Annotated in this window: 50 protein-coding genes and 1 pseudogene (2 of these 51 running past the window's edge); 10 read left to right on the top strand and 41 right to left on the bottom strand. The window is 43.4% G+C overall.

The window, feature by feature from the left end; genetic code table 11:
- From NFS43_RS00780 to NFS43_RS00855, 16 genes are all read right to left on the bottom strand, one after another.
- Positions 1-56, bottom strand: partial view of a GntR family transcriptional regulator gene (locus NFS43_RS00780; protein ID WP_251548841.1) — the start only. The gene continues 325 nt to the left of window position 1, outside the view; only the first 56 of its 381 coding nucleotides appear in the window; the start codon lies at positions 54-56; its stop codon lies beyond the left edge, outside the window.
- Positions 57-207: 151 nt separating this feature from the next.
- Positions 208-1,452, bottom strand: coding sequence for a sensor histidine kinase (locus NFS43_RS00785; RefSeq protein ID WP_251548843.1), 1,245 nt, complete (start codon positions 1,450-1,452; stop codon positions 208-210).
- 167 nt (positions 1,453-1,619) lie between these two features.
- Positions 1,620-2,102, bottom strand: a complete 483-nt coding sequence (locus NFS43_RS00790; protein ID WP_251548976.1) for a DUF456 domain-containing protein — start codon at positions 2,100-2,102, stop codon at positions 1,620-1,622.
- A gap of 143 nt (positions 2,103-2,245) precedes the next feature.
- Entirely contained in the window at positions 2,246-3,094 is an 849-nt protein-coding gene (locus NFS43_RS00795; RefSeq protein WP_251548845.1) for a MurR/RpiR family transcriptional regulator, read from the bottom strand.
- A gap of 66 nt (positions 3,095-3,160) precedes the next feature.
- Positions 3,161-4,108 (bottom strand): GNAT family N-acetyltransferase, encoded by a 948-nt coding sequence (locus tag NFS43_RS00800; RefSeq protein ID WP_251548847.1) that lies wholly within the window; start codon positions 4,106-4,108, stop codon positions 3,161-3,163.
- A gap of 38 nt (positions 4,109-4,146) precedes the next feature.
- Positions 4,147-5,298 (bottom strand): exo-beta-N-acetylmuramidase NamZ family protein, encoded by a 1,152-nt coding sequence (locus tag NFS43_RS00805; protein WP_251548848.1) that lies wholly within the window; start codon positions 5,296-5,298, stop codon positions 4,147-4,149.
- A 48-nt stretch (positions 5,299-5,346) separates the two neighbouring features.
- Complete coding sequence (locus tag NFS43_RS00810) at positions 5,347-6,303, bottom strand: carbohydrate ABC transporter permease (RefSeq protein WP_251548850.1); 957 nt, start codon at positions 6,301-6,303, stop codon at positions 5,347-5,349.
- Between the two features lie 11 nt (positions 6,304-6,314).
- Positions 6,315-7,244, bottom strand: coding sequence for a carbohydrate ABC transporter permease (locus tag NFS43_RS00815; protein WP_251548852.1), 930 nt, complete (start codon positions 7,242-7,244; stop codon positions 6,315-6,317).
- Between the two features lie 73 nt (positions 7,245-7,317).
- Entirely contained in the window at positions 7,318-8,646 is a 1,329-nt protein-coding gene (locus NFS43_RS00820) for an ABC transporter substrate-binding protein (RefSeq protein ID WP_251548854.1), read from the bottom strand.
- A gap of 114 nt (positions 8,647-8,760) precedes the next feature.
- Entirely contained in the window at positions 8,761-9,927 is a 1,167-nt protein-coding gene (locus NFS43_RS00825; protein ID WP_251548856.1) for an anhydro-N-acetylmuramic acid kinase, read from the bottom strand.
- 96 nt (positions 9,928-10,023) lie between these two features.
- The gene (gene nagZ, locus NFS43_RS00830; protein WP_251548858.1) at positions 10,024-11,622 is read right to left on the bottom strand and encodes a beta-N-acetylhexosaminidase; all 1,599 of its coding nucleotides are present in this window, start codon (positions 11,620-11,622) and stop codon (positions 10,024-10,026) included.
- A gap of 17 nt (positions 11,623-11,639) precedes the next feature.
- A complete protein-coding gene (locus tag NFS43_RS00835) occupies positions 11,640-12,356 on the bottom strand; it encodes a PIG-L deacetylase family protein (RefSeq protein ID WP_251548860.1) in 717 nt (238 codons plus the stop codon).
- A 17-nt stretch (positions 12,357-12,373) separates the two neighbouring features.
- Positions 12,374-13,423: a serine hydrolase domain-containing protein gene (locus NFS43_RS00840; protein ID WP_251548862.1), complete on the bottom strand. Its 1,050-nt coding sequence runs from the start codon at positions 13,421-13,423 to the stop codon at positions 12,374-12,376.
- A 4-nt stretch (positions 13,424-13,427) separates the two neighbouring features.
- Positions 13,428-14,351, bottom strand: coding sequence for an N-acetylmuramic acid 6-phosphate etherase (gene murQ / locus NFS43_RS00845; protein ID WP_251548863.1), 924 nt, complete (start codon positions 14,349-14,351; stop codon positions 13,428-13,430).
- A 188-nt stretch (positions 14,352-14,539) separates the two neighbouring features.
- Positions 14,540-14,704 carry a hypothetical protein gene (locus NFS43_RS00850; RefSeq protein WP_251548865.1) on the bottom strand — a complete coding sequence of 55 codons (165 nt, stop codon included), beginning with the start codon at positions 14,702-14,704 and terminating at the stop codon, positions 14,540-14,542.
- A gap of 130 nt (positions 14,705-14,834) precedes the next feature.
- Positions 14,835-15,800, bottom strand: a complete 966-nt coding sequence (locus tag NFS43_RS00855) for a BadF/BadG/BcrA/BcrD ATPase family protein (RefSeq protein ID WP_251548867.1) — start codon at positions 15,798-15,800, stop codon at positions 14,835-14,837.
- A 290-nt stretch (positions 15,801-16,090) separates the two neighbouring features.
- On the opposite strand from NFS43_RS00855, the gene NFS43_RS00860 reads away from it, so the two are divergent.
- From NFS43_RS00860 to NFS43_RS00870, 3 genes are all read left to right on the top strand, one after another.
- Positions 16,091-18,205, top strand: coding sequence for a SpoIID/LytB domain-containing protein (locus NFS43_RS00860; protein WP_251548868.1), 2,115 nt, complete (start codon positions 16,091-16,093; stop codon positions 18,203-18,205).
- 192 nt (positions 18,206-18,397) lie between these two features.
- Positions 18,398-19,810, top strand: coding sequence for a glycolate oxidase subunit GlcD (glcD, locus tag NFS43_RS00865; RefSeq protein WP_251548869.1), 1,413 nt, complete (start codon positions 18,398-18,400; stop codon positions 19,808-19,810).
- The gene (locus NFS43_RS00870) at positions 19,807-21,135 is read left to right on the top strand and encodes a (Fe-S)-binding protein (RefSeq protein WP_251548870.1); all 1,329 of its coding nucleotides are present in this window, start codon (positions 19,807-19,809) and stop codon (positions 21,133-21,135) included. The genes glcD and NFS43_RS00870 overlap by 4 nt, the downstream gene beginning before the upstream one ends.
- 208 nt (positions 21,136-21,343) lie before the next feature.
- Here the strand turns inward: NFS43_RS00870 and NFS43_RS00875 are convergent, their stop codons facing one another.
- Genes NFS43_RS00875 through NFS43_RS00890 form a run of 4 tightly spaced genes read right to left on the bottom strand, consistent with a single transcriptional unit; the run spans position 21,344 to position 24,490 of the window.
- Positions 21,344-21,652, bottom strand: a complete 309-nt coding sequence (locus NFS43_RS00875; RefSeq protein ID WP_251548871.1) for an EscU/YscU/HrcU family type III secretion system export apparatus switch protein — start codon at positions 21,650-21,652, stop codon at positions 21,344-21,346.
- Positions 21,649-22,944, bottom strand: coding sequence for a hypothetical protein (locus NFS43_RS00880; protein ID WP_251548872.1), 1,296 nt, complete (start codon positions 22,942-22,944; stop codon positions 21,649-21,651). The genes NFS43_RS00875 and NFS43_RS00880 overlap by 4 nt, the downstream gene beginning before the upstream one ends.
- Positions 22,945-22,973: 29 nt before the next feature.
- Positions 22,974-24,278 carry a PD-(D/E)XK nuclease family protein gene (locus NFS43_RS00885; protein ID WP_251548873.1) on the bottom strand — a complete coding sequence of 435 codons (1,305 nt, stop codon included), beginning with the start codon at positions 24,276-24,278 and terminating at the stop codon, positions 22,974-22,976.
- 20 nt (positions 24,279-24,298) lie between these two features.
- On the bottom strand, positions 24,299-24,490 hold the full coding sequence (locus NFS43_RS00890) for a DUF2187 family protein (RefSeq protein ID WP_251548874.1): 192 nt from the start codon (positions 24,488-24,490) through the stop codon (positions 24,299-24,301).
- A 202-nt stretch (positions 24,491-24,692) separates the two neighbouring features.
- Here NFS43_RS00890 and NFS43_RS00895 point away from each other — a divergent pair, with 202 nt between their 5' ends.
- Complete coding sequence (locus NFS43_RS00895; protein WP_251548875.1) at positions 24,693-25,973, top strand: methyl-accepting chemotaxis protein; 1,281 nt, start codon at positions 24,693-24,695, stop codon at positions 25,971-25,973.
- 76 nt (positions 25,974-26,049) lie between these two features.
- Here NFS43_RS00895 and NFS43_RS00900 read toward each other — a convergent pair whose 3' ends face one another.
- Positions 26,050-27,735: a methyl-accepting chemotaxis protein gene (locus tag NFS43_RS00900; protein ID WP_251548876.1), complete on the bottom strand. Its 1,686-nt coding sequence runs from the start codon at positions 27,733-27,735 to the stop codon at positions 26,050-26,052.
- 288 nt (positions 27,736-28,023) lie between these two features.
- Between NFS43_RS00900 and NFS43_RS00905 the strand changes: the two genes are divergently transcribed.
- Complete coding sequence (locus NFS43_RS00905) at positions 28,024-29,649, top strand: PTS sugar transporter (RefSeq protein ID WP_251548877.1); 1,626 nt, start codon at positions 28,024-28,026, stop codon at positions 29,647-29,649.
- 193 nt (positions 29,650-29,842) lie between these two features.
- On the opposite strand, the gene dgoD is transcribed toward NFS43_RS00905, so the two are convergent.
- From dgoD to fdhA, 10 genes are all read right to left on the bottom strand, one after another.
- Complete coding sequence (gene dgoD / locus NFS43_RS00910; protein WP_251548878.1) at positions 29,843-30,988, bottom strand: galactonate dehydratase; 1,146 nt, start codon at positions 30,986-30,988, stop codon at positions 29,843-29,845.
- Positions 30,989-31,000: 12 nt separating this feature from the next.
- Positions 31,001-31,936, bottom strand: a complete 936-nt coding sequence (locus tag NFS43_RS00915; protein WP_251548879.1) for a phosphotriesterase family protein — start codon at positions 31,934-31,936, stop codon at positions 31,001-31,003.
- Positions 31,937-32,092: 156 nt separating this feature from the next.
- Positions 32,093-33,358 carry a PTS galactitol transporter subunit IIC gene (locus NFS43_RS00920; protein ID WP_251548880.1) on the bottom strand — a complete coding sequence of 422 codons (1,266 nt, stop codon included), beginning with the start codon at positions 33,356-33,358 and terminating at the stop codon, positions 32,093-32,095.
- A gap of 31 nt (positions 33,359-33,389) precedes the next feature.
- Positions 33,390-33,683: a PTS sugar transporter subunit IIB gene (locus tag NFS43_RS00925; protein WP_251548881.1), complete on the bottom strand. Its 294-nt coding sequence runs from the start codon at positions 33,681-33,683 to the stop codon at positions 33,390-33,392.
- Entirely contained in the window at positions 33,680-34,147 is a 468-nt protein-coding gene (locus NFS43_RS00930) for a PTS sugar transporter subunit IIA (RefSeq protein WP_251548882.1), read from the bottom strand. Before NFS43_RS00930 ends, NFS43_RS00925 begins: the two co-directional genes overlap by 4 nt.
- A gap of 24 nt (positions 34,148-34,171) precedes the next feature.
- Positions 34,172-34,786, bottom strand: a complete 615-nt coding sequence (locus tag NFS43_RS00935) for a bifunctional 4-hydroxy-2-oxoglutarate aldolase/2-dehydro-3-deoxy-phosphogluconate aldolase (protein ID WP_251548883.1) — start codon at positions 34,784-34,786, stop codon at positions 34,172-34,174.
- A gap of 135 nt (positions 34,787-34,921) precedes the next feature.
- The gene (locus tag NFS43_RS00940) at positions 34,922-37,009 is read right to left on the bottom strand and encodes a BglG family transcription antiterminator (protein WP_251548884.1); all 2,088 of its coding nucleotides are present in this window, start codon (positions 37,007-37,009) and stop codon (positions 34,922-34,924) included.
- Positions 37,010-37,251: 242 nt separating this feature from the next.
- Positions 37,252-38,541 carry an SGNH/GDSL hydrolase family protein gene (locus tag NFS43_RS00945; protein WP_251548885.1) on the bottom strand — a complete coding sequence of 430 codons (1,290 nt, stop codon included), beginning with the start codon at positions 38,539-38,541 and terminating at the stop codon, positions 37,252-37,254.
- Positions 38,542-38,767: 226 nt separating this feature from the next.
- Positions 38,768-39,529 (bottom strand): MIP/aquaporin family protein, encoded by a 762-nt coding sequence (locus NFS43_RS00950; protein WP_251548886.1) that lies wholly within the window; start codon positions 39,527-39,529, stop codon positions 38,768-38,770.
- Positions 39,530-39,550: 21 nt separating this feature from the next.
- Positions 39,551-40,765: a formaldehyde dehydrogenase, glutathione-independent gene (gene fdhA, locus NFS43_RS00955; RefSeq protein ID WP_251548887.1), complete on the bottom strand. Its 1,215-nt coding sequence runs from the start codon at positions 40,763-40,765 to the stop codon at positions 39,551-39,553.
- Between the two features lie 228 nt (positions 40,766-40,993).
- Between fdhA and NFS43_RS00960 the strand changes: the two genes are divergently transcribed.
- Positions 40,994-42,754: a sigma-54-dependent Fis family transcriptional regulator gene (locus NFS43_RS00960; RefSeq protein ID WP_251548888.1), complete on the top strand. Its 1,761-nt coding sequence runs from the start codon at positions 40,994-40,996 to the stop codon at positions 42,752-42,754.
- A gap of 62 nt (positions 42,755-42,816) precedes the next feature.
- On the opposite strand, the pseudogene NFS43_RS00965 reads toward NFS43_RS00960, so the two are convergent.
- From NFS43_RS00965 to NFS43_RS00995, 7 genes and pseudogenes are all read right to left on the bottom strand, one after another.
- Positions 42,817-43,056: pseudogene (locus NFS43_RS00965) on the bottom strand (TIGR00366 family protein); the annotation flags it as partial.
- A gap of 396 nt (positions 43,057-43,452) precedes the next feature.
- Positions 43,453-45,687 carry a bifunctional 2',3'-cyclic-nucleotide 2'-phosphodiesterase/3'-nucleotidase gene (locus tag NFS43_RS00970; RefSeq protein ID WP_251548889.1) on the bottom strand — a complete coding sequence of 745 codons (2,235 nt, stop codon included), beginning with the start codon at positions 45,685-45,687 and terminating at the stop codon, positions 43,453-43,455.
- 283 nt (positions 45,688-45,970) lie between these two features.
- Positions 45,971-46,765: an ABC transporter permease gene (locus NFS43_RS00975; protein ID WP_251548890.1), complete on the bottom strand. Its 795-nt coding sequence runs from the start codon at positions 46,763-46,765 to the stop codon at positions 45,971-45,973.
- A 3-nt stretch (positions 46,766-46,768) separates the two neighbouring features.
- Positions 46,769-47,542 (bottom strand): ABC transporter ATP-binding protein, encoded by a 774-nt coding sequence (locus NFS43_RS00980; RefSeq protein ID WP_251548891.1) that lies wholly within the window; start codon positions 47,540-47,542, stop codon positions 46,769-46,771.
- A 12-nt stretch (positions 47,543-47,554) separates the two neighbouring features.
- Positions 47,555-48,604, bottom strand: a complete 1,050-nt coding sequence (locus NFS43_RS00985; protein WP_251548892.1) for an ABC transporter substrate-binding protein — start codon at positions 48,602-48,604, stop codon at positions 47,555-47,557.
- A 232-nt stretch (positions 48,605-48,836) separates the two neighbouring features.
- Positions 48,837-50,189 (bottom strand): C40 family peptidase, encoded by a 1,353-nt coding sequence (locus NFS43_RS00990; RefSeq protein ID WP_251548893.1) that lies wholly within the window; start codon positions 50,187-50,189, stop codon positions 48,837-48,839.
- Positions 50,190-50,301: 112 nt separating this feature from the next.
- On the bottom strand, positions 50,302-50,520 hold the full coding sequence (locus tag NFS43_RS00995; protein WP_251548894.1) for a hypothetical protein: 219 nt from the start codon (positions 50,518-50,520) through the stop codon (positions 50,302-50,304).
- Between the two features lie 241 nt (positions 50,521-50,761).
- Between NFS43_RS00995 and NFS43_RS01000 the strand changes: the two genes are divergently transcribed.
- From NFS43_RS01000 to NFS43_RS01015, 4 genes are read left to right on the top strand one after another with little or no spacing between them, the layout of a single operon-like run.
- Positions 50,762-52,876 (top strand): BglG family transcription antiterminator, encoded by a 2,115-nt coding sequence (locus NFS43_RS01000; protein ID WP_251548895.1) that lies wholly within the window; start codon positions 50,762-50,764, stop codon positions 52,874-52,876.
- 13 nt (positions 52,877-52,889) lie between these two features.
- Positions 52,890-53,339, top strand: coding sequence for a PTS sugar transporter subunit IIA (locus NFS43_RS01005; protein WP_251548977.1), 450 nt, complete (start codon positions 52,890-52,892; stop codon positions 53,337-53,339).
- Positions 53,336-53,608 carry a PTS sugar transporter subunit IIB gene (locus NFS43_RS01010; RefSeq protein WP_251548896.1) on the top strand — a complete coding sequence of 91 codons (273 nt, stop codon included), beginning with the start codon at positions 53,336-53,338 and terminating at the stop codon, positions 53,606-53,608. The genes NFS43_RS01005 and NFS43_RS01010 overlap by 4 nt, the downstream gene beginning before the upstream one ends.
- Before the next feature lie 5 nt (positions 53,609-53,613).
- Entirely contained in the window at positions 53,614-54,876 is a 1,263-nt protein-coding gene (locus NFS43_RS01015) for a PTS ascorbate transporter subunit IIC (protein WP_251548897.1), read from the top strand.
- Between the two features lie 88 nt (positions 54,877-54,964).
- On the opposite strand, the gene NFS43_RS01020 is transcribed toward NFS43_RS01015, so the two are convergent.
- From NFS43_RS01020 to NFS43_RS01030, 3 genes are all read right to left on the bottom strand, one after another.
- Positions 54,965-56,119 carry an ROK family transcriptional regulator gene (locus tag NFS43_RS01020; protein WP_251548898.1) on the bottom strand — a complete coding sequence of 385 codons (1,155 nt, stop codon included), beginning with the start codon at positions 56,117-56,119 and terminating at the stop codon, positions 54,965-54,967.
- Positions 56,120-56,447: 328 nt separating this feature from the next.
- Complete coding sequence (locus NFS43_RS01025) at positions 56,448-57,332, bottom strand: sugar phosphate isomerase/epimerase family protein (RefSeq protein ID WP_251548899.1); 885 nt, start codon at positions 57,330-57,332, stop codon at positions 56,448-56,450.
- Positions 57,333-57,671, bottom strand: partial view of a Gfo/Idh/MocA family protein gene (locus NFS43_RS01030; protein WP_251548900.1) — the 3' end only. Its footprint extends 723 nt past the window's final position; 339 of the gene's 1,062 nt are visible here — the last part of the coding sequence; its start codon lies off the right edge, out of view — the gene reads right to left on this strand; the stop codon is at positions 57,333-57,335.

A 57,671-nucleotide genomic window follows, 5' to 3' on the forward strand; every position in this document is an offset into this window, starting at 1 on the left:
AGCCACTCTGCTAACTGAACATAAATGGGCTTTGAACCGTCCAGATTTAAACTCAAGGCAGTTCCTCCTCCCCACTAACTTAGTGCATTACTGATGTAATGTAGTATATATTGAATGGGAACATTTGTCAATATAAGAAAAGCATGGGGATGGTTCTTGTAGCTTATTGCCCTAAGAGCCATCTCCATGCCCATAGATTAAACACGATTATTTATGTTTTAATGGCAAAACAAATCGAAAGATCGTACCAGTGCCGACCTCGCTCGTGACATAGATTTTTCCTTCCATGGCTCTAATGATGCTGTAGACAACCATCATCCCCAGCCCAGTGCCTTTGGATCCTTTCGTAGAATAATAGGGTTCTCCCAGCCTTTCCACCTGCTCTTCTGTCATGCCGACACCTGTATCCTTTATCGTAATGGTGATATCGGTGTGACTAGTTTTGGTTTCGATTAAAATGAACCCGCCGTGAGGCATCGACTCGATTGAATTTTTTATCACATTGATGAAGCATTGGTGAAACCTTTGCCGGTCGCCATAGACATAGGCGCTGACGGCCAAATTGGCCACAATCTTAGCAGAATGTTTATTCGCGGTGGGCTTTAGGATTTTCACAATCTGCTGCAGTTCCCGATTGACATCAATCGATTCTCTTTTATCCAAAGCAGGCTTGGAGAAGGTCAAATAATCCTGAATGACCCGCTCAGCGGATTCCAGTTCTCCCTTAATAATCCCTAAATATTCATTTCTTTTGGCTGGGGCAAGGCTCTGCTCCTGCAGCAATTGGACAAAACCGATCGCGGCAGTCAGGGGATTGCGAATTTCATGAGAGATGGCCGCTCCCATTTGCTCCACGGCATGTAATTTCTCCGACTTAACCAATTCGAGCCTCATTTGGGTATTCTTGCTGACAAATTCGATCGCATAGGAAATCATCCCTAACCCCAATGAAGGAATGACAAGATAGGCAAAATAGGCATCGATCCTGTTATCGGGCGGACTAGCGATCTCGACAAAAATGATGGTGACTATGTTCAATAATATCCCAGCCATAATAGTTATAATCATCCGTTTTTTGGGGGGTTGGATATAAAACAGCGGGTGGACCTTCCAAAACAGAATGGAGAGTGACCCATATAGGAGGGCATTAAGCAGAAACCCCATATCAAGGCCATAAATGCCGCGCAACACTATAACTGCCAAGCAAAGAAAGGGGCCGATTCCAAAATAAAGCCCGCCAATCACGATGGGAATGGATCTTAAATCCAAGCAGATATAGTTTTCTTTATGATAGGAGAATAGCAAACATGACGCTAACAGGAACATGAACCAGATGAAGATCCAAAGTTTCGAAACTGATTTTCCTTGTTTTTTTTCAATCCACACTAAACTAAAGAATAAAATAATGGTTAATAAAGAAAGGTTGAAGAAGAAATGCTTGGTAATATCCATTTTTCACCCCGTATATGTAGGACTGGAGTCAGATGCGGAAAATCTTGTATGTATTAATCTAAATTTTAAATATTTTAAAAAATTTGTCAATTAATAAGGGAAAATGACACAAAAATAAAAGGGGAACGGATTCTTTATGGCTTTGGCCGCAAGAACCTCCCCAGGGCTTAAATAATGGCATCCACAACAAAGACGCCGATCATAATCAGCTGAATGACAGCTTTGGCTAATGTCCCGCTTAAAAAGGCAATTAGTGTGGCAAATGCCACTTTTAACGATTCTTGAAATGGTTTCTTTTGCAGCAATTCCACGAGGAAGACCAAGATAAACGGCACAATGATCACGCCAAACGGAGGAATCACAAAGCTGCCGGCAATGAGGCCGATGGTTGCCGCCCGCATCCCCCATTTGGAGCCTCCCGCCCTATCCACAAAATGCAGATTGGCCAAATAATCAGCTAAAAACAGCAAAACCGTCAAAAGCACCAGCATCGTCCATGTAATCCAAGAAAGCTCATCCGGATCAATTCCAAATTGATACACCAGCACACCGGCCCAAATCACTAGCACTGACGGGATAATCGGATAAACTAAACCGACAAAACTGAAAACAAAACAAGCAATCACCATGATCCATAATAGAACATCCATCATCCATTTCACCCCTTCATTCTATTATAATCCATTTCAGCCATTATTTAACAGCCGCTGACAAAGTAAAAGGACGGCACTCCTGCTTCACCCAGTTTCAAAAACATGAAACAGGAATAAAGCAGGAAATCCGTCCCCGCGGTTCATTTTGGTCTTGGTTTAATCGTATCTCTTAAGATGTCGATCATTTCTCTTGTTTCGTCAAGGTGCTTGACGGTTTCTTCGTATGCCTGGGAGGCTACGCACATGAATAAGATGTCAATGACATGAAGCTGGGCAATTCTTGAGGAGGTCGCCCCACTTCTGAAGGTAGGCTCTCTTGTAGCGGATGTGTATAGTTTGATATCCGCCTGTTCGGTCACTAAGGAAGAGCCATACTTCGTCAAGCTTATCGTATGGGCACCCTTTTTATTGGCAAGCTCAAGAATTTTAGCCACCTCAAAGGTTTTTCCTGAGAAAGAAATCCCCACCACCACGTCATTTTTTTTGGCATTCGCCACTAACGTTGCGGCCATGTGGAAATCTGGAAATGCCGTTGCCTTTTTATCAATCCGCAAAAACTTCTGCTGGGCATCCTGGGCAATGATACTGGAGGCACCGACGCCAAAAAAGTGAATCGTTTCCGCATTTTGGCACACCTTCACAGCACGTTCCAGCTCTTCATGGTCCAATAGTTCCGCTGTTTCACGTATCGTTTGGATACTATTGCTCGTCATTTTTTCAATGATGGACACCGCCGATTCGTTTGGCTCGATATCCCGGAATCCGACAGCCCTATTTTTTTGCAGGTCCCCGGCAATTCGCAGCTTCAGGTCTTGAAAACCTTTTAAGCCAAGCGATTTGCAAAGCCGAATCACAGCAGCGCTGCTAGTGGAGCTCCGCTTACCAAGCTCGCTTGCAGTCAAGGAAATGGCCTCCTGCGGATTATCCAATATATACAAGGCTATTTTTTCTTCAGATGGAGGAAGTTTCGAATGCATTTCTGACAGCATTACGAGTCCTCCTGTCATGAATGACATGAGCATCATCTCTCTTTATTGATCTCGTTGTTTTTCTTTTTATATGGATTTTTTCATTACATGAAATTTGCGTGTGATGTCAAATCCTGTTTTTTTGTAAAGATAGCCGGCAGAGCTTTTTTCTCCTGTCCACAGGAACCAAGCGCCATGCAGCCCTTCGGAACGCATGTTTTTCAAACACTCATGCAATAAAATTTTCCCTAAACCCTTTCCCTGTTCATCAGGGTCTACCCCAAATGGGCCAAACCGTTCTGGGATGCCTTCATACCCTCCATAAATGCAAAAACCAACCAGCTTGCGGCCGTTTCTTGCCACCAAAATGCGCTGCGGCGGCAGGCCCTGCAGCACGCCTTCGCGAATTGCCCTGCCCCAGTCCGGATTAAATTTATGATTGGCAAATTGGATGACCTCGTATAGGTCCTTATCTTGTGCGGTTGTAAAAGAATATCCTTCTTGTTCGCGCTGCTTTTTTAATTCGATGGCTGCCTTTGATGGGGCATAGCCAATCAGGCTCCTGTCCATCGCAACAGGCGAATACTGTTTTTCAAATCCCTGGCGCAAAAGAAAGGCATAACCTTCCGGATAGGTATCTTCATCTATGCCGGGCAAAATATAATTAGGCGCATAGGACGCGAAAAAGACATTTTTTCGGCCTTCTGACGCAAGGAAATCAATGGCCGCTTTCATTAACGTTTCCCCTACACCGGTCCGGCGGACATCCCGATGGACAAAAAAGAAGGGAATCCAGCCATTTTCCGGTTCTAAATCGGTACCGATCATCGGCAGCAATCTTCTTACAGCATACACACAGCCAGCCAATCTGTCATCCTCAAAGGCCAAGCGCATTCCCTGCGGATCAAAGTTCGCATCCAGCAAAACCAAATTGCGGAATCTAGTGGGCGTAATCGGGTCATGCGGTAGGCTTTCATTCCAAAGCTCGACCACTTTCTGTTCATCCCCAGGCTCATAATAACGATAGGATATCACAATTACTCGCTCCTTTTTACGTACTATATTTTAAAAAGTTATTTATACAGAAGATACGGGGTACTTCGAGTTTGAAAATCCTCGGCTTGTTCCTCACACTGCTCTAAAAAAACCTGTGTTTTCCCTTTCATGATCAAGTCTCTTACTCGATTGGTGCCAGCCAGCAGATCAAAAATGTAACGCTGCTGTTCGCCAAACTGGATAAAACCTAAATCATCCGGATACATTTCGGCAATGAGTTCCAGCAATGTCAATCCAGTCTTTAAGGAATGAATGGTCTTCCTGTCGACCACATGAAGCTGCACACCTTCGCAGACAGCATCTTTGTGCTTTTGGTAGGTCGGTACGAACGAAATCGGGCGTGCCAACACACCAGGGAGCTGCTTATCATTGAACGCCCTTGCTAACCGGTAGCCATCCAGATATGGGGCACCGACATATTCGAACGGGCGGGTTGTGCCTCGTCCTTCTGACAGGTTCGTTCCTTCCACCAGACAGGTTCCCGGATACAGCGCGGCCATGTCAATTCCTGTCGTATTCGGGGAAGGCGGAATCCAAAACAGCCCTGTTTCATCATAATAGAGCTTCCGGCTCCAGCCCTCCATCGGAATGACCGTGAGCTTGCAATTAATCCCAAACTCATGCTTAAACAGGAGCGCCAGTTCCCCCACCGTCAAACCATGCCGGTTTGGAATCGGGTACAAGCCCACGAAAGACCGAAACTCTTCCTCCACTAAATTGCCTTCTACCGCTGTTCCGGAAATGGGATTTGGACGGTCAAGAACGACAAAATGCTTACCGTGTTCTGCACAAGCCTCCATCACATAGGCCATGGTATAAATAAACGTATAATATCTTGCCCCAATGTCCTGCAAATCAAAGAAAATCACATCAACAGGATCCAGCATTTCCTTGCTGGGCTTCTTGGAAGCGCCATATAAACTATACACCGGAACGTTCGTATAGGGATCTACAAACGTCTCCACCTTTTCGCCCTCTTTGGCACTGGCGCGGATTCCATGCTCCGGGCCATAAAGGGCTGCTAAATGAAGATCTGGATGCTCGTGAAACAGGTCAATCGCCGGGATCAGCCGATGATTGACCCCAGTCATGTTCGTGACAAGACCGATTCTTTCCCCTTTAAACTTTGAAAGATCTTTTTCAAAAAAAACATCAAGGCCTATTTTCAATTCGATTCCTCCCTTCCAAGACATTAAAAAGAGAGAGAAAAACTCTCTCTATTCTTTCACGCCGCCCAATGTCAAGCCTTTGACGAAATGACGCTGGAATAAGACGAAGACAATAATCATTGGAACAGAAGCAATGGCTGCCCCGCTCATCAACAATTTAAAGCTTGCCAGGTTCGCATCCTGCAACGATTTCAAGCCTACTGGCAGCGTATAAAGGTCCGCATCATTCAAAACGATGATCGGCCATAGGAACGAATTCCAAACGTTCATAAAGGTGAAAATGCCAAGCGCGGCCAAACCGGGCCTTGCCAAAGGCAAAACAATTTGCCAGAAGGTCTTCCACTCGCCAGCACCGTCAATTCTGGCAGCATCCAACAGTTCATCTGGAATGGAATACATAAACTGTCTCATGAGGAATACCCCGAAGACCATCGAAAGGTCTGGGAAGATCAGTGCCCAATGAGTATCCATAATCCCCAAATTTTTCACCATCATGAACATGGGAACCAGGGTCACCTGTCCGGGAATCATCATCGTTCCCACTATACAGTAAAAGATTAAATTTCTCCCCGGGAACTGTTTCTTGGCGAGTACATACCCCGCCATCGAGTCGAATAACAAGATCCCCACCGTCACTATAACGGCGATATAAATACTATTTAAAAACCACCGGCCAATATTGTTTTTGGTAAACAATGTCGTAAATCCGGAAAAACTGTCTGTCACAATCTCATGCATGACTTCCCTATGATAAGCTGCATCCTTGTCATCGCCAGCCTTTTCAGCATCACGCGCCTTGCCCCAGTGCTCGAAATACTCCGGGATCCCCATCGGATACATTTTCGGTGGATTGGAGTCCACGTACGAAACGGAACGCTCTAAGTCTTCATCCTGATAGCTGCTTAATTGCAAGGATGTGCTGAATACCCAATACAATGGCAAGAGGGAAACGATCGAAAAGACGATCAACAGCGCATAGATGATGGTTTTGTTTAATTTTGGCATCTTGTTTCCCCCTAGTCATCATACCGAAGTACGCGGAATTGAATAATCGAAAAGATTAAAATAATAAAGAATAAAACGATCGATTGTGCCGACGCATAGCCAAACTCGAAATCACGGAAACCTGTCTTATAAATGAGATGGACAAGTGTTTCTGTCGACGTGCCTGGACCGCCGCCGGTCATCATGATAATCTGTGTAAATACTTGGAAGGAACCAATCGTGCTTAATAAAACTAAATAGAGTGTCGTAGGCTTGAGTAATGGGATGGTGATATGAAGCCATTTTTGAAAGCCATTGGCCCCGTCAATCGTGGCTGCTTCATATAGCGAGTTCGAGATTGACCCCATCGCGGCCAAGTATAATATAATCCCCACTCCAAATGGAATTAAACATTGCATGATAATCAGCGACCAAAGCGCAGTTGAGGTTTGTCCTAACCAGTTAACTGGATCCATGCCAAACCAGCCCAGGACATAGTTGAATAATCCAAAATCATAGTTATACATCCAGCGCCAAACCATCGCCACAATAACCATGGAGGTGACGGTCGGCAGATAAAAGGCTCCCCGGAAGAAGCTTTGTGACCATTTTCCAAGCGGATGAATGAGAGAGGCAATAATGAGTGCACTGATTACATTAAAAGGTACCGTCACTAAGGTAAAGACAAACGTATTCTTTAACGCATCGTAAAAGGCACTGCTTTGAAAGACTTTCACATAGTTATCAAAGCCGGCCCATTCACTCCCAAAAATTTTATATTCCTGGAAGGATAATACGAATGCCCATACCACTGGTATCGCAATAAATGCTACAAACAGGATTAATTTTGGAAGCAGGAATAGGTAGGCGGAATAATTCTTTTTGATTTGGGTAAATAATGAAGTTTTTTTGGCAAAATCAACTGGATTGGCTGCATTGGCCGCATGTTGAACGGGTTTCAAATTAACTCCCCCTATCTTGATTGAAACCTGGCAAGCCCCACACTTCTTTAGGGCCTGCCAAGCTAATTGCTGCTTATTTCAGCAGCTCATCCACTTTCGTTTTCGCATCGTCCATGGCTTGTTTGGCTGTCTTTTCACCATTGAATACGAGTTGAAGCTCGGTTTGAATCGCTTCATCAATTTTTTTCCATTCTGGATGGCGTGGAAGCATCACAGCTTGTTCAGACATTTCCATCGCGCGTGCCATTTGTGGATTGTCTTTATATGGATCTTTTTCCGCTGTGCTGATTCGTGCTGGGAATGTACCATATTCTGTTGCCATTGTGAATTGCTCATCCGTTGTATTGATAAACTTCATGAATTCGCCAACCATTTTCTTCTTGCCGGCATCTTCCTGGTGGAACATCGTCCATCCGCCTACACCGCCGATTGTGACTGGTTTGCCGGATTTACCTGTTGGATAGTTAGCAACCGTGAAATTGGTTGGATATTTGCCTTGTGCTGAACTGATCGCCCATGTTGCCCATGGCTGCATAGCAACGGTTCTTTGTTCCGCATTGGCCCATGCTTGGAACGTGCCGCCAACATCTGCTCCGCCTGAGGATTCAGGAGAAACCTTGTCTTTTAATTTCAAATCAGCCAAGCGTTGAATTGCGTTAACTGCTTTAGGATCATTAAAGGTAAATTTCGTCATATCTTTATTTAACGGAGCTCCGCCATCAATATAGAAGAATGGCCATGCTTCATAGTAGCCCGGCAGAATGTAAGTGGAAAAGCCGTATACATCTGTTTTGCCATCGCCATCACGGTCAAAGGTCAATTTCTCTGCTGTATCAAGGAATTCATCCCAAGTCCACTCGCCATTTTTTGGCGGTTCCACGCCGCGCTCTTTGAACAAATCAAGATTCAGCAGCATCGTATGAACGGTCATGGAGTTTGGAATGCCGTATAGCTTGCCATCATAGGTGTAGGCATCAAGAGCATTCGGATAGAAATCCTTTAATTCATCTTTTGTATAAAGATCATCAACCGATTCGAGAACGCCTTGATCAATTTGGTCGATGCTGACCGCACTGCCGCTAATGTCTACTGGCGCAATATCAGGCCAGGACTTTCCAGCAATCGAGACACCTAGTTTGTTCGGAAGTTCGGCCCATGGAACTTGAACAAGCTCCACTTTCACTCCTTTATGTTCTGCTTCGAATTCCTTGATTTTTTCTTCCATCCAGTGGTATTTATTATCTTTGTCATCCGGCCAGCGCGGACCATCCCAAACGGTAATCGTGCCCGTCCAATCTTTGCCGCTGTCCGTTTCTTTTGAAGCTTCTTTGTCACTACTGCATGCTGCTAATGTCCCAACAGACAACATACCCGCAAGAAAAAGGCTAAGCATTTTCTTCATTGAATTTTCCCCCTTAATCACAATTGAAAAAAATTGGTTCGCATTTTATTACAGAGCAACACATCGCCGTTTTAGCTCCGGCCCTCGCCTCCTTTCCGTATCCCAGCTGCGCTGCTACCAGGCGATTTTCCCCATGATGACTGGTTTTTTCGCTCCTGTAGCAGCCGGCAGATTATTGGTGCGTTTCATTAAACATTGGTGCCCCAGCAGGGCAAACACGGCTGCTTCCTTCGCATCTCCCGGAATTCCAAGATCATCCGTGCTGCCTATTCTTATAGAATCGGGCAAGTGGCTTGTTAACCGGTTCATTAAAGTACGGTTATGCCACCCCCCGCCGCTTACAAATACTTCTTTAATCTGATGACTTTCTATTAATCTTACAATATCGGAACTAAGCGTCCGCGCCGTTAGCTCCGTGATTGTGGCCAGCTTATCGGCAGCCGAGAGGCTTGATGCTTCCCATAATGTTCGGGCATATTTGATTCCAAACAATTCCCTGCCCGTGCTTTTAGGCGGGGGCTGCTTGTAATGATCATGGGTGAGCAGCTCCAAGAGCCATTTTTCATCCACTTTTCCGCTAGCCGCGATGGCGCCATTTTCATCGAAGGTTTGCTTTCCATTCGTTGCCCAGCCGGCAAAGGCATCGATGATCATATTGCCTGGTCCCGTATCAAACGCCAGGACGGACCTCCCGCTGTTTTCTGGAGGTAAAACGGTGATATTGGCGATACCGCCAATGTTGACGAGAACACGCCCAAATTCTTTTTTCCGAAATAACAGATGATCGGCATAAGGGACCAATGGAGCCCCCTGTCCGCCCACGGCCATGTCCCTCGTCCTGAAGTCGCCAACGGTCATGACACCAGTGCGTTCGGCGATCACGCTAATGTCGCCGATCTGCAGTGTGGAAGTTACGGGAAATCCCGCGATTTTCACCTGTTCGGGCTGATGGAAAATCGTTTGGCCATGGGAACTGATCAGATCGATCTCATCCATCGGCCGGTTTGCCTCCGCAGCGACTTTTTTTGCTGCACCTGCAAATTGCTCGCCAAGCAGCATGTTCATGGCTGATATATCTTCGATTCTAGCTTGGTTTGGGTCGCACAGACTTAAGATCTTGTCCCTCAGCCCTACTGTAAACGGCAGTGTGGCAAAATGCAGCAGCTTCAGTTGAATGCCATCGGTATCCTCCTTAATGGATACCAATGCAGCATCAATCCCATCTAGGGAAGTTCCCGACATCAGCCCGATAACCAGTTTTTCACCTTGATTCTTTTCCACATTCCTGACCTCCCTTCGGCATTTTTTGATATTACCCGAAGTTTCCCGTCAATTATTCCCTAGGAAATGACATTATTTTCTAATATTCAAAAAATTCTATCTTACTGGTATCGTCACTGGCAGCCTGCCTGTCACTTCTTCCATGCCGTATATTGCTTTGGAGGCCATTTTAAGAGCGGGATATGGGAATTCGTAGGTACAAATATACCCATGGACATCAGGCAAATACGCCAAATCATACGGACTTCTTGTCGCCACAACGACAACCGGCACGCCTGTTCCGTACAGTTTTTCCACCAGCTTGACTTGAGCATCGCCCGGCTTGGCAGTTAAGGTGCCGATGAGGATGACGTCAAAATCCTTGGCTTTCACGGCTGCCGCTTCGATTTCTTCGTCTGTTGCCGGATTGGATAGCTCAATAACTTCCGCTTCAGGATCAATTTCCCGGATGGCCCGGCCAAGGTGCATCGAAGAGTAGCGCTGATCCTCCACTTGCATGGTGTATTTATTTTCTGAATAAACAACGAGGACTTTTTGGCCGTCGCTTGGCTGCAACGGCAAAATCTTATTATTTTTCACAATGGTGATTCCTTGCCGATAAATCTCGTCAGCCAATTGCCCATGCTCGCTGCAGCCAACTACGGAAGGAACGGGCGCCTCCTTTTCCAAGTTCAGCTCATCCCAACGAATATATTGATCCTTTAATCTTTCAACACGTTTTCCCGCCGCCTCAATGACCGCTTCGTCGATATCTCCTGCTTCCACTGCCGCGGCAATCGCATCGATGGTGGCCTTCTGCAGATGGTGCAGATGAGAAACCATGACCAGATCCACCCCCGCCTTGATCGCTGCCACACCGCCGGCTGCGGTTCCGATAGTATTGGCGATGGCATTCATTTCCATGCAATCAGTCGTGACAACCCCGTCAAAACCAAGCTGTTCCCGGAGAAGTCCCGTGATAACCTTTTTCGATAAAGTGGCGGGCACTCCAGGTGTGCTCTCAATGGCAGGAAAATACACATGGGCGGACATAACGGTATCGGCACCTGCTTGAATGCTTTCAATAAAAGGCTTTAATTCAACCTTCTGCAGCCTTTCCATATCATGTGAAATGACCGGAAGATCGAGATGCGAATCGACATTGGTATCCCCGTGGCCCGGAAAATGCTTTAAGGTGGTAATTACGCCAGCATCCTGCATGCCTTTCATTGCCATTTTTCCAAATAGGCTGACCTTTCCGGGCGACTCGCCAAACGACCGGACCCCAATGACGGGATTTTCGGGATTATTATTCACATCAAGCACAGGTGCCAAATTCCAATTGATGCCCAAGGCTTTTAGCTCCTTTCCGGTAGCTAAGCCAGCCTGATAGGCGTTTTCTGGATGGTCTGTGGCACCCAGGAGCATAGCCCCGGGGAAGATCGTTGCCCCTTCGCCAAGCCGGCGGACCACTCCGTTTTCCTGGTCGATGCAAATCAGGAGCGGCCGTTGATGCCCTGCATTCTTTGCTTCTGCTTGCAGCTCATTTGTCAGATTTAAGATTTCTTGAGGGGTTCCAATGTTCCGTCCAAACAGGATGATCCCTCCAACATGGTGTTCCCTGATCAATTCTTTGATTTCTTCAGAAGCAGTTGTTCCTTTAAAACCCACGACCAACAACTGTCCGATTCTTTTGCGCAATTCACTGCTATTCAAAATTTGGCGCCTCCTTTTTAAAGATCAAACCCAGGAATGCTTGGTCCTCTTCTGATATTTGCTCCCGTAGGAAACTTTAATGTTTGGGCATAGGTGGTGCGATTCAGACAGCCTCGCATCGTCCCAAGTGCCTTATAATAGTCGTAATACCGGAAATCCTTTGAATTCATGATGAACCAATATTGGGATAAGGCCTCGAGGTATGTATCAAATTCATCTGTCACATCCACATAAATATCGGGGATGTAGCCTTCCATGTCCTCCCAATTCTCACTGTGGAACATTCTCGTCAATGAATGCGGTTCAAGACCGTCCAGTTCAAAGCCAGGAAGAGCTGCCTTTAACCACGCTGCCTGAACAATTTTAGGGCAAAGCGCATGATCAGGGTGCATACTGTTTTCCCAATGGGTGATCACCACATTTGGTTTCAGCTTTCGGAACAAGGCCGCCACACGGGAAATGGTTTCGTCGTCATTCTTTAATTCCGCGTCCTTGTAATCAAGGGTAATGCTCTTAGCGCCCAAGACGGAGGCCGCCTTTTCCGCTTCTTTTATCTTTTGCTCACGATATTCCTCTACACTTAAATCGGCAGGCGTACCTTTTTCACCGGCTGTTAAATGCAATAGTGTAACCTCATGTCCCGCCTTCGCATATTTATGGGCAATTGCGCCCGCTTGAAGCTCCACGTCGCCGCAATGGGCCCCAACCAGCATAAGGTGAATTTTCTTTTCCATGTTATTTCCCCCCATGGTCAATTGAACTGTGACCGAATGATATTGTGCAATCTAGGACGAAGCCGGAGAATCGGATCCATTCTTCCGAAGTGCACCCGATTGGTCAGCAGAATGACATGCAGCCGAATCTCCGGGTCAAACCAGATGCTTGTTCCAGTAAAGCCTGTATGGCCGTAAGACGTTTTGGAAAAAAGGTCGCCGCAGCTCGAGTGGGTTGGGCTTTTTAAAACCCAGCCCAGCCCCCGGAATTCATGACTGAAGGATGAATAGTTCATTCTGGCGATCTGCAAGGATGGCTTCGATAATATCCTGTTTCCGTTAAAAACGCCGTCATTTTCAATCATGGATGCGTAGTTTGCCAAATCATGGATGGTTGAGAACAATCCGGCATGACCGCTGATTCCGCCCATGCTTTCGGTATTTTCATCATGGACAACTCCATGCTTATAATCGTTTAATTTGTTGCTGTATTCTGTTGCAGCATACCGTTCCCGCTCAAACTGGGGACAAAACCCCGTTTCCGTCATACCCAGTTGGTCGAACAGCTCTCTTTTCACATATTCTTCAAACAGTTCGCCTGTCACCGTTTCAATTAATTTGTATAGCGTAATGAACCCGAGGTCACTATAAATCACCTTTTCGCCAATGCCTGCCACTAGCTGCTCATGATAAATCCGCTCCAAAATTTGTTCGGCAGTCAAATTCTCGCGAAAATATTCATAATGGGCAGCAAGGCCTGACGTGTGGGTTAATAGATGTTTGATGGTAATTTCCGATTTCCCGTTCCTCCCAAAATCAGGCAGGAAGCGGGCTACTTTATCATCAAGATGCCATATCCCTGCCTCCATTAGCTTCAGCACCATCGGCAGTGTGGCAATTACTTTTGTTAAGGAAGCCATATCGAACACCGTATTCCGCTGCATCGGCTCCTTTGAAGGATAAACGGTCCGATAGCCTACTGCTTCCTGCAGTAAGGTTTCACCTTGGCAGGAAACATGGATCACAGCTCCAGGAATATGCTCTTGATCGATTTCATTTTGCAGAAAATCGAGAATTCGCTTGTTCATATGGTTACTTCCCTTCTTTCGCCAGTTCAATTGCCCTCCGGGTAAAACCGTTTGCTTGTTCAATGGCTTCATTTGCCCTTTCAACAGAAACTCCGCCCATCAGCATGACGATAGCCGGTTTCACCTTTTGATTGGTCAGCTTCAAAGCCTCTGCTGCTTCTTCATACGCCACCCCGGTAATCTCCATCACAATCCGCTTCGCTCTCTCGACTAACTTTATATTACTGGCATGCAAATCCACCATAAGGTTGTCATATATTTTGCCAAGCTTTATCATCGTGGTGGTGGACAGCATATTTAAAATCATTTTTTGGGCAGTTGCCGACTTTAACCGTGTGGAGCCCGACAGAATCTCCGGTCCAACGACCACTTCGATTTTATGGTCGGCATATTGGCTGATTTCTGCGTTCTGGTTGCAGGCTAACGATACGGTTACCGCCCCAAGGCTGCGGGCATATTCCAGAGCCCCAATGACATAGGGTGTCCGTCCGCTTGCTGCAATTCCAACGACTACATCGGATTTGGTGATGCCTTTCCTCTCCAGATCCTTTGCCCCATCTTCTCGGCAATCCTCAGCCCCTTCGACGGCTGTAAAAATGGCCGATTCTCCTCCGGCGATGATCGCCTGCACCAGCTCAGGAGGCGTACAAAAGGTCGGCGGGCATTCAGCTGCATCCAGCACCCCAAGCCTTCCGCTTGTGCCGGCACCGACATAAAATAATCGGCCATTATTTTTTAGAGTGTGATAAATTGCTTCAATCGCCGCTTCAATTTGCGGCAAGGCTTTTTCGACCGCCTCGGCAACGGTACCGTCTTCCTTATTCATAAGGCTTATAATTTCAAGCGTTGAAAGCTGATCAATATTACGTGACCGATCATTTCGCTGCTCGGTTGTTAAGCTAGTAATGTTCACATTCACATTCGACACGCCTTTCCAATTGCTTTAGTGGAAACCTTTTTCGTTCTTAGAAAGGATTACCATTCATGGTAGTATGGCTGAAACTCTTGCTATCTTAAAAAAAAAGAAGTAGCTGATTACCTGAGAGCTGATATGGGCCTAAGCCTAAAAAATAAAACGCTTCCATCCCCTTGTCCTCGCGGGAAGGGTCGGGCCATTTACACCTGAATCCAATCAATCTCTTTATCTATTTGTATATTCCCCAGCGAAGCCGTTTTTTGTTTAAACTGCCCCTCTGCCATTGGAAATAGAGAACCAATTTTGGAATTCCATTGATACCTGAATTGTGGTACTCTTTGTATATCCTCTGGCATATATCGCACCTGAGGCAGCTCCTATTCCTCACAGCTTACTAGTCCATTCCGACTATTTCATTATATTTTCATTATACCAAGGTACCAGAAAAGATGAAATAAAAAATCAGAAAAATTTATTTATTTTTGTATTAATATTTTAATCAAGCTTTAATTTTTCTATGAAACTTGTTTCTATGACTTGACTGCTGCTGGACAATCCTGCAATGATTGCACCGCCTGCTGGTTCCATTACAGGCTTCACCAATTGGACATTGATGCTTTGTTCCTGAAGCCTCGACTGAATGAATGGCACAAATAAATCTTCCCGATTAAAAACCCCTCCTGCCATGACCACTTGAACCGGTTGGGTTTCATCTTTAAAGAGACTGATACGTAAGCTTCCAATGGCTTGTGCGAGTTTGCCTGCGGCCTGCTGAATAATTTGTTTGGCCGCATCATCGTTTTGATCGGCTGCAGCTGATACATATTGGCTAAGCGGAGCTATGGCGGTCCTTGATTTTCCGGGTTCGTAGATGAAATGGATGAGCTCTGGCACTTCCTGGACTTGAAAGTGCTTAAGGAGCATGTTGGTCAGAGTGGTTTTCGGCCCTCTTCCGTCGTACGCCTTAAAAACGGCATTAAGGGCAGCCCTTCCGATATCGTAGCCGCTCCCTTCATCATCAATTAAGTAGCCCCAGCCTCCTGCTCTCTGCCGTTCACCATTGGCATTGATGCCAAAAGTGATGGATCCAGTGCCGGCGATTTGTACGATGCCCGGAACCCCTAATGTGCCGGCGTACAATGCATTCACCGCATCGTTATCGATGATGATCTTAACATTGGCGGGGACAAATTTTTCCATAATACTTTTCATAACTGCCCTTGCTTCAGGCCGGTCGACCCCTGACATCCCAGCAAAAACTGTATCCAGCATTGAAAATGCTTTACTATTTTGCAATTTTAATGAAGCAAATAATCTGGATAGTTCTTTTTCCACAAGGTGGATTTCTACACCGTTTTGATTGGTTGGACCAACCGTTTCACTTGCATAAACTTTTCCATACTGGTCAGCCAGCACTCCCTTTGTCTTTGTTCCACCGCCATCAATTCCAAGTACATACATGTCATGCCCAGCCCCCAAGAACATTCTTTTTTTTACACCTTTAATTATACTTATCTGAAATAATATTTCAATAAATTTTATAAAAATTAAAATTACATTTCAGTTCATTGTGAAATAAAATTTCAACATTATTTTGAAAAATATGAAATATAATGTTGACTCTACTTATTTTAGTTCCCTATAATTTAATTGTCAGTAATGATAGTTTGATAGAAGGAGGTAAGCTTCAAATCTAGTAAGCACTTTCTCCTAGAAAGCGCTGTCAATTATTTTAAATCAGGGGGGATAGAATGGTCACCAAAAGAGTAAGTCCATTCATTAGTGTAGTATCCATTGTCTTTATAGTAGCGGCTCTCTTCTTAAGTTTCTTCTCCAGTCATTCAACTGTCTATGCTTCAGAATCACAAACAATTTTTACTGAAAAAATTATGTCTAAGGATACAGCCGATTTAACCTTAGAATTAGAGCTCCAAGGTCATTTAAAGCTGGCCGCCGACTATCAGATCGCCCAAAAGGTGGATGGCAAGCTTTATAAAAAGTCTCTGAAAGACGTCAGAGTAGGGGCAGAAAATGTATCGGTTACCGTTAATGACCAGCATGAAATCACCAATATTCTTATTGATGGGCTAACACCTGTAAAAACAATGAGAGTTGGGATTATGACAACTAACTTCGCGGCCATGGAACATAATGAAATTAAATTGAGCTCCCCAACAGGGCTTAAGATTGTGGACAAGGCTGCGGATAAAACCTATGAGGCAGCTGCTGATGAGCTACTCACCTTCCGATCGGCTGATGGGACGATTACTGGAGTAAAAGCAGATGGAACGGACCTCTTTTCTACCAAAAATAGAGTATACGTTTCTACAGATGATGCCAGCAAAATTAAGGTTGCCAATATTAGCAGAGCACAAGGAGTTCCTGAATATCGGGGCAGCTTTGAAATTACGTCTGTCATGGGCAATAAGCTGCACTTAATCAACGATATTGATTTGGAAGAATACCTCTACCAGGTAGTTCCTAGTGAGATGCCTGCTTCCTTTGGCCTTAGTGCTCTAAAAGCACAGGCTGTTGCGGCTAGAACCTATGCCTTGGGCGATTACCTGGGTGACCGATTTGCAAAAGACGGCTATTTTGTCCTTGATAGCGTCATGAGTCAAGTTTATAACAACTCAGCTGAAAATGCCCTTACAGCTCAAGCCGTCCAAGAAACAAAAGGCACAATTATGTATGGAAAAGACGGTACGTTAGTAGATGCCAGATACTATTCCACTTCAGGCGGATTCGGTGCCTCCAAGCATCAGGTTTGGTCCGATGCCGATGGTTCCTTCCCTGGACAAGTTGTCCCGTACCTTTTAGCCCAAAGCTATACATTTGATCCAGCTGATCCCACAAAAATGCTGGCTATTGATACACAAAATGAGCAAGAAATCCTTAATTTTTATAAAAACTTGTCTTATACAGGCTATGATGATACTTCTGCCTATTTCAGATGGAAGGTTTCGTTCTCTAAACAAGAGCTTGCCAACACCATCAATGCCAATATTGGCGGAAGATATACCGCGGATCCGAACTTTGTTTTAACCAAAAGTGAGACAGGCGAGTTTGTCAGCAAGCCGATTCCAGCTGAGGGTATCGGGGAATTTAAAAACATGTATGTGACCAAGCGCGGCGACGGCGGCAATATTATGGAGCTTGTCATCGAAGGCTCCACAGGCACTTATAAAATTGTGAAGGAATACAATATTCGCTTTACGATTCGTCCAATGTCCACCTATACAGGCGGCGCGAATGTTTTATTGTATCGGGCAACTGGCGGAAGCTCTGACTATACAGCAGCACCATTGACCAACTATTCGATTCTTCCATCCGCGTTCTTCAGCTTTGAGATAAACGATCAAACGGGAGTTACGTTCTATGGCGGAGGCAACGGCCACGGTGTCGGGATGAGCCAATATGGTGCTTCCCAGTTAGGAGCAGCGGGCTGGAGCTTTGATAAAATTTTAACATCCTACTATCCAAATATGAATCTTACAAATGTATCAGTGGTTGGGGCTCCTGGTCCTAACGATGAGGTGATTTCCGAGCCAGATGATGGGGACAATCCGGCCAATCCTGGGAATGGCGATAACAATAATCCACCAGGAGACGACAATAACCCGGCAAATCCAGGAAACAATACCGGCAACCCATCCAACAATGGGAATGGCTCTGTCAACAATCCGGCTCCTGGCAGCAATGGGACAGGAAATGTTTCCAATAATGGAGGCAATCCTTCATCTGGCATCCATAACCTGCCAGTCACAGCAACAAATTCTTATAACGTTATGGCACTTGGTTTATCCGTTCTCCTTTTGGGAACTGTTTTATTCTTCATTAACAGAAGACGTCAACAACAAGCTTAATAGATTTTTAGAAATTGAGCAGGGGCAGCCAATTCTGGCCACCCCTGTCAATTGAACTTGTTTAGCGGCAAAGTTCACCATTTTACCGGCACTTTACAAGCCATTGCCGGCATCCATACATATTCATACATAGCAGGCATGGACCTGTTTTTTTCATTTATTCATAGAACATAATTTGGGAGGAAAAACAAAATGCTTTCCAATGAAGCAAAACAAAAACTAATCAGCATTGTCACGGAGGAAAATTTTTCCGATTCCAAGACTGAAAGGCTCGTCTACTCCTATGATGCCACGCCTAACTTTCAATCCCTTCCGGATGCAGTCGTCAGTCCAAGAAACACAAAGGAAGTTTCCGAGATTTTGAAGGTTTGCAATGAACATAAGCTGCCCATTGTCCCGCGCGGGTCGGGGACGAATCTATGTGCCGGAACCTGCCCAACTCAGGGCGGAATCGTCCTTCTTTTTAAATATATGAACAAAATCCTCGAAATCGATGAGGAAAATTTAACGGTCACGGTTCAACCTGGCCTGATTACACTGGACTTAATCAACGCTGTCGAGGAAAAAGGACTGTTCTATCCCCCTGACCCAAGCTCGATGAAAATCTCGACCATCGGCGGCAACATCAACGAGAACTCCGGGGGCTTACGCGGCCTGAAATATGGGGTGACCCGTGATTATGTCATCGCCCTGGAAGCCGTGCTCCCGAATGGCGATATCATCCGAACAGGCGGAAAGCTGGCAAAGGATGTTGCCGGCTATGACTTGACCCGCCTCATGGTTGGCTCGGAAGGAACACTTGGCGTCATTACGGAAGCCACACTGAAGTTAATTCCAATGCCAGAGACGCGGAAAACAATGCTCGTTCACTACCACGATCTTAGCGCTGCCGCTAAATCGGTATCCAAGATTATTGCCAATAAAATTATTCCAGCAACACTCGAGTTCTTGGATCAGCCGACATTAAAGGTGGTCGAGGATTTTGCCCGAATCGGCTTGCCGACTGATGTCGAGGCCGTTCTCCTCATTGAGCAGGATGGACCTCTTGAGGTAGTCGAACGAGATATTCAAAAAATCGCGGAAATCTGCCAGCAGGAGAAGGCTGTTTCTGTCAAAATTGCCGCAACCGAAGCTGAAGCAGATGCTCTCCGGACAGCACGGCGCGCCGCACTTTCAGCCGTTGCCCGGTTGGCGCCGACGACCATCCTTGAGGATGCAACCGTTCCAAGGTCGGAAATCGCCAATATGGTAAAAGCGATTAACGAAATTACTGAAAAATATCAGCTGACCATCTGCACCTTTGGGCATGCAGGAGACGGGAACCTCCACCCTACCTGCGCGACCGATTCGCGGAATCACGAAGAAATGGAACGGGTGGAAAAGGCTTTTGCTGAGATTTTTGAAAAAGCCATTGAACTTGGGGGCACCATTACCGGTGAACATGGTGTCGGTGAGATGAAAGCCCCTTACCTCGAATGGAAGCTGAAAAAAGAAGGAATCGCTGCCATGAAGGCGATTAAACAAGCATTTGACCCTAACAATATTATGAATCCGGGCAAAGTTTTTGCCAAAGAGACAAGGAAACGCGTGGTGGCAGCAAGATGACAACCCTAGAAGAACAAGCCAAGATCCAAGAACAATTCAAAGCCCGGATGGACGAAGATGAACTGTTAAACTGCATGCGCTGCGGCTTTTGCCTGCCCTCCTGCCCAACCTATATTGAATCAGGCTTCAAAGAATCCCATTCTCCCCGCGGCCGGATTGCCCTAATGAAGGCCGTGGTCGATGGGATGATTGAACCGGATGAAGACTTTGAACGTTCGCTTGACCTCTGTCTCGGCTGCCGGGCCTGTGAACCGGTGTGCCCATCCGGCGTCAATTATGGACATTTGCTGGAAGCAGCCCGGGATATCATTAATCAAAATAAGAAGCATACTTTGCCGGCGAGGGTGATCCGGAAAACCGTTTTTGAAGGGCTATTCCCGCATCAAAACCGCATGCGGAACATAACGGGATTGCTCGGCTTTTACCAGCGCTCCGGTCTGCAGACTTTTGCAAGAAGGATCAACTTTTTGGGGCTGTTGCCTGACCATATTGCCACCATGGAAAAAGTGCTTCCTAAAGTGCCAACCATGAAGGAAATGAAAAATCGTCCGGAACATCTGCCTGCTATTGGCCAGCAGGTTCATCGGGTTGCTTTTTTCAGCGGCTGTTTAATGGATACGATGTTTTTAAAAACAAACGATAGCACCATGAAGCTGCTGCAATTAGCTGGCTGCGAGATTGTCAATCCGCCAAGCCAAACCTGCTGCGGGGCCCTCCATGGCCACAGCGGCGAAAAAGAGACTGCCAAGGAGCTGGCGAAAAGGAATATCAAAGCGTTTGAAGACCTAGAGGTTGATTTTATCATCACCAATGCCGGTGGCTGCGGCGCATTTTTGATCGAGTATGATCATTTGCTAAAAGACGATCTGGAATGGAAAGAACGAGCCGAGGCTTTTACAGAAAAAATAAAGGATATTTCCGAGATATTGGTGGCGGTCGGGTTCCATGAGAAGGTGAAACTGGCGCTCCCGCCACAGGTCATTACCTATCAGGATTCCTGCCATCTTAAAAACGTCATGAAAACAGAGTCTGCGCCAAGAATTTTGCTTCAATCCATACAAGGCGTGAAATACAAAGAAATGAAAGATGCCGGGCGCTGCTGCGGCTCCGCTGGGATATACAATATCATTGAATCGGAAAGCTCGATGGCCATGCTCGATTATAAAATGGCGCAAGCCAAGGCCACCCACGCTACCACGATCGTCACTGCCAATCCGGGGTGCTTGCTGCAAATGCAGCTTGGAATCGAAAAGGAGGGTCTCAGCACAAAAATGCGGGGCATCCATATTGTTGATTTATTATGGGAAGCGGTGAAACAAGGATAAAACCAGGAGAAGCTGCTCCTGGCTTTATTTGCATTTGCCTGTTGCAACGGCTTTTAGGCCCTTTTATTATCAATGAATAAAAAGGCTTAGTATCAGAACGACGGCCAGTCCAACAACAGAGTTGGTCAATTCAGACAACACTCAATTAACGCTTCACTGTATTGGGGGACAGTCCCCCGCTCAGTTAACGCTTCACCGTAATCTCCAATCATTTAGAAGTATTGTTCAGTGATTTTGAACCGTCCCCAAGATTTTGGTCAACCTTGTAAATAAAAGCAAAAATTTCGGCTACCGCTTGATATAATTGTTCAGGAATGACCTCATTAATTTGCAGTCGGCTTAGCAGTTCGACCAAAGAAGGATCCTCTTGAATGGGAACGTTATGTTCTTTTGCAGCTTCGATAATCTTGCTTGCTAGCTCTCCGTTCCCTTTGGCTGTTACTTTCGGTGCATCATGAGTCTGGGCATCGTAGGAAAGAGCAACAGCCTGTAAGGTTCTTTTTAGATTCTTAGTCATACTTTCAAATCCACCCCTTGGTAAAACTGCTGAATAAAATCTACCGGATTCTTTTGACTCGATTCCTTGTTGTTCTTTTCATATGACTCTATCACTTTTATACCGGAAAGCTGGTAACCGATGGATTTTAGCTTTTCCTTTAAAATCGGCCTGAACATTGCCACTGCGCTTTCCATCCCTTTTGTTTCGTTCATAATCGTAACTTGAATTACTTTATTTTGCACAAGCATATCAATGACCGTGTCATGGATTCTCTTAAGCTCCAAATAGAAAACAATTCGGCAATGATTGGGATCAAGCTGTCCCTTATCTGTTTTCTTCCCACTCCACTGAATGGTTAAATCAGTTGAATCTCCACCAAAGGAGATCGGCAGCTGCATCAAAATATACTGAATAGGCCCATTATAATCTTGAGAGATTAATTGCATCCCCGTTAGCCGGTGCAGGATCGGCTCCAATGCCTTGCCATCCGACTTCAACTCCTTCATCGCACTCATCAGCAAAGGTTTTAAGGAATCAAGTGATTCCGCTGGCCGTTCTAGATTGCCCGCTAACCTAATTTTTATCTCTCTTTCATATTCAAGTCCCAGCGATTCCACCAGACCTTTCAACATGCTTTTTGCCTCTCCCGCAGAAGGAACAGGCTGCAGCTGATCACCGTTATCCAAAATGCGGCCTATCATTTGTTTCAAGGGCTCAATCGACTGGAATGAGGCAAGTTTAGGATTTCCAAGATACTCCGATGCCTGCTCTAATTGACTAGTGAAGGATTGAGATTCTTGAACAGCCAAAAACGACTGGAACACCTCTTTAGTAAATGGCAGCCCATTTTTGATCATAAACTCCATTACAGCGGAAGCCTTGGAAAAATCCGTTTTGCTATTCATCCAGCTTGCCGCCTCCCGCATCTGCTCTTTCATTAGCGGTAAATTTTTTGATAAAAAAAACTCGATCAGCTGCTGGTTTCGTTTCGTCTCAGGAAGTTGTAAATGCTGTAAGACTGAAGCGGCATCAGGCTGGCCGCTGCCCGATTCATTTCCCTTTATGACTTTTAAATAGAGTTCGTCTCCTTGATGTGGCTGCACTTCGAACCAATAGCCTGCTGCTTCCGAAATGTCTGCCTGTACATGGGCTGTTACCTTTAGATTTCCCATTTGGATAAGAGCCGTTTGATTAGGATAAAATCTTTTGACTGTCCCATAAATCATCTGTGCTGGTTTGATTGGTGTGACCGCCGTTTTTTGGAGACCTTCATTTTGAAAAAGTGAACGTATTAGATGAACCTGATTCATTTCTTCCCTCCCTGATTGCAGTCTGCCGTTTAATATTTCCGTAGTTCCTCTATAGTTCTATTTACGTCAATCGTACCATCTTCATTCCTCTGCAGATAGTCTGATCGGAAAGCGATGGTCATCGTTTCGCCAAAGCGGATTCTGGCTGGTTTCTGTAAGAAAAGGCCTCTTGCTTCCGAATCCAGCATGATCTGGTTTCTTATACATTCAATCCTTTCCTTATCGATGTCTCCATCCTTCGTTTCAACCTTCACACAGAGCCGCTGTTCCTCAAGCTGCAGATAATAACCGTCATCAAATGAAGACTTCCACCAGAATGCCCAAAATCCTCCTGATCGCTTGGGAACATACCCCCAATCCCCTTGTATTCTCTTCTTCAGCTCCTGATAAAATCCCTGCCACGCATAGCTGCCCCAATCCTCTATCGGCAGAATTCGAAAGGCCATCATTCGATCGTCAAGCTGTTGCAGATGTTTATAATAATCAATGAAAATCGGGTTCTGTACTCCATTTTCTTTTCCTTTTTTCAATAGGCTTAGCATCATTCTCCGGGTAAACGGGGCATAACCAGCCTGTTCAACAGAGCGGTAATGGCTTTGATCGGCAATTTTATAATAGATAGGGAGCTGAATATAATCTGGATATTCAGCCTTCACCGCGTTACTATAGCGGACTAACTGATTTGAATGATTTTTCGTATACGTTTTATCCTCTATTAAAATTGCATATTGTTGGTTCACGATCGCTAAAATATCAAGAGACTGAAATTGGCGAGTAATATTAATAGATTCAATGACAGGGACCGGAATCTGATGTACCGTAAAGATCCTCGAAATAAAATCAACTGCTGCCTCATGCAATGGCCTATCGATAGACCGATAGAGCTGGCTGCTCCAAGACATCAGCCAGCATAAAAAAGCGTCCTGTGACAATTCACTTGTTGCAAATTTAAATAGGTTCGGGGCATTAAGTCCATAGGCCCGGCTATCGCGGGCACTATCAAGCAGTCGTTCGATATCGTGGTTTCCGTTATACTCCTCCCAGTATCCGCGGGCGAGAAGTGACTCCAAGGGCATCGGCGGCCAAAGGACCGAATCACGTATATCGAGTATTCTTCCTTGATCATCAGGATAGGCCAATAACAAACGATCGCTTCCTTGCTGGGCAGCCACTTGGGGAATCACTTCTACCTGTCTCATATAGCCGCACTTTTGTCCGCACACATAGACTGGAAGGGCATCAAGAATTACCCCGTCATCCTCTTGATCCTGTATACTTTCCCATACATCTTCTATTAGTCCCGCCCCGCAATTTGGACAAGTCATTGGTTCCATTAAAGCCATCCCCCTATGATCTATTTCAAAATCGTGTACTTGGAATGAGCAACTACCGTTTTAGCTGTCGTATAGGATAAATAATCCTTTGATTCATCCGGAATATCAACTAACACACTATTGTCCATACTCTTAAAAACCACACCAGAATGAGCCATTCCATTTCTTTCAAACGTGATTCTGTCACCGACCTTAGCATTCATTTTTTTCATCCCGTTACCTCCTAAAATGGATTTTTAACTATTGCCTTTGTTAAGCTAATTATCGGCTTTTATCATGATTAGTTTAAAGCTTCTGCGCCAATCAAATCGTTACGTTGTTATTTTTTTAAAAAGAAATTAAATTTATTTCGTTCTTTGTCGAAAATAATAATAGATTAAGTATTTAAATAAATACACGAAGGATGATTCTTAAATGAAAATGAGTTTAAGATGGAAAATGATTATTGGGTTTATCCTAGTAGCGCTTATCACCTATTTAACCTCTGCCCTTTTTATCTTTGTGTTAGCAGATTATATTACCAGCTACATTAAAATGAGCCAAGGTTTATACATCTCAATTGTTTTATTATTTGGAATAACTTGGTGTGGGATATTAGGAGCGATCTTTTCGCATTTGATTTTAAAACCCCTATCTGTTTTAGAAAAACAAGTTTTAAAGGTTTCTAATGGGGATTTAGATGTAGAATTAAGCTTAAAGAAATCTGGCGATGAGATTGAAAGCTTGGGGAACTCATTTCAGTTAATGTTAGGAAACTTGCGAAAGATTATTAAAGAAATTGAAGTTCACGCTGGCGAAACAGGACTTGATGTACAAACATTACGAGAGATTTCCACTAATGTAAATCAGGTATCACTAGATGTAAAAAGCGAAATGGAAAATATCCATACAGTCAATGGGAACTGTAATCAATTAATTGGTGAAGTGTTAACCAATTTAAAAAACACGGAAGAGATTGCGAAAGATGTGCAAAAGGGGGCACAGCTTACTGATGAATCTTCTGATATCATGATTAATAAGCTAGTAGAAAGTACTGAGCATGTTGAACATCTGTTAAAAGGCATTAACCATATTAATGACAGCAGTGAAAAATCTTTACAGATCATCAATAAACTCACTGAAAAAATAAAGGAAATAGAAATGGTGTTAAGTTTAGTAGGTGAATTCGCTAATCAAACGAATATATTAGCCCTGAACGCTTCCATTGAAGCAGCGCGTGCCGGTGAATATGGGAAAGGATTTTCTGTCGTTGCCAAGGAAGTCCGCGAGATTGCGGAGAGAAGCGCAAATTCTGTTTCGGAGATCAGCACCATTATTCATAACATAAAGAGCGAAGCTGAAACTGTAGAAACCCATATAAAAAGTCAGTTTTCAATTGTAAAAGAGGAAAAAGACTTTGGTGTCGAAACCATGAATAAAATCGATGATATGAAGGCCATTCTTGTTGAAGTAAAAGAACATGTTAAAAATATTAATGAAAAGGTAAACGTCCAGATGGATAGAATAAAAGATTTATCCCATTCTGCAAAAGAAGTTACTGAAGAATTTAAAGCTGAAGTAAGTGGAATATCAGAAATCAACAAGAAGGTAATTGCCCAGCAAAAAAGCATCGGTCTGGAAGATTCGATCGTAAATAGATTAGAAGAAAGCTCTGTTAATCTAACTAATGTTATTCATCAATTTAAGTTAAATTAGTACGGCAGTTAGGATAGAAAATACTATGATAAAAAGGAAAGCTGTGCTCAGCTTTCCTTTTTATCATGATTCCTTCTTACACTTTAAACTTGTTTATTAATTGTTGCAGTTCATCCGCCTGCTTCGATAATAAATTCGTGGCAGCAGCTATCTCTTCCATTGAAGCCAGTTGTTCTTCAGCTGAAGCTGCCACGCTTTGTGAATGCATAGAAGCTTCGTTCGAGATGCTCGCAATACTCGTTGTCTTGGATGAAACTTGTTGGACGCTTGCTGAAATTTCTTCTGTTGTTGCCGCCATTTCAACAATCTGCGCGTTCAATTTATCCATAAACTGAAAGATTTCTCTGAAACTCTGCTCCGTTTGTTGAACAATGGTTAGACCATCATTTACCGAAACAGACACCTGCTCGATCGAATCATGTGTGTGGCCCATTTCCTGCTGGATATCATTTATTAAACCAGTAATTTGCAACGATGATTGCTGGGATTGCTCAGCCAGTTTTCGTACTTCATCCGCTACGACAGCAAATCCTCTGCCATGCTCTCCAGCACGTGCCGCTTCAATAGCCGCATTTAACGCCAGCAAATTCGTCTGCTCCGCAATACCAGAAATGACTCTGCTTATTTCTCCAATCTCCAGCGAGCGTTTCCCCAATATGTTTATCACCTCGCCACTGTTGTTTACAGAGCGTTTTATCGCGTTGATTTGTTCCACCGTTTTTTCTACAAAGACCTCGCCTTCTTTGGCTTTTTCAGTTGCCAAAGAACTAACTTGGGTGATGACAGAGGCATTTTCTGCAATAGACTGAACACCCACTGTCACCTCTTTTAATGCCAATGCACTTTCCTGCAGACTCGATGTCGAGTTCTCAGCGCCGCTTGCTACCTGCTGGATGGATCCCGCAATAAACTCGGTTGCCTTGCTAGATTCCTGAGCACTGGCCGTTAACTGTTCAGAAGAGGAAGCCACCACTTCCGAAGTAGTTCTTACCTCGTTTAACATATTCTTTAAATTAGCCGACATCAGATTCAAGCTGGAAGAAAGGATCCCCAGTTCATCCTTTGAGGAATCGATGACTTTCGATGTAAAATCGCCCTCTCCAGCTAATTGAAGGGCATTTGAAATAGCGGATAACCGTTTTTTCATCCTTAATGTAAACCAAGAAATACAAAGGCCTGAGATCACGATCATGAGTGCCATAACGATGACAAATTTCAGTAAGAATGATGACAATATTTCATCAATGATGCTTTGGGAGGCCCCGACATAAAACATGCCCAGTACTTCCCCATTTTTATTTTTAATGGGCATATAGGCAGTTTGATAGTTGTTTCCTTCTACGTTCGCTTCCCCATAGAAAGTCTCAGCCTTTTTCAAAACCTTGTTTACAACCTCTTGGGATGCTTTCGTTCCTACTAATCGTTTCCCATCCTTTTTCACATTCGTCGTAACTCGAGTATCCTTGAGGAAAACGGTTACAGTATCCCCGGTATCTTTTCCAATCGCATCCACAATTTCAGCATTATCATTAATCTTTGTAGCTCCCTTAAAAAGCTGGTTTCCTTTTACTTCCCAGTCACCTGGATACTTGTAGTTCACATACCGATAAGCTAATCCCAAATCCCCTTTAGCTTTCTCGACAGCAAATTCCTTCACTCCTTTTATAATTTCCTGGTAGACCACAGACCCAACGATGACTGAAAAAGCAAGAATGATTATTAAAAATATTAAATTTATCTTTGTTCCTAACTTCAAAGACATCTTCCTACACCTCTATTAGAAAAATAAATTTGGGCACTTCCGTCCTATGATCATCCATCATTATTACTTTGTAACCCTTTAACATCCTATATCGGATATAGAAACTATAAATTTAGCAGATTATGAAAGAATCTATTTTTCGGCCACCCTGCTTCGTTAATGGCTGTTCCTATTTGATACTTTTCATTAAAATCATTTAACGCTTTAACAAATTAAAGTTTTACCTTATTATTATAGTAAATCAATTTTAAAAATTAAAATATTCAACAAGTTGAAAGGGTGTATGAGATGGGGGAAGCTGGTACGAAACAGAGAATTGCCATACTTGGCAGCAGCGGGGGAAATCTATTTTATTTAGGCGGCAAAGATCCTGGAAAACTATTAGATGAGCTGCTGTTACAGATTGAGGCGGCCGGGATGGTTTGCGGCTCACTGCAATTTATTGCCGCAAAGGCCTCGATGGACAATATAAAAGAAGATACACTGGCGGAGTTATACAGTTGGGATGAGCAAACGAAAAAACCAGCCGTGACCGCTGCAGGTACCATCGCTCAGGTAAATGAGGCAGCCTCTCAGCTTGATAAAGAAATAGCTTCAAAGATTGCCAGCGAGGAAATCGACGCCGTTATTTTCATGAGCGCAGATCCAAACGGGGCAAATAAGCAGGCGGTTGCGGCAGCAGCAGAAAAAAGACTGCCGGCTACGGGAACGGGCGGAACCTCTATGGCAGCCATTGCGGCAAAAGGGGTAAACGTCATTGCCACTTCCGGGACAACCGGCACCACCAACCGAACAAGAGCCGTGACGTTTTTGACTTCCTTTGCCAAACATTTTGGAGTCTCTTACCGTCCGATTATTGGAAAGGCGATGAAACAGGACCAATTGGAACAGGCATCCGGCTCGCCATTCAAACGAATTAATCTGCGCGGAATGATGTTATCGTCCCTCCCCGGCTTTATTGCCATGGCATTGGTACTCGCGATAAGCAAGATTCCTGGGTTGTCCGGGCTCAGTGACGTATTCGATTTGATGATTAATGCCCTGCCCGTTGTCCTGGCAGTCGTCGCAGCCAAGCAGGTGGCAGACCTTGATGATGTCTCGATTGTAGCCGGGATCGTCGCTGGTGTTTTATCCGTTAAAGGCGGGATTATTGGCGGAATTATTGGCGGGATATGCGCAGGTCTCTTGGTCCAGTACATATTTAGAAAATGCGTCCAATGGCGCTTTCCTGCCACAACCGTTAATATTGCAGCCGGAGGAATCTCTGGATTGATCTCAGGTTTGGCTGTTTACTTTCTCATCGCGCCTGTTGCCTTATGGCTCGGCGGCGGTATTCGGACATTAATCGATTTCCTTGTCTACACGAATGGAACCTTGGCTGGGTTAATTGCGGGTCTGTTGATTTGGCCAGCCATCATTGGCGGAGTCTATCATGCTGCGATTCTGCCGATTGTTCTTTTGGAAATGGAGAAAACAGGAAACAGCTTTTTAGGTGCCGTCGATATGGTCGGATTGGTTATGGTGTCAGCAGGGATTACCCTTGCCAATATTGTTGCACCGCGCGACAAAGGCGAAGCGGCTGTCGCTGCACCTGGTTTTGCAATTAATATGGGATTTGGCACCTTTGTTGAAGCCGCTTATCCATTTATGTTTTCGAACAAAATGGTGTTTGCCGGAGCCATTCTATCATCCGGTCTTGGCGGGCTGCTAGTTGGACTATTTAATGTGCGGGGGACTGCCTATGTCCCATCCTTTATGGCGCCGCTGCTATCCAACAACGCCGCAGGCTTCATCATCGCCATGGCCGGAGCACTAATCTGCTCCTTCCTGATCACATTCTTCACCAACAAAGTTACAAAGAAAAACACCAAAACAACCAATGCAGACCAAACCGCAAGCGAAATAGCAGGTTAAATTTATGGGAATTTATGGGGACAGTCCCCCGCTGCGGTGAAGCATTAACTGACTGGGGGACTGTCCCCCACTGCAGTATAGCTTTAATTGAGCGGGGGACTGTCCTCTTCTCCCTTTTTCACATTTTACATATTAGGATAACAGGATCCCTGGACAGCTAAATTTTTCAGAGTGTCTTTTGTTAGAAAGAATATTACCATTCAGCTTTAGTACCGTCGTAGTTTTTCCAATTTGGGTTTGTCCAATATAGACCTTCAGCAGAGACTTCTTTTACTTTGTCTTCGTCGATTTCGAGACCTAAACCAGGCTTTGTTGGAAGGTCGACAAATCCATCCTTATACTGGAAAATTTCCTTATTTTTAACGAAGTCCAATAGGTCAAACCCTTTATTGTAGTGAATTCCCAAAGATTGCTCTTGGATGAATACGTTTGGACTGCAGACATCTATTTGCAAAGTTGCTGCTAAGGCAATGGGACCGTATGGTGCATGAGGTGCAGCTGTAATATCATAGCATTCTGCCATTGCAATAATTTTCCGTGTTTCTAAAATACCACCGGCTAACGCAACATCGGGTTGGATAATATCTATAACACCACTATTTAATACATTTTTGAAACCCCAGCGTGTATATAGTCTTTCACCAGTTGCTAGTGGTGTAGAAACATGTTGAGCAACTTCTTTGAAAGCCTCTTCATGTTCTGGTAACACAACTTCCTCTAAGAACATTGGCCGATAAGGTTCCAACTCTTTTGCTAAAACTTTCGCCATCGCCTTATGGACACGTCCATGAAAATCAACGCCAATATTTAAGTTTCTACCAAATCTTTCCCTTAAGGATGCGACTCTTTCAACAACTGCATCAATTTTCTTAAATGAATCTATATAGTGGAGTTCTTCGGTTGCATTCATTTTAATAGAATCAAATCCACGATCTACCCGGTCCTGTGCATCATTAACCACATCTGCTGGACGGTCTCCACCAATCCAAGAGTAGACCTTGATTTTTTCTCTGGCACTGCCACCTAGTAATTCATAAATTGGTGCATTATAATATTTACCTTTAACATCCCATAAGGCCATTTCAATTCCAGAGATGATGGTCATATTAATTGGACCACCCCTAAAAAAGACTCGATATAGCTCCTGCCAAATTTTTTCAATTTCCAAGGGATTTCTGCCAATAATGCGATCAGCCATTTCATATGAACCAGCAACAACGGTACGAGTTTTTGTTCCTGAAACCATTTCTCCCCAGCCATCAATACCTTCATCTGTTGAAATTTTAATGAATATCCATCTTGGTTTTACTTCATATACAGTTACACCCGTAATTTTCAATTTCCTTCTCTCCTATTCGTTAACCCTGGTTGTTATCGTAAAAAAACGTCTAGGATTGATTTTTAATATATGATAATAGTCTTCTTCACTTATTTTTTTCATTAGTTCACCCTTTAAATCTTTCAAAAAGTAGGATAATCCAGGCGTTCCTCCATAAGCTGGCAAATATCCTTTTTTACCCATATCTCCTGAAAGAAAAACTTGATTAATATAACCGGCATTAATTACGTCTACAATTAGTTTTACTTTTGTTGCATCATTATTAGCCAAATCTCTTCCTACATGATCAATTTGCACATTAAAACCAAGCCTGCACAGCTCTATTAATAACTCAATATCATTCGGAATGTCGACATGTCCAATTATCACTCTAGAAGGGTCTACCCCATTTTCAAGAAAGAAACGTGCCTGTTCGATAGCTTTCGTTCCTTTCGAGCAATGAGTACTAATCGGTAAACCAGTTTCCTTATGAACATCAGAAACAATTCGAATGAGTCTTTTTTCTGTTTCAGTCACTTTATTTAAGGAAGTACCAATTTTTAATACACCAGGCTTAATAGTGGTGCCGTCAATACCAATATTAATTTCATTTAAAAGTTTTTGTTTAATGGAATCATCATCCATCGAAAAAATCCAGTTTGGCAAAAATTTCTCTTCATGAAAACCAGTTGTACAGATAATATGAATACCTGCGTTTTCAGATATTTTTTTAAGTAGCAATGGATTACGTCCATAATTAATCGGAGTCATTTCAACAATTGTATTCCCACCACTTTGTTTAAAACTAATAGTTTCCTCTGTACTTTTACCTGCATCATCTAAAGTATATTGCTCATAGTAAGAATCAGAATTATTAGGCTTGACTATTAAATGTTCGTGACTTAAGGCCACCCCTAATTTCTCACTTGGAATTTTTCCCAATACTGTCTGAGCATAAGCTGTATTCAAGGAGAAGTCACCTCCAAATGATTTTTTGGCTCTGTTGCTGCACAATATTGTTTTTTATAGCAAGTAACAACAATGATACTTTACAGAGCCTTACTTATATAAAAATGACTACCTGAAACTAAGCAATTTAAAATGGCGAACTACTAATCTGTTATATTAAGAAAAGATTGTACTTATTTTCCAAATAATCCACTCAATGATATGAGTACCTGCATCCTCTGTGGAAATATGGCTCATTCCCTTCGGCAGCTTAAATCCGCCACTAATTGCTAATTGAGTATGAATATCTGCCATGGTCGTTGCAAAAAGTAACATTAAAGTTGTGATAATTACTGTTGAAATAAATCCTCTGACAACATTCCCCTTAGAAAAGGCTACTGGCCAAGCAGCCAGCCACATTGCTTGATAGGCTATATCAGGTAGTGGCAATAATCGGTTTCCTGGCAAAATTGAAGCAATAATTAAAGTAGTCGGAACCATCAAGATACCAACAGAAATTACAGCTGGATGTGCTACCGTTAATGCTGCATCAATACCGATTGTGAAATTAGCACCTGTAAATTTCTTATTTAATAATTCCTTAATACCGTTAGCAAATGGGAGTAAACCCTCCATTAATATTTGCATCATTTTAGGTATAATAACCATTGCTGCAGCTGTGCTCATGCCTACAGTCAATGTAGAAGAAACACTTTGGTGACCAAGAATTCCAATAAGAATACCAAAAATCAAACCCATAATCATTGGCTCACCCAAAACACCAAATTTCTTTTGAATACTCTCTGGGTCCCCTTTTAAATTTTTCAGGCCGGGTATTTTGTCATAAACTTTGTTTAAGCCCCATGCTACCGGTGCCCAACCAACAGAGTTAGAGGTTGGGAAAGTAACACCTGGTAAGCCAAAAAATTCTTCGGCAAGCGGGGCAGTCCAGTCAGCCAATTTGAATGAAATCGTTGCAGAAAGCCCAGCGGCAATAATCGCTAATACAGAACTTCCAGTGGCATACCAAACGAGCGCAGCTCCGAAAATAAAGTGATTATAACTCCAGAAGTCAACCATAACGACTCTTGTCCATTTCAAAGTTAACAAAAGAATATTTAGTCCTAGTATAACTAAAATAACGATAGCAGCCATTGGGAATGCCCAAGTTGCCGCAGCTCTTGCAGGCCATCCAACGTCCATGATATCTGTTCTTAGATTCCATGTTTCAACCATTTTTTGAATGGCAGGACCAACACTTTCTATAAAGAAGTTCACTGTAATATTAACCCCAGCAAAGCCAACACCAACAAGAATAGCGGAACGAATTAATTTTCCAAAGTTTAATCTAAAAATAAGACCGATAACTAAAATAATGATTGGCATCATGACCGTTGGACCGAGTGAAGCAATATAATTTAATGAATCTATTAAATAATGCATACAGGCTCCTCCTATTTCTCGATAAGAAGTACTATTTATCTTTTAAAATATCAAGAATTTGTTTAACTGTTTGCTCAACACCTACACCAGTTACGAAAGAAGTTCCTCTAACAACTGGAACCCCTCCAGCATCTTTCTCATTTAATGCACCAGTAGGCACGACAACATTTGGTTGGAATGTCACTACTTGAGCTGGAACTTCAGAAAACTTGCATTGCCCAATTTGCACATTTAAGCCTTCTTTTGCAAAAACCTCCTTTAATTGATTGATCGCCATTGAACTTGTAATCATGGAGGAACCACAGCAAACTAAAACTTTTTTCATTGAATAACATCCTTTCTGGTTTTAATATAGTTTAAAATATCATCTTCATTGAGCTCAGTTAATTTTTCAACAAATTCAGCATCTCTGATCAATGCCATTAACTCTTGTAATAACTCCACCTGTTTGCTTGCAATATTTAAAGCAATCATAAAAATTACTTTTACATCTACTTCTATCTCTTTATTTTCCATTGACTTAAATTTTACAGGTTCCTTTAATACCCCAATACAAATCCCGGATTTAATAACATGTTGTGAATCCGTATGTGGGATAGCGATATTATATTTATGCCCTAATGCTATTCCTGTAGGATATTCCTTTTCTCGATCCAAAACTGCGTCAAAATAGGTATCTTTTACATAACCATTAGAATAAAGTGCTTTTTGAACTGTCTTTAATGCTTCAAACTGATCTTCTGCATCAATATTTGTTAGAATTAGTTCCCTTTTTATTAATTCATTCATTATCATTTTTTCCACCTATAACCTCTATAATAGCTTTTCTAATTTCCGTATTTTCATTTTCAACTGTTCAGTTTCACCATTTTCCAATGACTCTAAATTGAAAATGCCAGAACCAATTCCTAAAAAGGAAGTCCCTGCTTTAAAAAACTCCTCTGCATTATCACTATTCACTCCACCAACTGCCATAAGCGGCATTTCTCCAAGTGGGGCTCGAATATCAGATATATATTTACTTCCAAGTCTTGCAGCTGGAAAAATTTTCACGATATCCGCTCCATCTTGGAAGGATTGGTAAACTTCCGTAGGAGAAAATGCAGCTGGAATAGATATCACTCTATTTTCCTTACAATACTCTATTGTTTTCCTTGACATCATGATTGGCGATAGTAAAAACTTTGCCCCTGCTTCAATAGATTTCACAGCATTTTCGTGGTTAAGAACTGTACCAGCACCTACAACAATTTTGTCACCAAATTCTTCATTAATTTTTTTAATCGTATCAAAGGCATTTGGTGAATTTAATGGGATTTCTAAAGAATTTATTTTTGTATCTAAAAGTATTCCAACCACCTGACGAACTTGCTTGTAGGTAAACCCCCTTAAAATAAAAGTAATTTTTGGGAAACTTTTCAAATCCATTCAATCACCCCCTTTAAAGTTTTAATGGTTTGAAATTGAAATAAGAACCAAACCAGTTATACTGACAATTATAAAAAGCCAAAACTCATGTGAAGATTTTCACATAGAAAATAACCTTTTTTTTGAAACCCTATCTTAAATGTACTTTTGTTCAAAATCCTTAATAATCATCGAAATATCCTCTGGTGTTTCAGCTGCATCAAGTTTGACTTTAAAATCCAGATTTTGCAGCATATTTACTAAATGGAAAAATGCATTTAAATGTTTCTTCGCGTCAACAACACTTAAGCAACAAATGTATTTTATTGGTTTTCCTAAAAAATCGATTGGCTTTTTTAAACGGATTAAATTCATCCCAGCACGATTGCTGCCATCATCTATTCCTGCGTGTGGAACTGCAAATCCTTCAGATATAACAATATAAGGACCATATTCGTTTACATTGTGAATCATTGCCTGAATATAGGGTTCTTCGATAAAACCATTTTCTAATAATTTTTCAGCAGATTTCCGTATAGCTTCTTCGTATGAATAACATTCAACATTTAGTTGAATGTATTCAGGCTGCAAAAAGTGATATAAATACGGATGCTGTTTTTCTTCCTTAAAATATCTATAAACAACGTTCATGAGTTCACTCATCATTTGATTAGGAACCTTTGACATATACTTTTCAGCAACATGCCTAATTTGATTTATTAACTCTTTCGGTTCCTTTTTACCATTTTCCTGAAAGTCTAAATGAATATTATCCTTCTTTATTTTCTCTACCTTTTCATAAATTCCTAAAATATCATTACCAGTAAGATACGGACTAACAACCACAAGATTTACAGCTATATCGCTTAGTGGAACGGTTGATATGATTAAATCGACATCGTAATTATTTCTCTCAAGAATATTTTGTAAGTCATGTCTTGCTACAATATCAACAAATCGAAAATTAAAATGATTTTTCAATCTTGCGGCTATTAATTGTGATGTTCCTAATCCCCCAGCACATACTAAAATGACCTTAATTCTAGAAGCCTCGTATTTTTTCCTTTCAATGGCTGCACAGACATGGATGACAATATAATAAAGTTCTGTTTCAGTTATATTTTTATCCAGTGCCTTTTGTATAATATGAATATTTTTATTCACAGAATGATAAATATCGAGTGGGATACCATGATCTTCAAAGACCTCTTCCACCGGTAGGGTCATATTGTCTCTTTGTGCAAAGGAGGATAAATGATTTACAAGACTCTCAAAAAACGTATAATCACCGTTTAAATCAATTTGTAAATCGAATGATATCTCCTCGATAAACTTTCTTGTGATAATTTGAACCTTAACTATTTCAGTATCCTCATTACTATTTTTCAAATATGTCAACGAGTTAAAAATATTATTTAAAAATTTTTCTTCATTATTATTAACTTTAATATCACAATATTGAGATATCCGCATTAGAATATTTTTTGAAACCTCGAGCCAAATTTCCCCTTCAACACGAACCTCAGAGACGTAAAGTCCTTTTTGAATGCGACTGACCATAATCATTAAATAAAATAAAAGACTATCAAAAGAACCATCCGTTAAACTAATTTGATGAAAGTTTTCAATCTCGATAATGATTTTTTCAATAATAGTTTTGAGTTCTTTGTCGTCCAATAGTTTTAAGAAAAAAATTTCAAAGAAGCTAAAGTCTGAATTCCTATTTTTAATATTTTTTATACACACGGAATAAATTTCAAATAAAAGTTTCCTTCGATCCTGCTCACTTCCTTCAACAATTAATCCTTTGTTGGGATGAGATTTTAGGGACAGATTATAGCCAGTAATAAATTTTTTAACATCTTTCAAATCATTTAAGATAGTAGCTCTACTTACAAATAATCGATCTGCAATGGAAGACATAGTTATATGCACAGTTGATTGAACAAGAATAAAGGAAGTAATAAGTTTTCTTTCCTGCCTTGCTAACTTATAGGTATAAAGACTATTACTTTCCAGTAATTGAGCAATTTCCTTTTGATCACCAAAAAATCTAACATTCCCATTTCCTAAAAATTCTATCTCCACATAGTTACGACTCTCAAGAAAACGGTTAATTTCTTTGATATCATTTCGGATGGTCTTTTCGGAGACTCTATAAATATCTGCTATCTTTCCGATACCGCACTCATTGTTTGCGCTTTCAACTAATCTCATTAGAATATCGCTTTTTCTTCTATCCAATACAACCACTTCCCTTTACAAATGAATCATAACACGGCAAACAATTCATATACAGATTAAAAGTTTTCCCTCATGAGGGAAGGGTTTTCAACCATTTAATTAATTTCTTAATAGGGGTTCACAGGTAGAGCTGAAGGGACGATTATCGAATAAAAAAAGGAAGTTAAAGGCCTACTTATTTGTAGGTAATTAACTTCCTTTCTTGTCTTTATTGGGATATAAGTGTACCACTTGCTTTTAGACTATATTTCCTTTTTTCCTTCTTTGACAACTCGCTGCACTTTCAATGCGGCTAGTCCTGCTAATACTATTGCGGTTCCCAGGAGCAAATAATTGTACATGGGTGAGGCAGTATTTGGCAGGGTATGTCCTATTCCTGCTGCGGTTGGTGTACTACTGGAGGTTGTCCCGTTATTTGGTGTATTACCGCTTGTATTGTTGTTTATAGGCTGTTCGCTGCCCCCTCCTGATTGATTTTCAGAAGGCTGCGGTTCCGTATTCGATTTAATCGTGCAAATTTCGATTACCTGTACTTTTTTGACTCCTTTTGCATCTTCTACATAAACTGTATATTTGCCATTTTGGGTAACGGCAAACTGATTCTCCACAATATCAGTTCCAGCTGATTTAAAATCCGCCGCTGTTTTTTCACCCGGGAGCCATTTCATGACAACCGGTTGTACAGCATCCGTCGAAACCGTAATTGTCACTGGATCAGAAGTTGGTTCAGTTGTGGCTGGTGTTAAGGTAATGGAAAAATCACTTGGCAGCAGATTGGCAGCCAACTCGGCAAGAACTTGATGTCCAGCTGCATTAGGGTGAATATCCGCTGGCAAAATCAGATTTCCTTGCTTCCCATTAAAAGCCGAATAAGCATCGGCTACATCTGCTCCGAATTGCGCTGCAAGAGGCTGGATAACCTGCAAATTGACCACAGGAATGACCCCTTCGCCAAAAGCCTGCAGCGGACCTGAGCCAAATGGATTGTACAAATTGTAAAGAATAATTTGCGCATTAGGGTTGAGAGCCCTGACTGTTCCCAGAATCGTTCCAAGGTTTATTGCTATGTTTGGGATAGAGGCCGTCAACGCCTGTTTAGCTGCATCCATCTCCTGCTGGGTCGGCATTATTGGCGGATTAGCCCTTAATTTTGCCAGTATGGCTGCAGCTTCAGGGACCTGCAATAAGTCATTATTGCCGATGTCTAATGTAATGACGTCGGCATTTTTGATGGCTGCCATATTTTCCGGTGAATTGCTGATGGCAGCTAATAATTCCGTCGTTTTCCAGCCTCCGCCGCTAATGTTCTTGGTTATGGCATACTCATTAGGACTAATGAGATAGGGAAAAGCCCGCTCATTAATGGGCTGAGCCTGGCTGTGATCCTCACCAAGATTCCACCCATGGGTAATCGAATCCCCTAGTGCCACAATACTTTTTTTCTGGTCGGTATCCGCCAAAACAAATGATGCAAAGAAGGTCTGGAAAGCAAGAATGAAGGCAACTAAAATCACTAATCTCTTAAACTTCAAAAAATCTCCTCCAACTATGTATATTTTCCTATGATTATATCACACCCTGTTATTTTTTGGATATTTTTACATCTATTTTCCTATTATTTTCGAATCATAGTGACAGTTCTTTTTTGCTTCATTTACCCTCCACAACAAATTCACCATCTCCTACCAATAAAAATAAAAAAGAAGCAAATGCCAAAAAAGCACCTGCTTCAAAAAATTTTGGAGCCGTCCCCTTGCTTTAAGCCTTTATTGTTTCACTTTCTGATGTTGCCGCCATTGGACTTGGACTGGCCATCCATCGATAGACGAATGCCGCCAAACTAGACCCAACCACGGGACCAATCACGTAAATCGGAAACTGGCTCCATGGAATATTCCCCCCGGAGAAACTGCCGACCAAATAAGGTCCAAAGGTTCGGGCCGGATTAAAGGATGAACCGGTAGGGCCTGCAGTCATCATAATAATGCCGCCCACCGTCAGCCCGATAATCAGGCCGGCGAAATCCTTCGGCGCCCGCTGATCAACCGCCAGTCCCATGATGACTAACATTAAAATAAACGTTTCTATTGCTTCTATAACAATCCCCTGAAAATAACCAGTAGTAGGCGCGAGCGTCGTGGCGCCCAGATTGCCGATCGCCGCCCCATCTGAACCGAGCACCGCCAGAATCCCTAACGCCCCAATTACTGCTCCAGCCAGTTGGGCGATTAAGTACGGCACCACTTCCCTTTTGGGAAATTCGCCAACTACCGCAAGCCCAATCGTGACAGCTGGATTAATATGACAGCCCGAGATTTTGCCTATCGTGTAAATCATCGCAATCACAATTATGGCAAACGCCAAACTGATGACACCGATATCTGCAAGCGTCGCGCCCTGCCCGCTATCGGCGGTCAGAATCCCGTTAAAGGCAGCAGCACCTGGTCCAATAAGTACTAACAAAGCAGTGCCGACCCCTTCAGCTGTTAAGCGCTTCCATAATGAAGGAGATGAATCCATTGTCTTCCCTCCTGTTAAAAATTATTTCAGCACTCCATGTGGGTCAATCACAAATTTCCGGGCCACGCCGCGGTCAAAATCTCCATAAGCACGCGGGGCTTCATCCAGTGAAATGACGGTCGCATTGACAGCTTTAGCAATTTGGGCTTTTCCGCTAAGAATCGCACTCATCAGCTGGCGATGATATTTCATAACAGGTGTTTGCCCGGTCACGAAGGTATGAGCCTTGGCCCAGCCAAGTCCAATCCGAATTTTCAACGAACCGATTTTTGCATCCTCATCAACAGCGCCTGGGTCACCCGTTACATAAAGACCTGGAATGCCCAATTGTCCCCCTGCACGGGTGACCTGCATGATTGAGTTTAACACCGTCGCTGGAGCTTCTCCGTGATTTTTTCCATGCCCATGTGCTTCAAAGCCAACACAGTCAATGGCGCAATCCACTTCCGGCACACCCAAAATTTGTTCAATTTGTTCACCAAGATTATCATGCAGACTCAAGTTGACAGTCTCACATCCGAAGCTTCTTGCCTGGCTTAATCTTTCCTCATTAAGATCGCCGACAATGACGACAGATGCCCCAAGCAATTGGGCTGAATGCGCGGCAGCCAGACCTACAGGACCCGCCCCGGCAACATAGACGGTGGAGCCTGTCTTAACGCCAGCGCTAACGGCACCGTGATAGCCTGTTGGAAAAATATCGGATAACATCGTCAAATCACGGATTTTTTCCATTGCTTGGTCCTTATCAGGAAATTTCAGCAATTGGAAATCTGCATATGGAACCATGACATACTCGGACTGTCCGCCTACCCAGCCGCCCATGTCGACATAGCCATAAGCAGAGCCGGGGCGGTCCGGATTGACGTTCTCGCAAATATGGGTATTCTGCTCTTTACAGCTGCGGCACCTTCCACAGGCAATATTAAAAGGCACAGAAACGAGATCGCCTTTCTTAATGAATTCCACATCCCGGCCGACTTCGATGACTTCCCCAGTAATTTCATGGCCCAATACAAGCCCTGATGGAGCCGTCGTCCGGCCGCGGACCATATGCTGGTCACTGCCGCAAATATTGGTGGTGACCACTTTCAGAATGACACCATGGTCACATTTACGGCCAACGTTAAGCTTATTGACACCTGGGCCGTCCCTTAGAATCAAATCCGGAAAGTCAATGTCCCTCACTTCGACTTTCCCTGGACCAACATAAACAACTGCACGATTGCCTGCCATTAAAAAATTCCCCCTTTTAAGAATGGTACAGCCTTTAATAATGCAAGTACCGTGCCAACTAAAAAACGCCGTAAGAATGGCCTATTTTTCCTAATAGGATTTTATAGGTGTGCCACAACGAAACAAAAATTGTCCTATTTTGAGCCAATCTTTATGGAAGAAAATTCAAAATAGTCAGTTTATGTTATAATTCTTTTAGATCATGATCCTTACTTGAGAGGTGATACCTTGCATAATCAGATTGGCGAGGCGGAAATAATCCAAAAATCTTGGAAGCGCTGTCACGTAATCGGTTTAGACCCTGTGATTCCATCCAGAAATCCCCTGATTGAGGAAAAACGGCTAGACCACGTGATGAAGGAGAACCAGGGACTTCTGCAGCAGGCTGTTCCTGTCCTTGAAAAATTTTTCCCCGAATTCAAACAGATGCGCCAGGTGGCCGTCTTAGTTGACCGAAATGGAATCGTGATCCACGCCATCGGTGACCCGGAACTTTTACATAGGACCAATACGATTCACTTAAGCCTGGGGGCAAACTGGAATGAACAGTCAATGGGTACAAACGCCATAAGTGTTTCTTTAATTGAAAAAAGGCCTGTCCAAGTCAGAGGAAACGAACACTTTTTTGCAGCCGCCCACTTTTTGGCCTGCTCAGCAAGCCCGATTTATACCCCGTCAGGAGAATTGGCTGGTGTCATCAACATTAGCAGCCGCATCGAAGACCACCATCCCATGAACCTGCACCTTGCCTGTATGGCGGCAGAGTTAATCCAAGATAAACTTGTACTGGAACGAAATCATGCAGAGAAGCTTGTGCTGCAAAAGGAAATGGATGTATTATCAGACCAGCTCCCCTATCCGGCGTTACTGTTAGACCAAGATGAGCGGGTTGTCCGAGCCAACCAAGCTGCCCAAAATTTTTTTGGATACCAGCCGCTTGGCGAGCCCATCCGTCGTAAAGAGTATTTTAAAATAGAAGAAATTTATGACAACCGCAATCGTTTTTGGGGATCTGTCGCCATCAGCCGCACAGGCCAGCCTCCTAGCGCGACAGGCAGGTTACACACATTTAATGATGTTGCCGGACAATGCCGCAAATTAGTCGAAACAAAAGAATTAGGAAAAAAAGTATCCTATACCAATTTGCCGGTTTTACTGATCGGGGAAAGCGGAACGGGAAAGGAATTAATGGCCCAGTCCATCCATTCCCATGGTCCGCTGCAGGATGGGCCGTTCATCGCGGTCAATTGCAGTGCGATTCCTGAGAGCCTTATCGAAAGCGAATGGTTTGGTTACGAGCCAGGAGCATTTACAGGGGCTAACCGCCGGGGCAGCATCGGGAAATTTGAGGCAGCCCATGGCGGGACAATTTTTCTAGACGAAATTGGCGATATGTCATTAAGGGCACAAGCCGCATTGCTGCGGGTGCTCCAAGAAAAGATGATTACCCCCGTCGGGAGCACGAAGAGCAAACCGATTGATGTAAGAGTCATTTCGGCCACGCATCGAAATTTAATAGAGGAGATCAAGGCCGGCAGGTTCCGTTCCGATTTGTATTACCGATTAAAGGGAATCCAAATTAACCTTCCCTCTTTACGGGATCGGGAAGATCTTCCTTTTTTAGCTGAGTTTTTTTTGCAGAGGATGAATTATCCAGCAAGAGCCTTATCAAAATCGGCAATGGACAAGCTAGCAAGCTATCGATGGCCGGGTAATATCCGCGAGCTAAGAAATGTGTTACTGCAAGCGGCTTTTTTAGCAGACGGGCAGCAGATTACCTCCAAGCATATTCTCTTCGAAAAAGAACTGGCAGAAACACCAGAAAATCCTGCTAACCCAACCATTACTTTAGAAGATACAGAAAAAAGAACCATAAAAAACACCTTGCAATTAACAGATTGGAATATCAGCAAAGCAGCCAAACTGCTCAAAATAAGCCGAAGCACGCTTTATCGAAAAATAAACGAATACAACATCCAGCCGTATTGAAGGCTGAACTTGGGGACGGTTCTTCTGGTTTAAAGTCAGGAAAATCGTCCCTTTGGAATTTTTTAATAAACAAATAACATAAGAATAGTGGTGATAATTCCAACCCAAATACTTAATAAGAAACAGTAACCCATGATATGTCGGATATGAAGACCTACAACACTTAAGATAGGCAATGCCCAGAAAGGCTGAATTAGGTTGGTCCACGCGTCTCCCCAGCCAACTGCCATTGCTGTAACTGCAGGATCAACCCCAAGATTTAAGCCTGCCGGACCTTGAAGCGGCCCCTGCAGCGCCCACTTATTCCTGGTTTTGAGACCTCAATTGTTCTTTCCAACGCAAATTTTCCACTTTATTTGTTCTTTAAAGAGAGACTTTTTTTGTTACCGGCGCTTTCGACTTGTTTTTCGGCAAAGTTCACATATTTTCCGGACCTTTCCCCACTTTACCGGCGGATTTCCTCCTCTTTTCAACCGTTCCTCCCCTTTTACCGGTACTTCCTTAGGAAAGAGCAACGATGTATGACCTGTTCACTCGATGCTTATGCTGACGGAGACTTCCTTACGAATCTCGCTGACTGCAGATCCGACAAGTGAAAACAGAGGCGTGGCTGGACTTATGCCGGATAGAAAAATTTTCTGCTCTCCTATCGTCCAAAAAGGAGCCCAACCAGTTGGTTGGACTCCTTCTCACACAAATTAATGTAGTTGGCGCTTTCTGATATAGAGGACAACCCCGCTGATCACGACCAGCAATCCAAGCAGCAGATAATCATACATAGCTGTGGCCGTCTTCGGCAGCGCCTTGCCTTCGTTATCGGAATCTGCCGCCTTATCCGTTACTGATCCAGCATTAGACGCCGTTGATTCATTATCCGATGGTGTTCCATTTTCCTTCTGGCGGCCATCGGATGGTGTTCCATTCCCGTTATCAGATGGAGTCCCGTTGTTTTCCGTTCCACCCTGCACAGGATCATTGCCCGGTTCTTCCCCATTCGCAAAGACAAGCTGATACGTTTGAGAGCCCCCGCTTGCTTCACCAACAGCCTTAATGTTAGGAACCATATCCAGGTATTCAGTTCCCTCCACAGGACTAGTAAAGGTAAGCGTGACATTTCCAGCTATCGGTGCAATCGACCAGTTTTGATCGGCCACCGGGCTGATCACGCCTTTATCCCGAATATAATCCATCATGATGTCGCGGATTTCTTCTGTGGAATCAAGCACAAGCGGAGCCGCTCCATCGACTAATCCAGGAAAATTGCCGCCCCCGCCGGCACGATAGTTATTGGTGACCACAATAAACTCCTGGTCCTCCGTAATCGGCGTACCATCCATCATCGTGAAATTAATAACTCTGTGAGCCGCAGCATTCTCAAGCGCACCAGTTTTGAAATTATATCTTCTAGGCTGCGTGACATCCACTTGGTATTTAACCCCGTCAATCACATCATATAAATACCCAGCAAAAGAGGTATCCAGCAATTCTTGGCTTTCCGTTTTAGCAGGGTCAATCTGCTTAAAGTTAGAAGCCGAAAACTCCAGCCATTCTTTCACTTGTGCCCCCGTCATTTTGACTGCTTTAATCGTATTGTCAAAGTTATACAAATCCGTTGCACTCTTTATTGACAGATCGCCGACAGCTACATTGGTATTATTTTTAAAAGGGGCTGCAGCAGAGAGAACAGGCAGACCGCTTAATTCCGGCTGCGTTTTAAGCCAATTTTTCGCATAATCCATCTGAACTTCATTGATAAATTGCAGACTGGCATCATCTGTTACTCTGGCAAAAAAGCTGAACATCGGATTCGTTGTTTGCCCAATTTTTTCATTCACATAGCGAATCGTTGCCTCATGGAAATTCTTCGCGCCATCAGCGATTCCTTGGTCAACCGCTGTTGCTGCCGTAACGGCTTCCGTTGTAACTTTTGCCGCTTGCTTATCGACCGTCCACTTGCCATTTGCATCTTGAACAAGATTTAAATCAATGACGCCTAAATGATCTCCCCATTTTCCCGCCTCCGTTGCCGGAACGCCATTGATAAAACCATTCACATAATCAATTCCTGTTAAAGGAGTTTTGGAAAAAGAAGGGCTCGGGAATGTCTGATGAGCATGTCCAAAAAGCATCACATCAATATCAGGAACCTTTGTTAGTTCATAAACCGCATTTTCAGCTGCTTGATCATCTTCTTCCTGAAGGTCACAGCCGGAATGGGCGATGGCAACAATAATATCTGCCCCTTCTGCTTTCATCTGAGGAATGAATTTTCTAGCTGTTTCTGTAATGCCCTTGACTGTTACTTTTCCATCAAGATAGAACTTATCCCAATTCATGATTTGAGGCGGAACAAATCCAATGACTCCCACTTTAATTGTCGATTTATGGCCGTTGTCATCCATAATTTCTCTATTAAGGATTTTATAAGGGGTAAAATAATTGTCTCCGGTCGCTGCGTCATACACGTTCGCATTGACAACATCAAATTCCGCTCCCTTTAAAACCTGATTTAAATAGTCTAATCCATAATTAAATTCATGGTTTCCCACAATCGCAGCATCGTAATCAAGGCTATTCATCGCTTGAAACATGGGATGAATTTCGCCTGCCTGCAGATTTTTCGCTGCATACGTAGCGAGTGGGGTTCCTTGAATCGTATCGCCTGCATCAAATAGCAGCGAGTTGACAGCTCCCTCTCTTGCTTCCTTGATGAGGGTTGCTGTTTTGGCTAATCCATACGATTGATTATCCTTATCCTGGTAATAATCATACGGCATAATATTGGAGTGAAGATCCGTAGTTTCCAAGATACGTAAAGAGGCCGTATTTCCAACAGTTTCTGCCTTCGTGCCACTTGGAATAATTCCAACCGCCGTTGCTGCCAAAAGAAAGGATGCAGCCACACTGACTAATAAACGTTTACCCTTTTTCAACTTTGAACAACCACCTTTGATGTCATGAATAAAATTATAAAACTAGAACTACTAAGAATATTTTCACTATTACTATATTAGTATAGCAGACGCCTCATAGGCATTCAATAAAAATATGAACAATAATTTAATTCTTATAATTAATGTACGTGTTTTAGGTTTTAGAATCCAAATACCGCTCACAATTTGAGATGCGTTTTTTTAAAAGGCGAATATTAAAAAGGCCGGTTCTTGTGCTTCCATAATGTATGCACAAGAACCGGCCTTGATTTCATGGGAACTCTTACTTCCAAGGAATCAAAATCCGTTCAAGCCATTGCAGGCCTCTATTAAATAATAATCCCAACAACGATAACAGCAGGACACCTGCCATGAGTTTGGTGGTAATCATGAGGTTGCCGTAGTGCAGCACCATAGCGCCAATTCCATATTCTGCCGCAATCATTTCAGCCGAAACCAAAAGCAATAGGGCTGTTCCAGCCGCTAATTTTAATCCGGCAAAAATCGTCGGCAGAGCTCCAGGCAAAATCACCTTCCGAATCACATTCACATGATTGGAACCAAAGGTAACCGCCGCTTTAATCAGAATCGGATCAACACTTTTCACACCGGAGAAGGTATTAATTAATACAGGAAAAAATACCCCCAGTGCAATAATGGCAACCTTTGGCATTTCACCAATCCCAAACCAGAGAATAATTAACGGCAATAACGCAATTTTTGGAATCGGATAGATCGCATACACAATCGGCGTAAATATCGCATCGGCCCGTTTCGAAAACCCAAGCATAAGTCCGACTAGAATCCCTAATACCGCCCCAATCGCATAGCCACCCAAAATCCGATACAGGCTGGCAAGAAGGTTCTTAAACAGCTCTCCGCTGCTAATCAGCTCCCAGCCATCCATAACAATCGCAGTGGGCGCCGGCAAAAATAGCGGCGGCACAATGTGTAACCGGCAGACGAGTTCCCAGAGGACGAGGAGGCCCGTAATGCCCGCAACTGAAACATATCCTGGAATCTTTTTCTCAAGAAACTCGACACGATTTTTGATGACTTTCTTCGTCGCTGCTTCCATTTATTATGCCTCCTTGATGGCCGCCTGGGCGTCATGGCGGATTAAGTTCCAAATCTCGTCGGAATACCGCTCAAATTGCTTCCGGTATTGCTCTTGGTCACGGCCCATTCTCGGCAAATCAATCTTGATAATCTCCTTGATTTCGCCAGGATGCCGTGACAGTACAATCACACGGTCCGCCAAATATACGGCTTCTTGAATGTTATGGGTCACATAGAGGGTGCTTAATTTCGTCCGATTCCAAATCGTTAATAGTTCTTCCTGCATAATAGTCCGTGTTTGAGCGTCCAATGCTGAAAACGGCTCGTCCATCAGAAGCAAATCGGGTTCTACCGCAAGGGCCCGGGCAATCCCCGCCCTTTGCTTCATGCCGCCGGAAAGCTGTTTAGGATAAGCCTTTTCAAAGCCGGTCAGCCCCACCATATCAATATAGTGCTGGCCGATTTCCTGACATTCTTTTCTGCCTATGCCTCTTTCCTCCAGCCCATAAATGACATTCTGATACACAGTGCGCCATGGAAGCAGGGCAATTTCCTGAAACACAATGCCTAAGGCTGGGTCCTTGTCCTCATTTCCTTCAAAATAGACTTCCCCCTGGCTTGGTGACAGCAATCCGCCTACAATATTCAGCAAGGTAGATTTACCGCAGCCACTCGGGCCTACCAGAACAACAAACTCTTGTTCTTCTATGGAAAAATTAATATTTTTCAGCGCGGTTACTTCTTTCTTCTTTGAATCACCGAATCGTTTTTCCACGTTTTCAATGACTACTCTCATGTTGTCACTTCCTTATTGCTGCTTCAATGCATCCTCAAGCAATTTTGTATTCACAATTTCTTTAGCATCGATCGCTTTATCAATCAGCTTTTCTTTCGCATACCAGTCGATCTGTGTCTGAATATCCTCTTCTAGCAATTTTCCATCACGATCCATATAAGGCAGGCCTTTTTTCACTACTTCTGGGTCTTGGCCGACATATTTGGCAATAATATTGACCACTTCATCGTAATTCTCCCCAGGAACCACTTTTCCGTCTTTTGTGGTGAGGACCGCATCATAATAGTAACGGGTTGCCTTTGCATACGCCTTTAAAAAGCGAACGGCCGCGTCTTTATTTTCCGCAAACTTCGGTGAGTAGAAGATGCCGGAGGTTTGGTAGTCGATTTCGTCGCCTACTTGGGTGATAACTTTTCCATACCCTTCCTCGACAACCGTAGAAATATTAGGCTCGTTTAAAATAACGGCATCCACTTGCTTGCTGTTCAATGCTTCCATCAAGCCATTAATGCTGTTAAGCGGCACTAATTGAATATCCTTTAAAGTAAGCCCCTGTTTTTCTAAAATTCTCCCCGCCATATAGTGGAAGGTAGAACCTGTTTGGGTTATGCCAATTTTCTTGCCCTTTAAATCTTTTGGTGAGCTGACGTCTGAATCCTTTGGCACTAATAGGGCGGAAGATGAAAACCCTTTCGCTTCACGTCCCTTGTCAGCCACAATCCATAACTTCTGTCCACCTGCAACCATATTGTAAAGGCTGGCAGTAATCCCGGTTGCTCCTACATCTACACTGCCTCCCGCAGTGGCAACGGCGATTGGCTGAGCAGCCTCAAACCATTTAGCATTGGCCTTAATGCCTTCTTCTTTAAAAAATCCCTTTTCGATCGCTATAAATAGCGGTGCCGAGCTTGTTAACTTTAACATGCCAATATCAACAGAAACCTCTTCTGCAGACTTCTTTCCTGAACCTGAACTCTCCTTGTCCTCCTGCTGCCCGCAGCCAGCTAGGACCAGTGCCAGCATCAGGACAACTGCCAAGAGCCGGAAAACATTTTGCTTCATCACTTTAAACCTCCACAGTAATTTAATCTCCTCTATTATAACGCAGCTGTCCATAAAATCGACATAATTTTCTAAAAAAGAGACAAGAAGGATGACCCCGATAAGCTTCTCCTTGGCACCTGCTTGCTCTATTCCATCGATAAGCAAAAGAAGCAGCAGATGCCCCCTTTCGACAAAAAAACAGCTAGATCCACATGGAGTCTAGCTGTTTTCAGGGCCATGGATCTCCCCATTAGTAAGGGGATTTGGCGCCTAGGTATCTAGTTTTCCAATAGGTGGATGTCATATCAGAAATGACAACACCAGAGGAAGCTGCACTAATAAATTGGTTGTTTCCTAGATAAATGCCAACATGGGACGGCCCGACTTTATAGGTTTCAAAAAAAACAAGGTCTCCCACGCTTGGTGAACTTACCGGTGTGGCTGCATCCCATTGTGTTGCGGCCGTTCGCGGCAAAGTGATTCCCACTTTAGCAAAAACATATTTGGTAAAGCCGCTGCAATCAAATCCCGCAGGCGTATTTCCTGCCCATTTATACGGAGCACCAACATATTTCTTGGCTTCTGCAATCACGTCTTCCACGAGTGAAGCAGATGCCGCTGCTGGTTTTTGGGCTGTTTCGGTTGATGCCGCAGGCGCTTGGGCGGCTTCAGAATTAGAAGTCACTGGTGCCGTTTCCGCTGCAGGTGCGGCTGCCTGTGCAGGTGCACTATTTGCTGCGGCTGGTTTGGCTGTTGTTGCACTGGATTCGGCTGGTTTTGCCGCTGATGCTGCCGCACTTAATTCCGCTGTCGCTGTTTCTGCAGGTGCTGCACTTGAACTTGATTCCGCTGGTTTTGCTGCCTGTGCCGGTGCCGTTTCGCTTGAAGCGGCTAGTGCCGCTGCCTCTGCCGTCGTTCCTGAAGCAGCAGCAGTCTCATCGGCTGGAGTACTTGAAGCGGCCGGTGCGGCTGCGTCAGAGGTTACCGTCGCAGTTTCCTCAGATGCTTCCGCAGCGGCTTCAGCTGTCTGCTTAGAGTCACCGGCAGCATAACTGCTTACATTTAACGTTTTTCCAGCATAAATAGTATCAGAGGATAATTGATTCATAGATTTAAGCTGAGAAACGGTCAAATGAAAACGCGCCCCGATCTCAGAAAGCGTATCACCTTTTTGAATCGTATAAGAAGAAGGACTTACATCCGCTTCGGCAATCTTCAATTGCATCCCAATTTGAAGAAAACCAGAAGTCATGCCATTTAAGCGTTTTAATTCACTTACGGTTGTGCCATTCTCTTTGGCAATCTTCCAAAGACTATCCCCTTTTTTAACAGTATAAGTAAGTGAAAGTTTTTGATTGACATAGATCGTATCACCAGAAAGTGCATTCCACTCTTTTAACTGTTTAATAGACACATGATGGGTTTGGGCAATTTTCCATAGGCTGTCCCCTGGACGGACAGTATATGCGGGTTCTTCTGCACTTGCTGCGGCTCCAAAAGCAGTAAGGACAAGCCCAGCTGTGGCAGTTGCTGCTACTAGATTTTTCTTCACTTTCGCCATTTCCTTCTTTCCTTCATTTACTTCATTTACTTCAATAGACATAATAATCCTTTTTTCGACAAAATACATCCGACGAAAGTGGCAGTTTCATTGGGTCTACACAACCAACTATGTGAACCGTTCCGATATCAGCCCAAAACAAAAAACCTGACGATCAGCCAGGTTCTTCTAGATCGGCGGAAAAGATGCCGCCCAAATATGCTGCATGTTCAAGGTACTGCTGCACAAATTCCTCTAAAGCCATCGGGATGCCCGTATCCTCCAGCCAATAATCATAACTGACTGCAATACTCCGCTTGATCAAATCATTGTGAACCCATTTATCGGCTAATGGGTGGCCCGAACTGGCCAGGACATGTTCAACTTCCTTCATACTGGCAATCCTCAACACCCTCTTAAAAAGTTGGTATCCTCCAATCCTATTATATGCCATTCCAATAAAATAATGCTTCGGGCACTGCACTGAATGGCACTGAGTCCAATCCTTGCACAAACAAACTGGCGACATTTGGTCTCCACTCCTGATAAACTATGGTGTATATTTAAATCAAGCAATTGCCTAATAAAATTTAAGTACTTTTTTGCACAAAACTTTGTGCAAGGGAGGTATCGAAGTGTCACTTGACCAACGCAGTACTGCCATTTTATCGCATATGGTGAAAGCGCAAACCTATGTGTCTGTCAGAGAATTAACCGAGAAATTTCATATTTCAAGGAGAACGATTTATTACGATATAGAAAAAATTAACGATTGGTTAAAAGACAACCAGCTGCCAATGGTGAAGAATGTCCGTTCAGCCGGTTTCATTTTAGAGGACGAGGCCAGAAAGCATGTGCCTGAAAAGTTAGGAGAGCTGCCATCCTGGCATTATGAGTATTCAGCCAAGGAAAGGAAAGCATGGCTTGCCATTTACCTGATTGCACGCGAAACGCCCCTATTTCTCGAAAATTTAATGGAGAAATTGAGGGTTAGCCGCAATACCACCATCGAGGACCTGAAAGCATTAAAAACGGAATTGGAACGGTTCGAGTTGACCCTGCTGTTCGATCGGAAAGACGGCTATCTCATCCTTGGTGAGGAAGATAATAAACGAAAAGCCATTGTCTATTACCTTCAACATGTTCTGACCGATAAAAATTGGCAATTATTTTTTTCAAAAATCCCATTCCTTTTAAATGTTGGAGCGAACGAAGATCACCTTTTCGATTACGAGAAATTGAAAGCGGTTCAACGGATCATTGGAGAAAGCGAGCAAGAATTAAATCTCCAGTTTACCGATGAAGTCCTATACAATTTATCGGTTCGTCTCCTGCTTTTTTGCAAAAGAGCCGCTCAAGGAAAAAAAATTACCATCGACCCGATCGACAAGGAAATTTTACAAGCAGCCAAGCCATTCCAAGCGGCCAAAAAAATCAGCGACAAGCTTTCCGTCTTGTTTGAGCTTGAATTTCCAGAGGAAGAAATCTTGTATATGACCAAGCATTTGCTTAGTTCGAGAATCCAGTTCTCAAAGGATCTTCAGCTAAAAAGCCTAAATGAGGATGAACAAATTCTGACGGCTGTGGTTTCCGATATGGTCGCCGATTTTCAAAAGTATGCCTGTGTATTTTTTGAAAATCGCACAGAAATTGAGAGCCATCTTCTATTGCACATAAAACCGGCCTATTACAGGATCCAATATGGATTGGAATTCGAAAGTGATATGACCGAAACGATTAAAAAGGAGTACCATGACATATTCCTTTTAACCCAAAAGGTCATCGTGCATCTGGAGGCTGTCGTCGGAAAACAGATGAACGAACATGAAATCGCCCTGATCGCGATGCATTTCGGCGGATGGATGCGCAAGGTAGGCGTTAAACCGGCAGCCAGAAAAAGCGCCCTGCTGGTGTGCACCAATGGAGTGGGAACATCCAGATTGCTCATGCACCAATTGGAAGGTCTTTTTTCGACCGTAGATTTGATAGGCTGTGTTTCCTTAAGGGATTATGAGAGACAGCAATACCAGGCAGACTTTATCATTTCAACGATCCCTTTAGAGGAAAAAGATAAGCCTGTGTTTGTCGTAAGCCCCATCTTAACGGAGACCGAAAAAGAAAGCCTATTAAAGAAAGTAATTGGTCACCTTGAGACGCCGCCAAAGCAGCACTATTCCATGGAAGCCTTGATGGAGATGATTGGCAGGCATGCGGCGATTTTTGACAAAGAAGGTCTCCATCAGGAGTTAAAGCAATACCTCTGCAAACCGGAACGGCCGGTTCAGGATATCGAAAAGCCGCCTTTGGCCAGTTTGCTTAAAGAGGAAGCCATTCAGCTAAAAAATCATGTAACCGATTGGCAAGAAGCGATTCGAACAGCCGCCAAACCTCTTTTAAAGAACGGTTTTATTACAGAAGCCTACACACAGGCCATGATTGAAAATATTGAAAAAATGGGACCTTACATTGTGATTTCCCCAAGCGTGGCCATCCCGCATGCACGCCCAGAGGATGGGGTCCACACATTAAGCATGAGCATGCTGAAGCTTGAAAAGGCAGTCCCCTTTTCTGAAAAAGCAGGGCATGACATCCATCTTGTCATTGTCTTGGCTGCGGTTGATGGAGAGACGCATCTGAAAGCCCTTTCTCAATTGACCACCATACTTTCAGAGGAAGAGAACATCAAGGAAATCATCCAGGCTGGCAGCTCAAAAGAAATTTTCCAAATCGTCAGCAGGTATTCCAGATAATACGAAGGGAGTGATGCCAGTGCTTGCGGATTATCTTACAGTGGACATGGTCCAATTTAAAAAAGAAGCGCAAGATTGGGAAGAGGCCATTCGGATGGCAGCTGCGCCATTGTTAGCAAAAGCTGCTATTGAACAGCAGTATGTTGAGACAATGATCGAAAATGTGAAGCAATTTGGTCCTTACATCGTGATCATGCCAAAGTTTGCCATGCCCCATGCGCGGCCTGAATACGGCGTCAACAAATTGGGATTAAGTTTATTAGTTTTGGAAAAAGGCGTGACATTTGAAAGCGAGAAAAGCGCAAACGTTTTTCTTGTATTGGCAGCCCCTGACTCTGATTCACATTTAATCCTATTATCCGAATTATCATCGGTGTTAGCTAGTGAAGAGAAGGTCAGTGCCTTGATTGCAGCCAAAACTTATCAACAAGTAGCGGATCTATTAAAGGAGGAAGCAAAATGAAAATTTTAGTTGTTTGCGGAAACGGATTAGGAAGCAGTTTTATGATGTCAATGAATGTCCAAAAGGCCATGAAGGAATTAAACATTGAGGGCACATGCTCACATACGGACTTAGCCAGCGCCAAGTCAGAAAGCGCCGACTACTATATTGGATCTCCAGAAATTATGGACCAATTAAATGATGGCAGCAGAAAAGTCATTTCATTGGTGAACATGTTTAGCTTAGATGAAATTAAAAAAGCATTAACGACTAACATACTGAAGGGTTGATATGTATGCTTCATTTAATAATGAATGATATCTTGGGCACGCCCGCTATTTTAGTAGGGATCTTTGCCTTAATTGGTTTATTGCTGCAGAAAAAAGGGATTGCAGATGTCGTTTCCGGCACCTTGAAGACCATCATGGGCTTCATTATTTTAAGCGCCGGAGCCAATGTCATTACGGGATCTTTAGGCTTATTCGGACAAATGTTTGAACATGCCTTCCACATTAAAGGAATTGTCCCAAATAACGAAGCCATTGTGGCATTAGCCCAAAAAACATTTGGCGCTGAAACGGCGATGATCATGGTCTTTGGTATGGTCGTCAATATTCTGCTGGCACGATTTACGAAATTAAAATATATCTTCTTAACCGGCCATCACACGATGTTTATGGCATGTATGCTGGCTGCTGTTCTGGCGGCCGCCGGAATGGAAGGTGTCGTCCTGACCATTGTTGGCTCGATTATTCTTGGCGCGCTGATGGTATTAATGCCGGCCATGCTTCAGCCTTTTACCCGGCAAATTACGGGATCTGATGATGTGGCAGTGGGACACTTTGGTTCCATTGGTTATTTCGTAGCAGGTACGATCGGTAAGTATTTTGGCAATAAAGAAAAAACAACAGAAGAAATTAAAGTGCCGAAATCGCTTGGATTCCTTCGTGATTCCTCAGTAGCACTAGCATTAACCATGGCTTTAATGTTCATCGTGGTCGCTTGTTTTACCGGTCCAGCCTTTATTGAAGGGGAATTAAGCGGCGGCACCAACTTTATCGTCTTCTCGTTAACGCAAGCGATTACGTTTGCCGGGGGCGTATTCATCGTATTGGCTGGGGTTCGGATGGTCATTGCGGAAATTGTTCCGGCCTTCAAAGGAATCGCCGACAAGGTAGTGCCGAATGCCAAACCGGCATTGGATTGCCCGATCGTATTCCCTTTTGCTCCAAACGCGGTAATCGTCGGCTTCTTATCCAGTTTTGTTGCCGGTGTCATTTGTATGTTCCTGCTCCCGGTTTTTGGATTATCGGTTATTGTTCCTGGGCTTGTTCCACATTTCTTTACTGGGGCGGCAGCAGGCGTCTTCGGAAATGCAACTGGCGGCAGACGCGGCGCCATTCTAGGGGCTTTCGCCAACGGTATTATCATCAGTTTCTTGCCGGCATTGTTATTGCCTGTTCTAGGTTCGCTTGGATTTAATGGCACTACATTCGGCGATGCAGACTTTGGTCTTGTTGGAATCTTGCTTGGCAATCTATTGAAATTATTCATGTGATTTTTAAGATTAATGAACTTATAGACTACTAGTGAAGCAGGGGGCGGTTCTTGTGGTTTTCAACACAAGAGCCATCCCCTTCCTCTTTTTATTCCAAATCCAGCAGCGTATTCTGTGCCTGAATCGCCGCTCCAAGCACTACCCCTTGATCCCTAAAATTGGAATAAAGTATTTTCACTTTTTCTTTTAGTGGTTCCCATATATATAAATCACATTTTCTTTCGATAGCCTCTTTTATTTCCGGGAACTTTCGGATGGTATTGCCGCTTAAGATGATGACCTCTGGGTTATATAGGCACAATATATTGCTAATGGCCAGCGCCATATAGGTCGATACTCTATCCATAATATTAATGGCCCAGGACTCTCCATCACGGTATGCTTGGAACACATCATCTACGGTTTGAATGTCCTTTACATTCCTCGCACTCAACACGATGGCCCCTTCAGAAATATAGGTAGCAAGACAGCCAACCTTCCCGCAGCTGCATACATTCCCTGTCGGATCAATGACCGTATGGCCAATTTCACCGGCGTTATTGGATTCGCCTCGATAAATCTCTCCATTTAAAATGATGGCAGAGCCAATACCTGATCCAATTCCTACTAAAACGGCATTCTGAGAATCTTTTGCCATACCGAAAAAATATTCAGCCACTATTTCCATTTTCAACTCATTATCAATGATGACCTCATACCCAATCCGTTTTTTAAGGTCATCAGCCAAACTGGCATTGTTCCATTTCAATTGATCCGATACCTTCACAATCCCATTTTGGTAATCAATCAGGCCTGGGAGACCGACCGCCATTCCGAGAATTTTTTGACTAGGAATCTTATTTAAACGAATCAAGTTATTGGTATGGTTAGTGACCTTCTCCAATGTTTCCTCATATTTTTCCGATTGTACTCTTGAGACATTTTCCCATACCACCATTTTGCCTGTGTAATTGACAATGCCTATTTTGATGACGGATTTATCAATCTCAACTCCAATCGTATAAAGGACATCCCCGCAAACGTCGAGCAGGACTGCTTTTCTGCCTACACCTGAAGTGACTAACTCTGTCTCCCTCACAAACCCCTGCAGCTGGAGCTCACTGACAATTCTTGTTATCGTGGTCGGACTCATCCCAGTTATTTTGGCAATTTCCATTCTTGAAATAGGAGAATGACTTTTAATGATTTCTAGGACTAAATTCTTGTTTTGCTTTTTCATTAATAGCTGGTCCTGTTTCTCCATTCGATTACCCTCTTTTTACTATTTTAATGATCCAATTAAAATGGATTCCTTTCATAAAATACGGTTCTGAACTCGATCATATCATAATTATAAAGTCCTAAACCTGCTTAAAAGCAAAAAACGACAAAATATTCAAAAAGACCCTTTTAAGGAATCACGTTAATCCTCCCGCTGAAAGAACTAACATCATTCGATAAGAAAAGCGCTAGGGCGCTTGCGCAAGACAATTCTTAAAGTCTAAAACTTTTATACTTTCATATCTAATAAAACGAAGCACCCCAAAGGAGCTATTTTTTCCTTTAGGATGCCCTTATTACATTCTATTACACTATTTAAAACCCTTAATAAACTGGACAGCCTCTGAAATGTCCTTGATGGGGTTTGTTTTGATTTCCCGTTCAATGGTTAAATAACCATTATAATTAATCTCCCTTAGTGCAGCGAAGTAACTGGAAAAATCGACACTTCCATTACCGAGCGGCACCTCTCTAAAATACTCTCCGGAGGCGACCATTTGGGCTATTTTTTCGTGGTCTGTTCCCCCTCCATAGCCGAGAGCGCCATATACATCACGGGGATCGACTGGCTTGAGCCGGACTCCATCCTTTACATGGGTATGGACGATATAATCCTTTAATAGATTAACCCCTTCAACAGGATCATCTCCCGTTACCATCACCATATTAGCTGGGTCAAAATTCACGGAAACACCGTTTGTACTTAAGCTATCCAAAAAAGCCTTTAATGTGGATGCTTTTTCGGGCCCGGTTTCAATCGCAAAGTAGGCATTCATACTTTTCGCATAAACCCCCAGCTCTTCACAAGCCCTTTGCATTGCTTCATACACGGGATTGTCTTCATCATCTGGAACAATCCCGATATGTGTGGTGACAATATTCGTTCCCAATTCAACAGCCAGGTCTAAAATTCGCTTGGACTTGTTAATTTTCACTGGGTTTTGCTGGGCATCCTGAAAACCATGCCCCCCTAAGTCACCGCAAAGGGCAGAAATCTCTAATCCTAAAGATTCTATATAGGATTTCAACTCTTTACGTGACGGGACACTAAGGTTCTCCGGTGCCATTTCTCCTTTCACTGCATAAATTTGGACCCCGTCCGCTTCCAAGTCCTTTGCTGTTTTTAACCCATCCCGCAGCGGCAAAGAAAGGCTATCCACGATAATGCCGATTTTGTTTTTCACTTTTACCTCCATTTATGAAAATGTCACCACACAGTTCTTTTCCGACGCTTCGTAAATGCCGGCCAAAATTTTCATAATTTCAACACCATCTTCTACAGGAGCCACCGGTCTCGTTCCTGATAAACAGCTTGTTACGAAAGCATCGATTTCATTTTGAAATGAATGGGCAAAATCGAATGTTAAATGGTCAATTTGCGGGTGAATATTGACGATGGTGTTATTTTCTTCTCCCACCAACATTAATTCCGGCTCTAACTCCGCCCCGCCTTTAGTGCCAAATAATTTCACCTGAATCTCATCCTTTTTTGCATGAAGCGTAAAGGAGACATCCAGCATCAATGACGCGCCATT

The organism is Neobacillus muris (genome assembly GCF_943193175.1).
GTDB lineage: Bacteria > Bacillota > Bacilli > Bacillales > Cytobacillaceae > Neobacillus > Neobacillus muris.

Excerpts from the sequence above, each read along its gene's own strand:
- NFS43_RS00785 (WP_251548843.1), bottom strand. The coding sequence starts at position 1,452 with ATGGATATTACCAAGCATTTCTTCTTCAACCTTTCTTTATTAACCATT.
- NFS43_RS00790 (WP_251548976.1), bottom strand. The coding sequence starts at position 2,102 with ATGGATGTTCTATTATGGATCATGGTGATTGCTTGTTTTGTTTTCAGT.
- NFS43_RS00795 (WP_251548845.1), bottom strand. The coding sequence starts at position 3,094 with ATGCTGTCAGAAATGCATTCGAAACTTCCTCCATCTGAAGAAAAAATA.
- NFS43_RS00810 (WP_251548850.1), bottom strand. The coding sequence starts at position 6,303 with ATGCCAAAATTAAACAAAACCATCATCTATGCGCTGTTGATCGTCTTT.
- NFS43_RS00820 (WP_251548854.1), bottom strand. The coding sequence starts at position 8,646 with ATGAAGAAAATGCTTAGCCTTTTTCTTGCGGGTATGTTGTCTGTTGGG.
- NFS43_RS00835 (WP_251548860.1), bottom strand. The coding sequence starts at position 12,356 with ATGGAAAAGAAAATTCACCTTATGCTGGTTGGGGCCCATTGCGGCGAC.
- NFS43_RS00840 (WP_251548862.1), bottom strand. The coding sequence starts at position 13,423 with ATGAACAAGCGAATTCTCGATTTTCTGCAAAATGAAATCGATCAAGAG.
- NFS43_RS00855 (WP_251548867.1), bottom strand. The coding sequence starts at position 15,800 with ATGTATGTACTTGGAATTGATGGCGGTGGAACAAAGACAAAGGGAGTG.
- NFS43_RS00860 (WP_251548868.1), top strand. The coding sequence starts at position 16,091 with ATGGTCACCAAAAGAGTAAGTCCATTCATTAGTGTAGTATCCATTGTC.
- glcD (WP_251548869.1), top strand. The coding sequence starts at position 18,398 with ATGCTTTCCAATGAAGCAAAACAAAAACTAATCAGCATTGTCACGGAG.
- NFS43_RS00870 (WP_251548870.1), top strand. The coding sequence starts at position 19,807 with ATGACAACCCTAGAAGAACAAGCCAAGATCCAAGAACAATTCAAAGCC.
- NFS43_RS00875 (WP_251548871.1), bottom strand. The coding sequence starts at position 21,652 with ATGACTAAGAATCTAAAAAGAACCTTACAGGCTGTTGCTCTTTCCTAC.
- NFS43_RS00880 (WP_251548872.1), bottom strand. The coding sequence starts at position 22,944 with ATGAATCAGGTTCATCTAATACGTTCACTTTTTCAAAATGAAGGTCTC.
- NFS43_RS00885 (WP_251548873.1), bottom strand. The coding sequence starts at position 24,278 with ATGGAACCAATGACTTGTCCAAATTGCGGGGCGGGACTAATAGAAGAT.
- NFS43_RS00890 (WP_251548874.1), bottom strand. The coding sequence starts at position 24,490 with ATGAAAAAAATGAATGCTAAGGTCGGTGACAGAATCACGTTTGAAAGA.
- NFS43_RS00895 (WP_251548875.1), top strand. The coding sequence starts at position 24,693 with ATGAAAATGAGTTTAAGATGGAAAATGATTATTGGGTTTATCCTAGTA.
- NFS43_RS00900 (WP_251548876.1), bottom strand. The coding sequence starts at position 27,735 with ATGTCTTTGAAGTTAGGAACAAAGATAAATTTAATATTTTTAATAATC.
- NFS43_RS00905 (WP_251548877.1), top strand. The coding sequence starts at position 28,024 with ATGGGGGAAGCTGGTACGAAACAGAGAATTGCCATACTTGGCAGCAGC.
- NFS43_RS00920 (WP_251548880.1), bottom strand. The coding sequence starts at position 33,358 with ATGCATTATTTAATAGATTCATTAAATTATATTGCTTCACTCGGTCCA.
- NFS43_RS00925 (WP_251548881.1), bottom strand. The coding sequence starts at position 33,683 with ATGAAAAAAGTTTTAGTTTGCTGTGGTTCCTCCATGATTACAAGTTCA.
- NFS43_RS00930 (WP_251548882.1), bottom strand. The coding sequence starts at position 34,147 with ATGAATGAATTAATAAAAAGGGAACTAATTCTAACAAATATTGATGCA.
- NFS43_RS00935 (WP_251548883.1), bottom strand. The coding sequence starts at position 34,786 with ATGGATTTGAAAAGTTTCCCAAAAATTACTTTTATTTTAAGGGGGTTT.
- NFS43_RS00950 (WP_251548886.1), bottom strand. The coding sequence starts at position 39,529 with ATGGATTCATCTCCTTCATTATGGAAGCGCTTAACAGCTGAAGGGGTC.
- fdhA (WP_251548887.1), bottom strand. The coding sequence starts at position 40,765 with ATGGCAGGCAATCGTGCAGTTGTTTATGTTGGTCCAGGGAAAGTCGAA.
- NFS43_RS00975 (WP_251548890.1), bottom strand. The coding sequence starts at position 46,765 with ATGGAAGCAGCGACGAAGAAAGTCATCAAAAATCGTGTCGAGTTTCTT.
- NFS43_RS00980 (WP_251548891.1), bottom strand. The coding sequence starts at position 47,542 with ATGAGAGTAGTCATTGAAAACGTGGAAAAACGATTCGGTGATTCAAAG.
- NFS43_RS00985 (WP_251548892.1), bottom strand. The coding sequence starts at position 48,604 with ATGAAGCAAAATGTTTTCCGGCTCTTGGCAGTTGTCCTGATGCTGGCA.
- NFS43_RS00990 (WP_251548893.1), bottom strand. The coding sequence starts at position 50,189 with ATGTCTATTGAAGTAAATGAAGTAAATGAAGGAAAGAAGGAAATGGCG.
- NFS43_RS00995 (WP_251548894.1), bottom strand. The coding sequence starts at position 50,520 with ATGAAGGAAGTTGAACATGTCCTGGCCAGTTCGGGCCACCCATTAGCC.
- NFS43_RS01005 (WP_251548977.1), top strand. The coding sequence starts at position 52,890 with ATGCCAGTGCTTGCGGATTATCTTACAGTGGACATGGTCCAATTTAAA.
- NFS43_RS01010 (WP_251548896.1), top strand. The coding sequence starts at position 53,336 with ATGAAAATTTTAGTTGTTTGCGGAAACGGATTAGGAAGCAGTTTTATG.
- NFS43_RS01015 (WP_251548897.1), top strand. The coding sequence starts at position 53,614 with ATGCTTCATTTAATAATGAATGATATCTTGGGCACGCCCGCTATTTTA.
- NFS43_RS01020 (WP_251548898.1), bottom strand. The coding sequence starts at position 56,119 with ATGGAGAAACAGGACCAGCTATTAATGAAAAAGCAAAACAAGAATTTA.
- NFS43_RS01025 (WP_251548899.1), bottom strand. The coding sequence starts at position 57,332 with ATGGAGGTAAAAGTGAAAAACAAAATCGGCATTATCGTGGATAGCCTT.